Origin of the sequence: Haloactinospora alba (genome assembly GCF_006717075.1) — a bacterium.
Taxonomy (GTDB): domain Bacteria; phylum Actinomycetota; class Actinomycetes; order Streptosporangiales; family Streptosporangiaceae; genus Haloactinospora; species Haloactinospora alba.
In genome coordinates, this window is sequence record NZ_VFQC01000001.1 from 2,551,519 (window position 1) to 2,608,665 (window position 57,147).

Here is a 57,147-nt window from a genome sequence, read left to right on the forward strand (position 1 = left end):
GCTGTGTGGCCGTGCTCGCCGCCGTGGCCGGCGGGGGCCTCACCGGGGACTGGCGTGTCGGCGCCACGTTCGGCGTCGCCGTGTTCGTCGCCTTCACCGTCTACTCGTCCCGTCGCCAGTCGGAGGTACCGCGGTGGCGCCGCCCCTCCGCCGCCCAACGGCGGACGGAGAACCAGCTCAAGGTGATGAGGCGGTTGGGCTACCGGGTGCTGCACGCTCGCGCCATCCCCGGAGGAAACGGTCAGATCGACCACTTCATCGTGGGCAGGCGCGGCGCGTTCGCGATCGACTCGGAGGCCTGGGACCGGCGGCTACCGCTGCGCAACAAACTGGAGAAGCTCTACCACGGCCGGTTCTCCAAGAACGAGCGCATCGACGAGGCGCTGGAGGAGGCCCGCACCGCGGAGCGGCTCATCAGCGAGGAGCTGGGACAGGAGATCAGCGTGCGTGCTTCCCTGGCCATCTACGGCCCCCGGATGTCGTGGGACAGCCACAACCTGCGCGGTGTGGACATCATCAGCGGGAACAAGGTCCGGAAATGGCTGCGCACGGGCAAGGACCGGCTCGACGAGCAGCAGATCGAGGACATCTACCGGGCAGCGCAGCGGGTGCTTCCACCCCGTTACTGAACTCGTCTCACAATACGGACAAATAATCTCCGGGTGCGAGACGCGAGCGGTCTGCGGTCGGCATTACCATCGGGACTAAGCAACGCCGCCTCGACGGGAGCCCGCCAATGCCCGAGCTTCGCTCACGCACGGTCACCCATGGTAGGAACATGGCCGGCGCGCGCGCTCTCATGCGCGCCTCCGGCGTGCAACGCGACGACTTCGGCAAACCGATCGTCGCGATCGCCAACAGTTTCACCCAGTTCGTCCCGGGGCATGTCCACCTCCGCGAGGTAGCCGACGTCGTGGCCTCCTCCGTCCGCGAGGCGGGAGGCGTGCCCCGCGAGTTCAACAGCATCGCCGTGGACGACGGCATCGCCATGGGGCACGGCGGCATGCTCTACTCGCTGCCCAGCCGGGAGCTCATCGCCGACGCCCTGGAGTACATGGTCAACGCGCACTGCGCCGACGCGTTGGTGTGCGTGTCCAACTGCGACAAGATCACCCCCGGCATGCTGCTGGGGGCGATGCGGCTCAACGTGCCCACGGTGTTCGTGTCCGGCGGGCCGATGGAGGCGGGCAAGGTCACCGTGGTCAACGGGACCGCGAGCAAGGTGCGCAAACTCGACCTCATCAACCCGATGGTCGCCGCCGCCGACGAGAGCGTCTCCCAGGAGGAGCTGGACGAGCTGGAGGAGAACGCCTGCCCCACCTGCGGCTCCTGCTCCGGCATGTTCACCGCCAACTCCATGAACTGCCTCACCGAGGCCATCGGGCTGGCCCCTCCCGGTAACGGCACCGTCCTCGCCACCCACGAGGCGCGCCGGCAGCTGTTCGAGGACGCCGGGCGTCTGGTGGTCGACGCCGCCACGCGGTACTACCGCGACGAGGACGACTCGGTGCTTCCGCTGTCGATCGCCACTCCCACCGCGTTCCGGAACGCCATGGCGTTGGACGTCGCCATGGGCGGCTCCACCAACACGATCCTGCACCTGCTGGCCACCGCGACCGAGGGAGGGGTCGACTTCGGCCTTCCCGAGATCGACGCCGTCTCCCGGCAGGTGCCCTGCCTGTGCAAGGTCGCGCCGAACTCCGAGGACTACCACATCGAGGACGTGCACCGCGCCGGCGGCATCCCCGCGATCATGGGCCAACTGGCGCGTGGCGGCCTCATCGACACCTCGGTCCCCACCGTGCACGGCTCCACCGTCGGCGACTACATCCAGCAGTGGGACATCTCCTCGCCCGACGTGTCGGCCGAGGCCACCGAGATGTTCCACGCGGCCCCCGGCGGGAAGCGCACCACCAAGGCCTACTCGCAGAACGTGCGCTGGGACAGCCTCGACACCGACCGCAGCTCGGGGTGTGTCCGCTCCGTGGAGCACGCCTACACCGCCGACGGCGGTCTGGCGGTGCTGTACGGCAACCTCGCCCCCGAGGGCGCGATCGTCAAGACCGCCGGGGTCGAGGAGGAGCTGTGGACCTTCACCGGCCCGGCCAGGGTGTTCGAGAGCCAGGAGGAAGCGGTCGACGGCATCCTGAACAAGCGCGTCACCGCGGGAGACGTGGTCATCATCCGCTACGAGGGCCCCAAGGGCGGGCCGGGTATGCAGGAGATGCTGTACCCCACCAGCTTCCTCAAGGGACGCGGTCTCGGTAAGGCCTGCGCGCTGGTCACCGACGGCCGGTTCTCGGGCGGAACGTCCGGACTGTCCATCGGGCACGCCTCCCCCGAGGCCGGCTCGGGAGGCGGGATCGCGCTGGTCGAGGACGGCGACACGATCAGCATCGACATCCCGGGCCGGGGCCTCACGCTGGAGGTGCCCGAGGACGAGCTCACCGCGCGCCGGGAACGGCTCCTCAAGGAACTGGGCGGGTTCCGGCCCAGGGACCGACAGCGGCCGGTCACCCAGGCTCTGCGGGCCTACGCGGCCATGGCGACCTCCGCCTCCACCGGCGCCGCCCGCGACGTCACCCAGGTGGAGTAGGTACCGCCGCTCTCCCCGGCCGGTTCCCCGTCCCCGAACCGGCCGGGGGACCGCACCGGGAACGTCCGGCTTGACCCTGACACATGTGTCATCTTCCTAGCGTTCCCGGCATGGCAACAACCAACGAAGCACCCCGGAGCACGACCGCCCGGTCGGGGCTCCCCGTACCGCTGTGGGTTCTCGCCCTCACCCTGGCCACCTTCGCGACCGGCACCGACGACATGATCATCGCCGGGATCCTGCCGACGCTCTCCGAGGACCTGAACGTCAGCGAGGCCACCGCCGGGCAGCTCGTCACGCTGTACTCGTTCACCTACGGGATCGGCGCGCCCGTGATGGCGGTCCTGGTCTCCCGCCTGTCCGCCCACCGCCTGCTTCCGGCGCTCACCGCCCTGTTCGCCCTGTTCAACGTACTGATGGCGCTGGCCCCCACCTACTCCGTGCTGATGGCGCTGCGGTTCGGCACCGCGCTCGCGGCCGCCACGCTCGTACCGACCGCCGCGGCGACCGTGGCCCGCCACGCTCCCCCGGAGCGTAAGGCGCGCTACCTCAGTCTGATCACGGCCGGGATCACGCTGTCGCTGGTGGCCGGCGTCCCGGTCGGAACCTGGATCAGCGGGGTGTTCGGCTGGCGCGCCACCATGGTGGCCGTCGCGCTGGCCGGCGCGCTCGCCACCGTGGGTATGCTGCGGCTCCCCCGCGGCGCGGAGCCGCAGTCGCTGACCCTGCGTCAGCGGCTCGCACCGCTCGGCCAGCCCGCCGTCCTCGGGGCCACCCTCGCCATGCTGGTCATGGGCTCCGGCGGCATGATGCCCTACGTCTACCTGGCGCCGCTGTACGAGCACCTCACCGGCGGCGGGCCGGAGAGCCTGAGCGTGGTCATCCTCGTGTTCGGCGTGTCCGGGTTCGCCGGGGTGCTGCTCGGCGGCCGCGTAGCCGACACCTGGGGCGCGGGACGGACCATCGCCACGGGGATCACCGCGGCGTGCGCCATGGTGGTGGTACTCGCCGTCCTGGGGACCACCCTGCCGAGCGGATCCGTCACGCTGGCCGTACTGGTTCCCGTCGTCGCTGTCTGGGCAGGGGGAATCTGGGCGTTCAGCCCGCCGCTGCAGAGCTGGCTGCTGAGCCGCGCTCCCGGTTCCGACACCGCCGTCCTGGCGCTGCTCACCAGCGGTATGTACCTGGGCTTCTCCATCAGCGGCTCGCTGGGAGGCGCGGTGCTGAGCACGTACGGGCCCCAGGCCCTGCCGATCGCCTCGGTCACCCTGCTGGGGGCGGGAGGGGCGGCGCTCGCCGCCGTCTTCGCACGTACCGCCCGCCGGGAGGGGCACCACGCGCGGGCTGCCGGGAGCCGAACATCCGATGCGGGTGCTCCGGGCAACCCGCGCGTCGCCGAGGATGGAACAGTGGACACCGCCGACGTTCCGGCACGGTAGAGGGAGCAGTGGGGAAGCTCGCATGCGTATCGGTGAACTGTCCCAGCGTACGGGGGCCAGCCCTCGTTCGCTGCGGTACTACGAGAGCCTCGGGATCATCAGCTCCGAGCGGCGGGAGAACGGCTATCGGGACTACTCGGCGGACACGGTGCGCGTCGTGCACAACGTGCGGTCCCTGCTCGCCGCCGGCCTCGCCATGTCCGAGATCCAGGAGGTCGGCGAGTGCCTGTACACCGAGGACCTGTCCGAGGCCGACGTGTGCGACCACGTCCTCGAGCTGTACCAGCGGCGGCTCTCCTCCGTGGAGGCCAACATCGCGAGCCTGACCGACACCCGTGAGCGTCTCACCGCGGAGCTGGACTCCCTGCGGGAACGCCAGCACGGAGCCGCGGAAGGTGACGGGTGACAGCCCGGGAACACGGAAGCCGCCCGGAGCGGGGAACCGAACATCCCCGCTCCGGGTCGGGTCCTGTCCGGCGGCCGCTCAGAGCACGCTGCGGGACACGTACGGAGCCCACTGGGGGTCACCGTGGTGGTCGCTGTTGATCAGCCGCCAGTGCGGCCCGCTGGGGACCGTCGGCGTCACGGTCAGTTCCCAGCCGAGCTCGTCCAACAGGCGATCGGCCTTGCGGTGGTTGCAGGGTTTACAGGAGGCGACGACGTTCTCCCACGCGTGGGTTCCGCCCCGGCTGCGGGGGATCACGTGGTCGATGGTCTCCGCGCGTTTCCCGCAGTAGGCGCAGCGCTGGCTGTCCCGGCGCATGAGCGCCGCGCGGGACAGCGGCACCCGGCGGTGGTACGGGATGCGGACGTAACGCCGCAACCGGATCACGGAGGGAACCGACAGGGCCGCGCTGGCCGACTTCAACACGGTTCCCGCGCTGTCCCCGTGCACGACGTCGGCCTTCTCCCGCAGCACCAACAGGACGGCCCGGCGCAGCGGAACGGTCGTCAGCGGTTCGTAACTGGCGTTGAGCAATAACACGTGGCGGCGGGGTGGGCCGCCCTCCCTACTGCGCCCAGTTCTCATGGCCTCTCCCGGGATGCGGCCGTCCGTTTTTCCTCCCCGGCAAGCCGGTCGGCCAGCCAGGAAGCCTCCCTGTGTACCGACCGGATGGCCGGTGCCGTTCGCGTTGCCACACGGACCTCCCGTGGGAATCGTTCCCGCCGCGTTATGTCCGCCTTCAGTGTGCTAGGTAGAAGCGGCTCGCCGCCACCCTTATTTTCGGTACCCGAAGAAAACGGCGGGAGGAACATCGTCTGACATCGGCCCCTATAACTGCCCGAGCAATGCCGAACCGGACGGATAGAGTTCTGCCATGGCTGAGCACTGCTACCCCGAGGCGGAACGTTCCACGACCGAAGAATTCCTGCACGGACGACGCATTCCCGACCCGTACCGCTGGCTCGAGGAGCCCGACACGGCGCGGACGAAGGAGTGGTCGGCGGCCCAGGACGCCCTGTTCGCCGAGACGGCCGACGAGTGGACGGGGCGGGAGTGGTTCCACGACCAGCTCCGGACGTTCATGGACACCGGGTTCGTCAGTGCTCCCGAATGGCGCGGGCCGCGGTACTTCCTCCTCCGGCGCGCGCCCGGAGAGGAGCACGGCGCGCTCGTCACCTCCGCCCCCGACGAGGGTGACGGCGACCGGAACAGCACCGCCGAGCGGGTCCTGGTCGCTCCCGAGCGCCTCGACCCCAGCGGTACGACGACACTGGACTCCTGGCATCCGGACGGCGAGGGACGGCTCCTGGCCTACACCCTTTCGGAGGGCGGCGACGAGGAGGCTCTGCTCCGGGTCATGGACGTCGCCACCGCCCGGGACGTGGACGGGCCGATCGACCGGTGCCGTGCCACTCCCGTCGCGTGGTTGCCCGGCGGGGAGGCGTTCTACTACGTGCGCCGCCTCCCTCCGCAGGACGTGCCCGACGGTGAGGAGCAGTACCACCGGCGCGTCTACCTGCACCGGGTCGGCACACCCACGTCGGAGGACGTGCTGATCTTCGGCGCCGGCCGGGACAAGACCGAGTTCTACGGCGTGAGCACCAGCCACGACGGCAGGTGGCTCGTGCTCACCTGCAGCCGGGGAACGGCGGCGCGTAACGACGCGTGGGTCGCCGACCTGCACGCGAGCTCTCCCCGGAACCCCGACTTCGCGACCGTCCAGGAGGGGGTGGACGCGGAGGTCAGGCCGGAGTTCGGGTGCGACGGCCGCCTCTACCTGTTCACCGACCGGGACGCGCCTCGCGGGCGGGTGTGCGTCACCGACCCGTCGGCCCCCGGCTACGGGAACTGGCGCACCCTCGTCGCCTCCGACCCCGAGGCCGTGCTGACCGACGTGGCTGTCCTCGTGGAGGGGCCGACCGACACGGCGCAGCTGCTGGCGTCCTGGCGCCGGCACGCCGTCGGTGAGATCACCAGGCACGACCTGGCCACCGGAGAGCGCGAGGGAAGGGTGGAGCTTCCCGGCCTGGGATCGGTCGGGGCGTTGCAACACCGGCCCGAGGGGGGCTGTGAGGCGTGGTTCGGCTACAGCGACCACACGTCCCCTCCCTCGGTCTACCGTTACGACGCGCGTACCGGCACCGCCTCACCGTGGGCCAGCGTCCCCACAGCGGCGGACGTTCCCGACATCAGAACCGAGCACGTCAGTTACACCTCCCGGGACGGGACACGCGTGCGGATGCTGGTGCTCTCCCCGCCCGACGCCGATGGGCCCCGCCCCGCCATCCTGTACGGCTACGGCGGTTTCGGGATCTCACTGACTCCCGGATACTCCGCGACCGTCCTGTCCTGGGTGCGCGCGGGCGGTGTCTACGCGGTCGCCAACCTGCGCGGTGGTCTCGAGGAAGGCGAGGAGTGGCACCGTGCCGGGATGCTGGACCACAAACAGAACGTCTTCGACGACTTCGCCGGCGCGGCCGAGTACCTGATCTCCCACGGGAGGACCACCGCGGACCGGTTGGCCGCCATGGGCGGGAGCAACGGCGGGCTGCTCGTCGGCGCGTCGATCACCCAGCGTCCCGACCTGTTCGCCGCTGCGGTGTGCTCCGCCCCGCTGCTGGACATGGTGCGTTACGAGCACTTCGGGCTCGGACAGTTGTGGAACGTCGAGTACGGTAGCGCTGAGGACCCGGAGGAGCTCGACTGGCTGCTGCGCTACTCGCCGTACCACAACGTGCGGGCGGGTGTGGCGTACCCGGCGGTCCTGTTCGCCGTCTTCGACAACGACAGCCGGGTGGACCCGCTGCACGCCCGCAAGATGTGCGCGGCGCTGCAACACGCCACCTCGGCCTCACCGCGGCGGCGGCCGGTACTGCTGCGCCGCGAGTCGGAGGTCGGGCACAGTTCCCGCTCCGTCAGCCGCAGCGCCCGGCTCAACGCCGACCAGCTCGCCTTCCTCGCCCGCTACACCGGTCTCGACACGAGCGGCCAGCGGTAACGGCGCGGGGTGTGATCCCGGTCAACGCGGGACGGTTGCCATAATCGGTAGAGATCGCCCAAAAACGACGAAACGGAAGGAACACCCGTGCTGGAAACCGAGACCGAGACGCCGGACGAAGCGGCTGTGGCCGACAGGTCTGCCCGGCATATCCACTTCCAGCACATCCGCTTCGCGGATCTCGATCCGCTGAACCACGTCAACAACGTGCAGATGCTGACGTACCTGGAGGACGCCCGGATCTCGTTCCTCCACTGGAACAGCCAGGTCGACGGGGAGTCCCAACTCGGCCCGCTGGTCGTCGGCCGGCACGAGGTGGACTACCTGCTGCCCCTCGTGCTGCGGCCGGAACCGGTACGGGTCGAGACGTGGGTGACGGGCATCCGCAACGCGAGCTTCCAGCTCGCGCACGAGATCCGCGACGAGGAGGCCGTGTACATGCGGGCCGCCTCCACCCTGGTGGGCTTCGACATGGAGGGGCAACGCTCCCGCCGTCTGGGGGCCGCCGAACGGCGGTACCTGTCGGGCTACCTGGTGGAGCCGTCCTGAACAGCGCGGCGGCCGCGCGGCGGAGGCGCCACCACGGTAGGGCTCAGGCCGAACCCGACGGCGCTTCCGCCGGGGCTGTCCTCCGGCTCCAGTACCGCGTGAGACCCCAGATTCCCAGGACGATCCCGGAGACAACGACGTTGAGCAGCGGCCCGATAGGACCGTAGGGGCCCGGTTCGGTCTGCAGGAGCTCGGTGTGCAGGTTCTGGTTGATCATGAGCGCCACCAGCAGCGCACCGCCCATGGCGGACAGGCCGGCCCAGTGGCGGACGGAGACGTTGAGCCAACGGCCGGTGCTCCACCCCACCACGAGGCGCACCAGCACGGCCACCGCTCCCAGGACCAGGAGGACACCGACCGGGTTGTAGTGCAGCGAGGTGAGGATGTCGCCGCTCATCGCTGACCAGACGGAACGGGTAGCGCCGCAGAACGGCCCCATGATCCCCGCGTAGTGCAGGAACCCGTGGATATCGACCGGGGGGAGGCCGAAGATCGCCATGGCCGCACCGAGAACCAGCCCGGCCAGTGCGATCCAGGTGAGGGGACGCAGACGGTTGCGCTCCTGCACACGGAACTCGAGCGGACGCAGCCACACGGGCGTGCGGGGGCCTTCCGGATCAGACATACGGGAATAATACCCCCGCGCCTGTCAGGCACGGGTAATCCGACCGGTACTCCCCGCGGCCGTACGCACCAGCACCCGCCGACCTCACTCCTCCAGGTCGATCTTGCGCTGCAGGAACTCCTCCCGGCTGATCTCGCCGGCCGCGTACCGCCGCCGCAGCTCGGCGTAGGCCGGGTCGGGCGCTGGCTGCTCCCGAGGCCGGGACGCCTGCCCGGGCCGGTACGCGTATGACAACGAGACCACGCAGACCGCCAGGACGACAGCCACGACCACAGCGCTGAACAACAGCGGCAGACCCATGCTCTCCGGGCTCCTCTCCGGCACCCACCAGGTCCCTCGGGACCAGTATCCGCGCGGGCGTCGAGCCGGACAAGACCCCGCGTGTCCGAGCGGCAGGTGCCGCCGCGGCTGGGGCGCCGTGTCCCGGGAGGCCGGCGTCAGGCCAGCGAGATCCGGATCGGTTCGTCTCCGTCGTCGTCGCCACCGTCGGCGGAGGACTCGCGTGTGGTCTCCTCGGCCGTGTTCACCATGCTGTGCGCGGCGTAGACCAGGTACTGCCACAGCTGGCGGTCGTACTGCTCGGGCAGTGCCAGCTCGTCCAGCGCCGCCCGCATGTGGGACAACCAGTGGTCCCGCTCCCGCGTGCCGACCCGGAAGGGCGCGTGCCGCATCCGCAGTCGCGGGTGCCCCCGATGCTCGCTGTAGGTGCGTGGCCCGCCCCAGTACTGCATGAGGAAGAGCCGCAGCCGCTCCTCCGCCGGCCCCAGGTCCTCCTCCGGGTAGAGGGGACGCAGCACGGGGTCGTCGGCGACTCCTTCGTAGAACCGACGGACGAGGCGGGTGAACGTCCGCTCACCGCCGACAGCGTCGTAGAACGTCACCTGGGCCTCGCCGTCTTCGCGCGCAGAACTCATAACTGTAGCAAGCCTATGCGTCGACGGGCCGCACGGCGACCCCGGTTCGTGCGGCCGTTGGTCCAAACGGGTGCTCTCCGGACGCTGGGGGGTTGGGTCCCGTTCGGTGGACGTGTGTCCCACGGCGCGTCGCTCGTGCCGGGCGGTGCCACCGGAGAGCACAGAGCCGGTCCGGGACGCGGCAGCGCCCCGGACCGGGCCGGAGTTCGGCACGGGGCGTCAGTCGCGCGTGAGCTTGCGGCGTGTCACCGCGTGCGGACGGGCCGCGTCCGGGCCGAGCCGTTCGATCTTGTTCTTCTCGTAGGACTCGAAGTTCCCCTCGAACCAGTACCAGTTCGCGTCGTTCTCCCAGGCCAGGATGTGGGTGGCGACGCGGTCGAGGAACCAGCGGTCGTGGCTGGTGATGACGGCGCAGCCGGGGAAGTCCAGCAGCGCGTTCTCCAGTGAGCCGAGCGTGTCGACGTCCAGGTCGTTGGTGGGCTCGTCCAGCAGCAGCAGGTTGCCGCCCTGTTTGAGGGTCAGGGCGAGGTTCACCCGGTTGCGTTCGCCGCCGGAGAGAACGCGGGCCGGCTTCTGCTGGTCCGATCCCTTGAACCCGAACGCCGCGACGTAGGCCCGGCTGGGGATCTCCACGTTGCCCACCTGGATGTAGGTCTCACCGTCCGAGATTGTCTGCCAGACGTTCTTCTCGTCGTCGATCCCGGCACGGGACTGGTCCACGTAGGCGACCTGGACCGTGCTGCCGACGTCGATACTGCCCGAGTCGGGTTCCTCCTCGCCGACGAGCATCTTGAACAGTGTGGTCTTCCCGACGCCGTTGGGGCCGACCACGCCGACGATGCCGTTCGGCGGAAGGGAGAAGTCCAGGTTGTCGATGAGCAGCTGGCCGTCGAAGCCCTTGGTCAGCCCCTGGGCCTCCACCACGGTGTCGCCCAGCCGCGGGCCCGGCGGGATCTGGATCTCCTCGAAGTCCAGTTTGCGGGTCTTGTCGGCCTCCGCCGCCATCTCCTCGTAGCGCTGCAGGCGCGCCTTGTTCTTGGTCTGGCGTGCCTTGGCGTTGGAGCGCACCCACTCCAGCTCCTGCTGGATGCGCTTCTGCCGCTTCGCGTCGCGTTGGCCCTCGACCTTCAGGCGGGTCGCCTTGGTGTCGAGGTAGGTCGTGTAGTTGCCCTCGTAGGGGTAGAGGTTCCCGCGGTCCAGTTCCAGGATCCACGTGGCGACGTTGTCCAGGAAGTAGCGGTCGTGGGTGATCGCCACGATCGTGCCCGGGTAGTTCTCCAGGTGCTGTTCCAGCCACTGCACGCTCTCGGCGTCGAGATGGTTGGTGGGCTCGTCCAGCAGCAGCAGGTCAGGCTGTTCCAGCAACAGTCTGCACAGCGCCACACGGCGCTTCTCCCCGCCGGAGAGGGTCGACACGAGGGAATCGGGCGGCGGGCAGCGCAACGCGTCCATGGCCTGGTTGAGACGGCTGTCGATGTCCCACGCGCCGCGGTGGTCCAACTGTTCCTGGAGCTTGCCCATCTCCTCGAGCAGGCTCTCGGAGTAGTCGGTCGCCATCTTCTCCGCGACCTCGTTGAACCGCCGCAGCATCGCCTTGGTCTCGGCGACGCCGTCCTCGACGTTCTCCTGCACCGTCTTGTCCAGGTCGAGGGACGGTTCCTGGGAGAGCAGCCCGACGGTGTAGCCCGGCATGAGACGGGCCTCGCCGTTGGAGGGCTGCTCGACCCCGGCCATGATCTTCAGCAGCGAGGACTTCCCCGCTCCGTTGGGGCCTACCACGCCAATCTTCGCCCCGGGGATGAACGACCCCGAGACGTCGTCCAGGACGACTTTGTCGCCGTGCGCCTTACGCACGTTGCGCAAGCTGTATATGAACTCCGGCATGCTTCCCACCTTAGGTTGTCGGCGCAGGTGCCACGGCCATCGCGCGTTGCCCGCGTGGGGCGGGCCGTGGGTCGTGGCCGCGCCAGCGCCCTTCCGCCCGGAGGAGGGTGACGGCTACCCACCACCGCCCTCCTCCGGTCCGGCCACCGGCCAGACCTCCTCCAGCCACTGGGGAGTGAATCCCTTCCACGGGACGCCGAGCCGCAGGGCCTCACGGACCAGTCCCGCCATGGAGTAGTGCGGGTCGGCCTCCTGCACCATGGCCAGTGCGGCCTCGGCGAGCGCGATGTCGCGGCGGTTCCACGCGGCGACTGCGAGCAACGATCCAGGGGCCGGTACGTATTCCGGCTCCACACGCCGCACGACACACCGCCACAGCTGCAGCTGCGCTGCGACCTCCTCGGCGCTCCCCCCGATGTGGGCCCATGCCTCGTCGCGCACCCGGATGCACGTGAGTACGAGGCCGAGCCAGGCGACGTCCGCGGCCCGGGTGGGGAACTCGCCGTTGCGGGCTGCGGCGACAGCGGCCCGCACGGTTCGCACCCCGCTACGGCGGAGCTCCGTGCCGAACCGCTCCTCCCCCTCGGGAGCGTCCTCGTGGAACAGTCGTCCGCCGCGCCGCTCCGCCTCCCGTGTGGCGCGGCGGACGCGTTCCCGCTCGGGGCCGCGCACCGGTTCGAGGAAGGCGTTGATCTGGTGGAGGCCCGACCAGGCGGTGAGTCCGCTGGCGACGGCGGCCGCCGGTACGTGCGAGGAGTCCGGATCGTAGGCGGTTCCCGCCGGCGGACAGCATTCCGCGGAGTCGCACGTGTAGGACCAGTAGCGCCCCTCGGTGACCCGCAGCGCCTCCCGCACCGGAACCCCCGCCGAAGCGGCGCTTGCGCGTAGCGCGTCCACGCACGGGGTGACGCGCCGGGCGGTCCCGTATCCCACGATCAGCACCGCGTGGCACTGGGCGCGCAGCACCTCGGCGAGGGGATCCGTCTCCCGGTTCCCGGGTTCCGGGAGAGCGTCCTGGAGATCGCAGCGCAACGTCACGCGCAGCCTGTCCGAGGGGGCGCCGAGGCCGAGCACGACAGCCGTGTCGGCGGGGTGGTATCCGAGGATGTAGGGGACAGCGGCAATGATGTCGGTGGGCGTTCCGAGGGTGAGCGGGTGGGGAGCCGGTTCGGAGCTGCCGTTGGTGAGCATACCCTCACTTTCCGCAGTGCTGGCTGCTCCGGCAACGGTCGCTCGCGGATTGTGGACGGAGGGGACGCGGCGCTGCGTGGTCACGGTTCGTACAGTGAGGGCGGATGACCGCTCTTCTGGAGCTCCTCCCCGCCGCCGGAACGCTGCCCGGGGATCGTCGAGGGCCCGGTCACCGGCAGGCACACCCGGTTGCGGCCGTTGTCCTTCGCGCGGTACACGGCCAGGTCGGCCGCGGCGAGCAGACCCACCAGATCCTGGCCGTGCACGCTGAGCAGCGCCACCCCCACCGAGATGGTGACCGACACGCCGCTGTCCCCGGCGCGCATCCCCATCCTCCCCACCCGCGAGCGGAGGCGCTCTGCGGCACGGCAGGCCTCGGCCGTGTCGGCTCCGGGGAGCAGGGCCACGAACTCCTCCCCGCCGAACCGGCCGAGCGTGTCGGAGGAACGCAGCTGGTGGGTGAGCGTACTGGCCACGCTGAGCAGGACATGGTCGCCGAACAGGTGACCGTAGGTGTCGTTCACCCGTTTGAAGTGGTCGATGTCGATGATCAGCACGGCGGCCGAGCGCTGGTCCTGCACGGCACGGGACAGTTCCGCCTCGGCCACGTACTCCCATGTCGCGGCGTTGAGCAGTCCCGTCTTCGGGTCGGTGCGCGCGGCGGTCTGCAGCTGTTGGAACAGCAGGCTGCGCTGCAGCAGCAGGACCGGTGGCAGGGCGATGAGGAGGAACAGCGCCGACAGCGCGGACAGGATCGCGACGGTGATGCCGACACACAGTTCCACCCCGTCGATCATCACCGCCTCCCTGTCCCACAACAGCCGGTTCCACGAGGAGTGCACGGCGCTCACGTGCACGGCGACCGCCATGATCCCGGTGTTCAGCACGGTGAACACGGCGCAGCACAGCAGCGCCAGGAGCACGCCGGGACCGTCCACGAGCGACGTCGCCACGCTCTGCTGGGAGAGGACGAGGGCGGGGTACAGACCGTCGGCGAGGACCGCGTGGAACAGGAGCGAGGAGACGAACCCGGAGAGAGCGACGGAGGCCGCGTTGAACACCCTGCGGTGCACGACGGTGCGCCGGATACGGAGCTGCAGCAGCACGTACACCGGGATGGGGACCAGCAGCGAGTACATCGGAGGCAACAGGAGCACCGTGGGGAACCACCAGGCGCCGAGGAGGTCGCGGGTCAGCCCGGACGGGGGTCCCAGCCGGCGCATCGCCTCCACGCACAGTCCGGCTCCCAGCACCAGCGCGGCGAACGTGGTGATCTCCTCGGTCCGGACCGGGGTGACGGTCGCCGCCGCCGCGAGGAGCAGCACGACACCCCCGATCGCCGCGCCCACGAAGCAGATCAGCAGGCGCGACTGGTTGAACAGCGGCCAGCGCCGCAGCCAACATATCCATGGACGTTCACGGTCAGTCACGGGACATTGCGTCACCGCCACGTCGATCGCCCCCGCTCACACCCAGCATCTCGGTTGGATCACATTCAGTAATAGTTTAATCGCTAATTGTGTAGGGGTGGGGGTAAACCGCTACATTGAGGCTGGGGTCGATCCGTCCGGGACGGCCGAATCCGGCGCGCCGGAGAGACGGTCCGGCAGCGCAGACAGGGGAACAGTGCGGTGGCCGCGATCGGGACCGGCGGGGATGTCCTCCCAGACGCAGCCACCACCGTCCGCGATGAGTGGGAGGTTATATGTCCTCTGGTATCCAGTGGGTGTGACGAGCTCGTGCGCCTCCGGGGAGGGTGCGCCTTCCCGGAGGCCCGGGAACGGCGGGAGGAACGCAGGTCCCGAATCCCCCGCGCAGCGGTTGCCCGCGGCTACGTGCGCTTCGCCAACGCCGTTTCGAGAGCACTCGTGAATTCCCGGTAGCGCCCCAACTCGGCCTCCACCGGAGCGACGACCCGGTCCTCGGCGAGCGCCCGTACGTTCTCGGCACTGGTGCGCTCCGTGTACTCACGTTTCTGCGCGGCCGAGACCGAGACGATGTTCTGGCACCCGATGCCGATGAGCCATCCGACCGCCAGCGCCGCCGCCACGATGGCAACCGCGAAACCCACGAATACTGGATTGTCCAAAAAAGCGACGCCAGTGAAACCGCCGCCGACCCAGCTCGCGACCAGCAACGCGGACCACGCCAGTGCGCCGCCGCCGCAGACGACCAGCAGCTGCTGGAGTACGCGCACGATCCGCCACCACACCGGCGGTTCCTGCCGCTGTGGCAGCGCCCGCGCCACCGCGGCCCCCAACTCCGCGGGCAGGTCACCGCTGCTGTCCCGCGCCGCCGCGCGGACGCGCGCCGGCCACGGAGCGGGAAGCTCGGCACAGCTCTGGTCGGCGAACCCGAGGGTGGCGGACTCCACCTGGGACTCGTTCGCCTCCGCGAAGGAGGTCGGCGTGTCGTCGGGAGCCTCCCGCAGGAACCCCAACTGGGCTGACCTCAGCGGGTCGCGACGCAGGTAGCGCAGCCAGCGCGCGACCGGCCACCCCACGTGCCGCCGCCCGTTGCGTTCGTGGACGGTCTCCACCGACTCCGCGACAGCGGACGCTCCCGTGGCTTCCAGCAGGGCTGCGGACAACCGTTCCCGGGAACCGGCGGGCACCTCCGCCACGGCCTGCGCGTCACGGTACTGGGTGAACTCGGCGGCGACCCGGTCCAGGTCGGCCGCCAACCGGTCGATCAGGGCGCGGCGCTGGATGACCGTGTCCCGCAGCAGTTCCCGCAGCTCCCCGCCCCCCTGGCCGGTCAGCGTGGACGTGGTGAGCACCCGGGGCTGGGCCCCCGACTCGGTCTCCAGCAGCCGCCGCAGGTCGGTCAGGAGTTCTTCCAGCTCGTCCGGGTCGACCCGGTCAACCTGGTTCAGCACGGCGACGGTGACCGCGCCGTAGCCGGACATCTCCGCGAGGTAGCGGTGGTGCACCGCGGCGTCGGCGTACTTCTGCGGGTCGAGGACCCACACCAACAGGTCGACGGAGCCGATCAGCCGGTCGGACTCCGCCACGTGCACCGCCCGGACCGAGTCGTGGTCGGGCAGGTCCAGCAGGATCAGCCCGGCCAGGTCCGGTTCCGCGTCGTCCAGCTCGCTGGTTCGGGAGCGCCGGTTGCGCTGTGGCACACCGAGCCAGTCGAGGAGCTCGTGCGCTCCCTCCGTCCCCCAGACGCAGGCGTGGGCGGCCGACGTCGTCGGCCGGGTGATCCCGGTCCGGGAGAACTCGAGCTCGCACAACGCGTTGAACAGCGAGGACTTTCCGCTTCCGGTACCGCCCGCCAGGGCGACGACCGTGTGTTCCCCGGAGAGGCGCAGGCGGGCGCCGGCGTGGTCCAGAAGGTGGCGCGCGCTCTCCACCGTCTCGGAGGCGAAATCCTCCCGTCCGAGCTCGACCATGGTGGCCACCGCGTCCAGGCGGGTCATCAGTTCGGCACGCATCGCGTCCGTCAGGGGGGTCCGGCTCCCGGACTCCTCCCGCGGGTGCTCGTCCGTCTCCGGCTCGGGTGGCACGGCCGCGGATGCGGCGGGCGGGGCCGGTGGCTCGTCAGGCTCGCGGGCCCGTTCCCCGGATTCCTCAACGGCGGGACTGCCGTCCTCCACGGGGGCGCTGCGTTCCTCCCCGCTCTCTGGCGGCTGGGCGGCGCCCGCCTCGGGAGCGGGTTCGTACGCCGGCGGTGAGGTGCCCGCGCTGTTCCTGCGCCCGGCGATCACGGCGCTGTCGTCGACCGCGTCGACCAGGCTGCCCACCCAGCCGGCGAGATCGTCCGGATCGTCGGTGTCGTCCGAGTCCGCGGCCGGAGCGTGCGAGGGCGGCGCCGCGCTGTCGCGCCGGCCGGACTCGTCGTTGCCCTCCCGGTCCCCGGCGGGCTCGGCTTCCGTGCCGTTCACCTCGTGGTGCGGCGAACCGCTGTCGGGTTCGGCAGTGCCGTCCGACGCGGTGGCTCCGGGGGCGGGGTCCTCGGCGGTAGGCTCCGCCGGGCTCTCCCCGGTCCGGGGGAGCCAGCCCGCGTCCATCCGAGCGGTCCTGGGCAGGACGTAGCCGCGCCATCCCGCACCCGTGTTCGCAGTAGCGTCCATGCCGGGGTCGGACGTGGGAGCGCCGTTGGTTTCGGCCTCCGGTGCCGGTTCCGGGGTCCCGTCGCGCTCCGGCGGCGTAGCCGACGGTGCCCCGTCCGGTTCCTGCTCAGCATGAGCGGGATTCCGCTGAGTTGTCATCGCGCAATCTCAAGGTTGTACGTCGCTTGGTAGAGCTGGACGGCGTCGTCCTCGCCCGGGATCCTGGCGGCAGCCAGCGCCTCCGTGAAACGGCTCCGCTCCTCGTACAGCAGAGTGCCGATCCGCCGCAGCAGGTCCTCCCGCGCCATCGCGTCAATGTTACGCAGCGATTCGGCCCCGAACAGTCCGCGCAACAGCCGCTGCGGCGACGGTGTCGTCCGTCCCAGCGACTCCTGCACCGCCTCGTAGCCCAGCAGCTGGACCATGAGGACCAGAGTGAACGCGTTCTGGTCGAACGACACGAAGCGGGCCACCGAGCGCTTGGCCGCTCCGTCCGCGGAGACCATCTCCGTGACGCGTTTCTGCCATTCTGCCACTGCCCGGCGCACACGCTCGGAGAAGTCGGCGGCCACCGTGTCGCACGAGAAGCGTTCCACCAGTTGCCTTCCCCCGGCAACAGTATCCCACTGGCGGATGACTTCCTCCCCCGCGCGTTCGGCCACCGCGACGACCAGCGCCTCGAGGCTGTCCCGGATCGCCTCCTGCAGCGCGGCCACCCGCGGGTCCTCGGTCTGCTCGTCGGCGCCGGGGGACCTGCGTTTGCCGCGCGTGCGCAGCGTACGGGCGAGTACACCGCTCGCGGCGATGTCCTGCCAGCGGGCGAGGAGGGTGCCGCGCAGCAACGAACCGTCGTTGACCGCGGCGTCGGCGTTGCTGAGCGCTGTGGTGAAGGCGTCCTGTGCCGCGGAGTCGAGGGTCTGCCCCGCTTCCACCTGGGTCTCGACCTGTTTGGCCAGTTCCGGTACGCGGCTGCGGAAACTCTCGATCACACCGCGGAAGGTCCGCCGCGTCACCCGGTCCCGCTGGGCGAGTTCCCCCGTGACGTCGGCCAGGTAGTCACGGATGGCGTCCGCGGTGTTGGCGGTGAACCGCTCGCCCCGGATCTGGTCGGTCTCGGGGATGGCGAACCGGGCGGTGTTCCCCAGCCCGTTGGCTTCCAGCATCGCGTTGAAATGCTCGAGTAGCTGGCCGCGCCCCCGTTCCGGGACCCGGGACAACACCACCCCCAGTGAGGTGTTCCGGTCGCGTGCCACCTGGAGGAACTCCCACACCCGGGCGTCCGCGTACCTGCGGCTGGTCGTCACGAACAGCCACAGGTCCGCCGTGTCCAGGAACGTGGCGGCGAACTCGTGGTGGGCCGCCACGGCGGAGTCGACGTCCGGGGTGTCCAGTACGGCGATGCCCTGGGGCATGCACTCGCTGGGGGCCAGCACGAGCATGCCGTCCTTGCCGGGCATCGCCAGTCCCTGCTGACGCACCCGCGGGAAGGTGGGCAGGAAGAACGTCTCGCTGAACCAGTCCATGTCGGCGGGGTTGCACGCGAGGACGGGGCTGTTCGTCGTCGGCCTGCGCACCCCGGTCGTGGTGACCTGTTCCCCGACGAGGCTGTTGACGAGAGTGGACTTTCCCGCGCCGGTGGAACCGGCGACGGCGATCAGCAACGGTGTGTCGGGATTGCGGACCCGGGGCAGCACGTAGTCGTCCAGCTGGTGCAGGATGTCGTTGCGTGCCGTACGCCCCTCCTCCGCACCGGGAAGACCGTCGGCGAACTCGACGCTTCGCACCCGTTCCCGCAGGGCGTCCAGGACCTGTTCGAACCGCTGCTCGCCGGAGTCCGCCCGGTAGCGCGCCCCGTCGGAGTCCGCGAACGATCCCGTCGAGGAGCGGGCACGCTCGTGCCGCCCCGGTCCGGTTCCCGAGGCGGGAAGATCCTCACCCGAGACTCCGTCACCGCCCTCGTGGTTCCCCGTCACTTCCGGCGTGGCAGGCGGCCGGGACATAGCGCTTCCGCCCTTCCTCTCGGTCGTTCTGATCACAAAACCCGGTTCTCCCCCAGGGCTGTACCGCCGGTGGTCACGTCCCCAGCCGACGTGTTCGTTCCTCCCCGCCCCTCCTGGAGCATGCCGAGCTCCGTGGCTACGTTTACCACGTCTCCGACGATAACGACGGCCGGCGGCCTGACCTCAGCCTCGTTCATCACCTGCTGGGCCGTCGCCAGCGTCGCTGTCACCGTACGTTGTGTGGGCAGCGTAGCGTCCTGCACCGCCGCGACGGGTGTCTGCGGGTCGCGCCCGTGCTCGACCAGGGTCGCGGCGATCGCGCCGACATGGCGCACCCCCATGAGCGCCACGATGGTTCCGGTGGAACGGCCCAACCCTTCCCAGTCGATGGTGGAACGCTCGTCGTCGGGGGCCACGTGCGCCGAGACGACGTGCACGTCCTGCGTCACACCGCGGTGCGTCGGCGGGATCCCCGCGCTGGCGGGCGCGGCGAGGGCGCTGGTCACACCGGGGACGACGGTCACCGGGACGCCGGCGGCGGCGCAGGCGGCCGCCTCCTCCCCGCCCCGGCCGAAGACGAAGGAGTCGCCGCCCTTGAGGCGCACGGCGAACTTACCGGATCGAGCGCGCTCGATCAGTACGCGGTTGATGTCCTCCTGGGTCATCGAACGGCCGTAGGGGATCTTCGCGGCGTCGATGATCTCCACGTCGGCCGGCAGGTGGTCGAGCAGGGAGGTCGGCGCGAGCCGGTCCACCACCACCACGTCAGCCTGGGAGAGCAGTTGCCGGCCGCGCACGGTGATGAGGCCGGGGTCCCCGGGACCGCCCCCCACCAGGGCCACGCCCCGCAGCGGTTCGCGGCCGCGCCGTGCGTCCAGGAGGCCGTCGGCGAGACCGTCGGTGATCGTGTCCCGCAGTCCGGCGGCACGGCGCGGATCCCCGTCGGCGACCACCCCCACGGTGACTCCGGAGGCACTTCCGCTCGCTGGCGTCCACGCGCTGGAGGCGTGCCGGTCGTCCGCCCGCACGCACCACAGGTGAGCCTCCTCGGCTTCCTGGGCGACGGCGGCGTTGATCTCCGGGTGGTCGGTCGCCACGTGTACCAGCCAGAAATCGCCGAGCTCGCGTCCGCGGACGTCGCCCTCCGCGAACGCCCGCCGGTGCCAGGTGATGCGCCCGGCGTCGGCGAGTCCCTCCAGTGTCGCTGTGACCTCGGGAGCGATGAGCGTGACGTGGGCTCCCGACTCCAGCAGCATGGGCACCCGGCGCTGGGCGACCCGCCCACCGCCGACGACGAGGACATCCCTCCCCTGTAGGCGCAAACCGAGAAGATACGTCACCGAGCCTGTCCTCCAGATCCCTGTGAGTGGCCCCGCGCCGGAATCCGCGGCCGCCGGACCGGGAACTCCCGGTGCGGCCGCGGCCGGCGACGGCCCACGTTGGTCGTGCGCTCCCGCCCCTCGGTCACGAGGGAAGGGGCACCCCTGACTGAGAAAATACCGTGTCAAACCGGAACGCGCTCGTGTTATGCCGCATAACCGTACGGTTTCCGGACTTTCGAACCGTGTGTCAGCCGGACTCCGGACCACTGTCGCGTTCCGCCACCCCGGCGGAGTCGAACGTCGCGACGTCCCGCAGCGCCCGCACCGCGCTCTGCACGAGAGGAAGCGCCAGCAGCGCACCGGACCCCTCCCCCACGCGCAGGTCGAGGTCGACCATCGGACGCAGCCCGAGGTGGTCCAGGGCCGTGGCGTGTCCGGGCTCGGTCGACCGGTGTCCCGCGATACACGCGTGTGTGACCTGCGGCTCCAGTGCCGCGGCCGCCAGCGCCGCCGCTCCCGCGATCACTCCGTCCAGCAGTACCGGAACCCGCAACGCGGCGGCACCCACGATGAAGCCGGCGAGGGCGGCGTGTTCCAGACCGCCCACAGCCGCCAGGGTCCCCACCGGATCGGACGGGTCGGTCCTGTTGACTGCCAGCGCCCTGCGCACGACGCCGGTCTTGTGTTCCTGGACGCTCGGGTCCACACCGGTCCCGCTCCCCGTGATACCGGCCGGGTCCGCCCCGGTGAAGGCGGACACGAGGGCCGCCGAGGAGGTGGTGTTGGCTATTCCCATGTCCCCGGTGAGCAGGCAGCGGTTCCCCGCGGAGACGAGGTCGCGTGCGACCTCCACCCCGGCCTCGAGCGCGCTGTTGGCCTGCGACCGGGTCATCGCCGGCCCCTGGGAGATGTCCGCCGTCCCCCGGGCAACCTTGCGTGGCAACAGTCCCGGAACCGAGGGCAGGTCGCCCGCGACCCCCACGTCCACGACGGTGACCTCGGCACCGGCCTGGGCGGCGAACGCGTTGACCACCGCACCCTCGTCGAGGAAGTTCCGCACCATCTGGGCGGTGACGTCCTGGGGCCAGTCGGTAACCCCCTGGGCGTGCACCCCGTGGTCGCCGGCGAACACCGCGACCGCCGCCGGTTCGGGGATCGGCGGCGGGCACTCGCCCGCGAGCCCGCACAACTGGGTCGCGACGTCCTCCAGCACCCCCAGGGAGCCCGGTGGTTTGGTCATCCGCGACTGCCGCTGCGCGGCCGCGGCGGCCGCGGCCTGGTCGGGGGGGCCGATGGCGGCGATCGTCTCCTCCAGCAGGCTCGTCGGTTCCTCGCCGGGAAGTCCGCGCTTGCCGTAGCTCTCCCGGTGCACGGCCCACGACAGCGGCCGTCGTTGCGCCCATCCCCCCATGGCGAGCTCGGGCTCCGGAGCGAACCGTTCGACGTAGCCCACGCACAGGTAGGCCACGACCTCCAGATGATCCGGGAGGTCAAGGGTGTGGGCGAGGTCGCGCTCCGCGAAGAAGCTCACCCATCCCACACCGAGCCCCTCGGCCCGCGCCGCCAACCACAGGTTCTGCACGGCCAGCGCCGTGGAGTACACGCCGGTCTGGGGCTGCACGTGCCTGCCGAGAGTGTGCTTGCCGCCCCGGGTCCGGTCGGCGGTCACCGCTATGTTGAGAGGGGTCTCCAGGATCGCCTCGATCTTGAGGTTGGAGAACGCGCGGGCCCGGGCCCCCGGAAGGTCGCGCGCGTAGGCGTCGCTCTGCTCCGCGGCGAGTTCCCGCACCCGGGAACGCACCTCCCGGTCCTGGATGAGGACGAAGTCCCACGGTTGGGAGAAACCCACCGACGGCGCACGGTGGGCCGCGCTGAGCACGCGGGTCAGCACGTCGTCGGGAACCGGGTCGGGACGGAACCCCGAGCGCACGTCACGGCGCTGCCGGATGGCGCGGTAGACCGCCTCGCGCTCGGCCTCGGTGTAGGCGTTCGGGTCGACCTCCCCCTCAGGGACCGCCTCCGCCGAGGGGCGGGGGGCGGGATCCGGCCGGTGTTCCTCCTCGGGGGGCCCCTCCGTGTCATGGTCCCCGCCGACCACGGGGGCGGGCTCCGTCGGCTCCGCCGGCGCGGCCGGGGTCTCCTGCGGGGGCGCGGCGCCGCGGCCGGGCTCGGGCAACCCCTCCAGCAGACCTCCGGCCGGGGACGCGCGGCCGCCGGAACCCGCCGCGGTCCCCTCGGTGTCGGCGGGTGCGCCGCCGCGGTGCTGTCCGCGTCCGTTGGCGGTCATGCGCACCCCCCAAGTTCGCGTGTGGCTGCGTTCAACACGTTGTCTCCCTCATCGTCGTGGAGCAGGTGCGCCAGCGTCCGCACGAGCCGCCGGGAGCTCTCCTGGTCCCGGACGGCGACACGCGACCACTGCGGCCCCAGGCCGGGGAACGTGTCCCCGCGCCGCACGGCGATCCCGTTCTCGCGCAGCCGGTGGCGGAGCACCTCCCCTTCCGGGGACCGGACCAGCAGGAACGACGCCGCGGCACGGGGGGTGACCTCCAGACCGAGCTTCGCCAGTGCCCGGGCGAGAGCCGCGCGTCGCACCGCGAGCTCCCGGGCCCACGCGTCGGCCTCGGCGACGGCCTCCGGGGCGCAGCACGCTTCCGTCGCCACCAGCGCGGGAGTGGAAACCGACCACAGGGGCTGGAGGTCTGCCATCCGCCGCACCAGTTCCGGAGGGGCCAGTACGTAGCCGGCGCGCAACCCGGCGAGACCCCACGTCTTGGTGAGGCTGCGCACCACGACGAGGCCCGGGAGGTCGCCACGACCGGCAAGGGACTCCGGTTCACCTGCCACACAGTCGGCGAAGGCCTCGTCGACCACCAGCGTCCGTCCCGGACGGGACAGCTCGGCCAGGGTCGCGGCCGGGTGCAGCACCGAGGTGGGGTTGGTGGGGTTTCCCACCATGACCAGATCGGCGTCGGCCGGGACGTCCTCCGGGTCCAGCACGAAGTCGGGCGGCAGCACCACCCGCTCCACCTGGTGTCCGGCGGCGGTCAGCGCCGCCTCCGGCTCGGTGAACTGGGGGTGGACCACGACCGGCCGCCGCGGTCGTGACACGCGCGCCAGCAGCACGAACGCCTCGGCGGCCCCCGCGGTCAGCAGGACCTCCTCCGGAGGGCGGCGGTGGCGGGACGCGACCGCGGCGCGGGCAGCGGTCGCGTCCGGGTAGGCCGCCAACCCGGCGACGGAGTCGCGGAGCCGCTGGGCCAGCCACGGGGGCGGGGTACCGCCGCGCACGTTGACGGCGAAGTCCGACAGGCCGGGCCCGGTCTCGGCGTCACCGTGGTGGCGCAGGTCCGGCTCGTGTTGCTCCGGCACCTCAGTGTCCATGACCGTGCCCGTGACCGTGTCCGTGCCCGTGGGCGGGGTCGTCGGGATGGTGGTGGGGGGTCTGCGGCTCGCCGACCTTGCTCTCGAACCCGGGGAACGCCGCACGGTACACGCAGGTGTCGCAGTTCATCCGGATGTCTCCGGCGAGAGCCTCGTCGTAGCGTTCCACGATCATGTCGGCCAGCTCGTCGCAGTCACCGATCACGGGAGCGCACCGGATGTCCATGTCGGTGTGCTGCGTCGCGAACTCCACCGACTGGTCCACCACGCGGTCCGGCAGGATCCCGGAGAACAGGAAGTACGGCAGCACTACCACCCGACGCGTCCCGAGCCGGCGCAGCCGCTCCAGCCCCTCGGGCACGCTCGGCCAGGCGAGCGAGATGAACGCGGGCTCGACGGAGGCGATCCCGCGCTGTTTGGCGTGGCCCTCCTGGAACAACCGCGCCACCTTGCACACCTCGGCGTTGGCGTCCGGGTCGGTGGATCCCCGACCGACCAGCAGAACCGCGGTGTCGCCGGACTCGGCGAGGTCGTCGGCAGAGGCGTCCAGCACCTCGTCCAGGCGCTGCGCCAGCAGGCCGAGCATCGTGCGGTGGGGCCCCAGCGGACGCCCATAGGCGTAGCTGAACCCCTCGTGGCGTTCCTTCTCCCGGGCCAGCGCGCCCGGGATGTCGCCCTTGGCGTGCCCAGCCGCCACCAGCATCATCGGCACCGCCACCACCCGGCGGTGCCCGTTGCGGTACAACTCCTCGACCGCGTCGGTGAGCGGGGGCGGGGAGAGCTCGATAAAGCCGCCGGCGACCTCGCGGTCGTCGAGCCGGCGGGACAGCCGGTCGACGAACGCCGTGAAGTCGGACACGCCCTTGTCGTCGCGGGTTCCGTGTCCGACCAGCAGCAACGGGGGTTTCATGGTGTCCTTTCTGGGGTTCATGGGGTGGGGCCGTACAGCAGGGCGTTCACCGCGGCCGCCGCCACGGCCGAGCCCCCTTTCTCCGAGGTGTTACTGACCTGCGGAAGGCCACTGTCACGCAGCGCCTGTTTGGACTCGGCCGCACCGACGAAACCGACGGGAAGGCCGATGACCAGTGCGGGGTCGACCTGGTGGGCGATGATCTCCTCCAGCGCCGTGGGGGCGCACCCGACCGCCCAGACCGCTCCCGGCCCGACCTCGGCGTGGGCCGTGCGGACCGCGGCGGCCGAGCGGGTGATCCCGGCGTCCCGGGCCAGCCGGGCCGCCCGCGGGTCGGAGATGTGGCAGACGCAGGAACGCGCCGTGACACCGGAAGCCACCATCGCGACGTCGGTCACGACCGGGGCCCCGTCCGCCAGCAGCGCACCGGCGCGCTCCACGGCTGTGTCGTCCATCACCAGGTCCCCGGCGTACTCCAGATCGGCAGTGGCGTGGATCACGCGTTCGGCGACCGCCCGGCTCAGGCGCGGCAGGTGCTCCAGATCGACCCGGGAACGCAGGATGCGGTAGGACTCCACCTCGATCGGGTGGATGTTGCGGTTCATGTCGCGTGTGTCCCCTTCGGTTCCGGTGTTGTGCGCGCCGCGCCTCCCAGGTCCTGTCCGGTGGGCGCCCGCCGCGCCGCACGACGCCCCGGCACCGCCCGGCGGCGTTCCCGTCGGTCGGCAGAGAGCCCGCTCCGCCTCCCTTCTCGGCCTTGCCAGCGCGGCGCTGGACACGTCGCTCGTCACGGATGGCGTCCACCGAACAGGGCCTAGCCGACCTCGATGATCGCGTCGGCTGGGCAGATCTCGACGCACTCCATGCAGCCGGTGCACAACTCGGCGAGGATGTCCAACGGCTGGCCGTGCGGGCGGATGGCGTGCTCCGGGCAGGTCAGCAGGCACGCCCCGCATCCGGTGCACGCCGATGTTACGGCGACCGGCGCCCTCTCCGCCCGGTCGGACACATCACCCTCCCCTACGGCAGTACCGACGTCTCGGATCTGTGGCTGCGCCCGGATAGCGTACACGCCCTTCCGAGCCCCGCCGCGGGGGTGGGTCCGTGTTCTGCGGTTTCGCGCCGCTGTGGCAGCTGTTGCGCTCCGAGTCCGGACCCCGTTTCCGGGGCGCGGGACATGGTTGGCTACTGTGGGCCGTTGCGAAGTGCACGTATCGCACGTACCTTCGACAGGTCGTGGTGTTCGGGAAGTCCGGTGCGAAACCGGCGCGGCCCTCGCCACTGTGAACGGGAAGCTCGGCGCCCCGCTCCGCCGCTGCCAGCGGACGGAACGGAGAGGAGCCACTGGGGACGTCCCGCGGGACACGCCCTGGGAAGGCCGGCGGCGGGCGGTGTGACCCGCAAGCCAGGAGACCGGCCACGACCGCGCGATGACCGTCCACGAGGTGTTGGAGAGGGTCGGCCGGCATGCATATCGCCGAAGGCTTTCTGCCCTGGCAGCACGCGGCGGCGTGGACCGCCGCCTCTGCCCCGTTCGTCATTCACGGAGTTCGTTCGCTCACCCGGACCGTGCGCGCTGATCCGGACGCGAAACTCCTCCTCGGCGCCTCCGGCGCGTTCTGCTTCGTCCTGTCCGCGCTGAAGATCCCGTCCGTGACCGGGAGCTGCTCGCATCCCACGGGCACCGGGTTGGGAGCGATGCTCTTCCGTCCCCCCGTCATGGCGGCCCTGGGCACCGTCACCCTGCTGTTCCAGGCCCTGCTGCTGGCGCACGGCGGGCTCACCACGCTCGGCGCCAACGTGTTCTCCATGGCCGTGGTGGGGCCGTGGGTCGGCTACGGCGCCTACCGGCTGGTCCGCGCCGTGAGCTCGGCCCTCCCCGAGATGACCTCACTGGGGTTGGCCGTGTTCTCCGGTGCCTTCCTGGCGAGCCTGAGCACGTACTCGGTGACCAGCCTGCAACTCGCCCTGGCGTTCCCGGACCCCAGCAGCGGCGTCCTGGGAGCGTTCGTCAAGTTCGGGTCCATCTTCTCGGTCACCCAGCTCCCGCTGGCGGCCATCGAGGGACTGGTGACCGTGATCATCGTCCGGCTGCTGACCACGGCGAGCCGCAGCGAACTGCTCAACCTCGGCGTACTGCGGCGGGGCGGCACCAGCGCCGCCGGTCAGCCGACCGAGGACTCCCGCAGCGGAAAGGCGGTGTGAAGGATGTCGCAGGAACGGACCACCGGCCGACCGACCCCCGTCCCCCGGACCTGGACCACCTGGCTGATGGTGTTCGGCGTGGCGGCACTGGTCGTGCTGCCCCTGGTGATCGGCGCCGGGGACCATCTCGCGGAGCCGTTCGGTGGCGCGGACGGCCAGGCGGAGGAGACGGCCACCGAGATCAACCCGGACTACGAGCCGTGGTTCACGCCGCTGTACGAGGCCCCGTCGGGGGAGATCGAGTCGGGGCTGTTCGCGCTGCAGGCCGCTGTCGGTGCCGGCGTCATCGGGTACTACTTCGGCGTGGCGCGCACCCGCTCCCGGATGCGCCGCGCTTCCGCCACGGACACGACCGACGGGGCCTCCCGCGAACGGGCCGCACCCGCCGACGACACCCCCGACACACACCACTGACCCGGGGCCGGGATGCTCGCGATCGACGCGGCCGCCTACCGCAGCCCGTGGCGCCGTACGCATCCCGCGGTGAAGGGTGCCCTGTGCGGCGGCCTGCTGGTCTGCGCGCTCTCCCTGCCGGTGTGGCCGGGAGCGGCCCTCACCACGGTCGCCGCGCTGGGATTGGCGTTCGGCCCCGCCCGGGTGAACCCGAGGACGTTCGCGCGGGTGGCGGCCCCCGCGCTCGTGTTCATCCTCACGGGTGCGGCGACGCTGCTGGTCAGCGTCGGCGGAGAGAGTGCCCCGGTGGCGTGGGACCCGCACGGCTGGCACCGGGCGCTGGAGATCAGCGGCCGCGCCTCGGCCGCACTGTGGTGCCAGCTGCTGTTCGCGTTCACCACGCCGTTGGCGGAACTGTTACCGCGGCTGAGCCGGATCGGGGTACCCAGCGCCCTGGTCGAGGTCGTGGCGCTGATCTACCGCATGGTGTTCGTCACGCTCGACACGGCGCACCGCATCGGGACGGGTCAGGCCGGACGGTTGGGCTACGCGAGCCGGCGCGCGTGGATACGGTCCGTGGGCAGCCTCGGCGGTACCCTGTTCCTGCGCTCCTACGACCGGGCGCAGCGGATGCAGCGCGGGTTGGAGTGCCGTGGTTACACCGGCGAGCTCACCGTCCTGCTCGAGGAGATCCCGTTGCGTTGGAGGGCGCTGTCCGCCGCCGCGGCGGTCCCGCTCACCGTTGCCGCCGCAACCCTTTGCTACGGAGTACTCCTTTGACCGCCGCCGAACACCGCCCCACCACCGGGGCGGCCACCCCCGACCCCGTCCTCGCCGGTCACGACCTGGCGTTCGGCTACGACCCGGACGAAGCCCCCGTGTTCTCCCGGCTCAGCGTGGAGGTCCATCCCGGTGAGGTTCTCGCGGTGCTGGGCCCCAACGGCGGCGGGAAGACCACACTGCTGCGGCTGCTGGCCGGCAGCCTGACCCCGCGTTCCGGCACGGTCAGTGTCGAGGGGAGCGCGGTGCGGTGGAACAGGCGCGGTGTCAACGAGCTGCGGCGCCGGGTCCAACTCGTGTTCCAGGACCCCGACGACCAGCTGTTCTCCGCCAGCGTCACCCAGGATGTCTCGTTCGGGCCGCTGAACCAGGGGTTGGACCGGGAGACGGTGCGCTCCCGGGTCGCCTGGGCCCTGGAGGAGCTCGGTATCACGGAACTGGCGGAGCACCCCACCCACCTGCTCTCCTACGGTCAGCGCAAACGGGTCGTGCTGGCGGGCGCCGTGGCGATGCTCCCGTCGGTCCTGATCCTGGACGAGCCCACAGCGGGCCTCGACCCCGCAGGGGTGGAGTCACTGCTGGAAACCCTGGAGGGGCTGCGCCGGTCGGGAACCACGTTGGTGGTCTCCACCCACGACGTCGACCTCGCCTACCGGTGGGCGGAACGGGCGCTGCTCCTCAACGGGGGGACGCTGGGGTGCGGCCCGGTAGCCGACGTCCTCGGCGACCCGGAGCTCGTCGCCGCCGCCCGGCTGCGACCCGCCTGGGGGCCGGCTGCCGGGAAGGCGCTGCGGTCGGTCGGGCTCCTCGCCCCCGACGCGCCCGACCCCGCCACCGCCGACGAGGTGGCGGCGCTGCTCCGGCACTGACCCGGCCCTCCGGTACCGGGCCCGGCGCGCCGCTCGTGCGACGGCCGGGCCACCGGGAGCGCGCCCTACCTCCAGGTGTAGCCGCGCGGCGTGACGATCCGGCCGGCCACGTTGCGGCTGGCCGAACTGCCCACGACCACGACGGTGAGCATGTCCACGGCGTCGGCGCCGCCGTCGAGCATCCGCGCCAGCGTCGTGACCGTGGCGCGTTCGTCACTGCGGGAGACCTCGCGCACATGGCCGACGGGCGTGTCCGCGGGCCGGTGCTCGGCGAGGATCTCCAGCGCCCGCGGTAGCTGCCAGTCGCGTTTGGCGCTGCGGGGGTTGTAGAAGCACACGGTGAAGTCCCCGTCGGCGGCGGCGCGCACCCGACGTTCGATCGCTTCCCACGGTGTGTGCAGGTCGGACAGGGAAATGTAGACGTGGTCGTGCCCCAGTGGGGCACCGAGCAGGTTGGAGGCCGCCGCCGCCGCGGTGACCCCCGGAACCCCCACCACGTCGATGTCGGGGCCGGCGAAGTCCAGTGCTGGGCTGGCCATGGCGTACACTCCCGCGTCGCCCGAACCGATCAGGGCAACGGCGGCTCCGGAGCGCGCCTCCGCCACAGCGCTGCGGGCGCGTTCCTCCTCCTGCCCGAGGCCGCTGGAACACACGCGCGTACCCGGCCGCAGAAGGTCGCCCACCTGCTCCAGGTACTGGTCCAGCCCCACGACGACCGACGCCCGCTGGAGTTCGGCGACGGCGCGGGGGGTGGTGAGGTCGCGCGCACCGGGGCCCAGGCCGATGACGGCCAGCCGGCCGCGCGGCTGCAGCCGCGCGACGGCCGCGGTGGCGTTGTCGGACTTGCGTTTGGCGGCCACGAGTTCGGCGCCGCTTCCGGCTTCCGCCGCCGCCCGCAACGCGGCCGCCTCGGCGACACTGGGCGTTCCGACCTCCTCGCGCACCGTCTCGCTGGGCGTGGGGACCTCGACACTGTCGAGCTGGTGGGCCGGGTAGGTGAGCACCTCCCAGCCGCGCTCGCGGGCAGCGCTCAGGATGCCTTCCTCGTCCGCCTTGAGGTCGAGCGTCGCCACCGCACGTACCGCCTCGGGTGCGAGCCCGCTGTCCGCCAGGGCACTGTCGAGGAGGGCTCCCACCTCCTCCGCGGCGACGCCCCGGGCGGCTCCCACACCGACCACCAGCGAGGGCGGGTGGTAGGTCACCGTCGGCGGGGTGTCGGGGACGGTGCCGGCCCGGTCGGTGACCCGGATGACCGCGGCGCAGTCGTTGGCCGCCACGTCGGCCGCGGCGTTGTCGGGGAGCGGAGGCAGCGGCCAGTCGCCGGTTCCCTCCAATCGGACCGGCTCCCCGGACAGGAGCGCGGCTCCGGCCCTGGCCAGCGGCGCGTCCGCCGCGACGCGGAACCCGAGGTCGGCACCGTAGGAGTCGAGCGGTGTAGCCGCGACCGTGTCACTGGCCGTGGTGACCACCGGCCGGGAGCCCAGCACCTCGGAGACCCGGCGAGCCAGGTCGTTGGCGCCGTGGTGTCCGCCGAGGACGGCGACGGCGTGCTCCAGGGACTCGTCGACGCACACCACCGGCGGGTCGGTGTGCTTGTCGCCCAGCAGCGGGGCGAGAAGGCGCACGGTGGCGCCCACCGCGAGGAAGCTCACCACCGCCGTGTTCCCGGAGAAGGCGCTGCGCAGGGCCTCGGCCGGGCTGTCTGCGGCGACGACGCGCACCTCCCGGGGCCAGGCCGCTGCCAGCCGGTCCGCGGCCCTGCGGCCGCGCGCGGTCGCGGCGATCACGCCGATGTCACTCATCGCGTTGCTGGCGTGTTCCGTGTCGTGACGGAGGGGCACGCCGTCCTCCTTTCGGTTGTGGCCGGTGCCGGCGGGGGTGGGAGGGGTCCCGGGGTCGGGCCCGCTACTGTGTACCGCCGGCCTCAGGTAGCACTCCCCACAGCAGCGTCACCGGGTTGGCCGCGTCGAACCGCAGGGAACCGTTCGGCAGCGGGGACAGGCGGGACGCCTGGAGCTGGGTCCCCGACGTCTCGTAGCCGGTTTCCGTCAGCAGGTGGTACATCGTCCCCACCCGGTCGACGGAGGCCAGGGCCGCCACCACCCGGTGCGGCCGCCAGCGCCGCACGGTGGCCGCGGCGGCGGCGTCGTCACCGCCGCCGAGGAAGAGGGCGTCGGGTGGGGGGTGGCCGCGCTGCGCGTCGGCGGTCCCGGGAACCGCGCCCTCACGCACCGTCACGTACACGTCGAACGCCGCCGCGTTGCGGCGGATGCGCTCGCAGTCCTGCGGGTTCCTCTCGAAGGCCACGGCGTGCGCGCCGAACCGGGCGCACTCCACGGCGACCGACCCGCTTCCCGCTCCCACGTCCCAGACGGTGGTTCCGGGGCGCGGCGCGAGGTGGGCGAGGGCGCACGCGCGCACCTCGGGTTTGGTGATCATCGAGTCGCGGTGCTCGAACTCCGCGTCCTCCAGGGCCCACCCGTCGGGAGCCAGCCGGTGGCCGGGGGTCCAGGGCGGCGCGGAAGCCACGGCGTGCCGCGGGTCCACGGCCAGCACCACGTTGGGGTGGGGCCAGTCCCGTTCGGCGCTCTCCGGGGTGACGCGGGTCACCTCCTCGTCGGCGCTGCCGAGGCGCTGGGCCACATACACGTCGCGTCCGGCGTCCAGCAGGGCCGGGAGGAACTCGGCGGGTTCCGCCGTTCCGGGTGCGGTGAGGACGGCGGCCTTCGGGTGGGCGAGGGCCGCCGCCAGGGCGCGGCCGGCCGAACGGTCTCCCCCGCCGCGGCCGTGCGCGGAGGCGACCACGGCGTCGTCCCAGGCGAGCCCGATGCGCGCGAAGGCGGTGGCGACCGAGGACACCGCCGGGACGACGCGCGGTTGGTCCCCCTGTTCGCGCAGCGCACGCACGATCCCGAAGAACCCCGGGTCCCCGGACGCCAGGATGACGGCGGAGCCGACCGCGGCACGCGCCTCCTCCAGCGCGGGAACCAGCGAGGTGAGCGGGACCGGGCGCGCACGGTCCGGGACGGGTACCGCGTCGAGGTGGCGCCGCGCTCCCACGACGCACGACGCCTCCGCCAGTGCCGCGGCCGCCTCCTCCGGGAGCGGTCCGCCGTCGATTCCGATGACGGTGATCACGGGCCGCCCCCGTCCAGCGCCAGCGTGTAGCCGGTGTGTGAGGCCCCGAAGCCGAGCCGTTCGTAGAAACGGTGCGCGCGCTGGCGTGTGGCGCTGGAGGTGAGTTTCACCATCCGGCAGCCGTGCTGCCGCGCCCGGGCGACGGCCCACGACACGAGTCGGCCGCCCAGGCCGAGCCCGCGGGCGTGCGCGGCCACCCGGACGTTCTCCAGCTGCGCCCGGGTGCCGCCGCGGTGGGACAGGCCGGGGAGGAGGGTCAGCTGCAGCGTTCCCAGGATCTCGGCGCCGCGTTCGGCGACGGCGAGGAACTGTTTCGGGTCGGAGTCGACCTCGTGGAACGCCGCGAGGTAGGGCGCCAGCTCGTCGGGGGTCTCGCGCGCCGCTCCGAGGTCGTCGTCGGCCAAGAGCGCGACGATGGCGGGGACGTCGTCGCTGGTGGCCCGGCGGATCTCGATGTCGGTCATGGGCGGGTAACGCTCCAGGGGTGTCGTGGAGGCAACGCGCCGGAAGGGGGTGTCACGTGCTGCACTGGTCCCGCTCCTCCGTGGGGGAGGCCGGGGAGGAGTGCGAGGCCGCGACCACGTTCCTACCGGAGAAGTCCACCATGGCGACCTCGGCCGCCATGGCTCCCTCGGTGAAACGCGTCAGGGTGTCGGCCACGCGGCGGCACAGTTCGTTACCGGCCGGTTCCAGCAGTCCGGCGCCCTCCCACAGTTCGTAGGCGTGCCTGCCGGTGTTGGCGGCGTCGACCCGATCGGCGAGGTCGTCGCTTCCGCCCTGCTGGCGGGTGATCTCGCCGAGCAGGGAGGTGGAGACCTTGGAGCGGGTGTAGTGCGTCATCAGCACACCGGCGGCGAGTTTGGTGAGCTTGCCCGCCATGCCGACGAAGGCGACCCGGGTGAGGCCGTGGTCGAGCGCGCGCCGCAGTGCCGCGCCGGTGAAGTCGCCCACCTCGACGAAGCACGTTTCCGGGAGCTCGGGGTAGCGGTCCATCGCTCCCCGCTCGGTGCGGCCGCCGGTGCACAGGACCAGGGTGGTCTCCCCCTGCGCCGCCATCACCGACACGGCCTGTTCGACGCTGGCCCGCCAGGACGCCGTGGAGAAGGGGCGCACCACCCCGGTCGTGCCCAGGATGGAGATCCCGCCGAGGATGCCGAGCTTGCCGTTGGTGGTCTTGCGCGCCATCCGCTCCCCGTCGGGGACGCTGATGACCACGCGCAGTCCCTGCCTGTCGGTGTCGGTCACCTCCCGGACCGCCTGAGTGATCATCGCCCGGGGTACCTCGTTGATCGCCGGACCGCCGGGTTCCAGGCCCAGACCGGGTTTGGTCACCACACCGACGCCGATCCCGCCGTCGAGTTCCAGGCCGGGCGTGGGCACGCGGGTGACGGTGGCCGTGATGTGCGCGCCGTGCGTCACGTCCGGGTCGTCGCCACCGTCCTTGACCACGACCGCCTCCGCCCGGTCGGCTGACAGCACCTCGCAGCGCTCCGGTTCGAAGGCGACACGCTGCTCCGAGGGCAGCGCCACCTCCGCCGACGCGACCGGCTGTCCGGTGGCGAGGGCGGAGGCGGCCGCCTTCGCGGCGGCGGAGGCGCACGTTCCCGTGGTCCACCCGGTGCGCAGTGCCTTCTGCCGCACTTTCGCCGTGCGCGGCAGGTCGGGTTCGCGCAGTTCGGGTTCCGGGTCAGCGCTGTCGGTCATGAAGCGGTGTTCCCCTGTTTCGCGGCGCGTAGGGCCCGGCGCGCTTCCCGGTCGGCCCGGCGGTGACCGTGGAAGTGTCCCGGGTGGTACAGGTGCGAGCGGGTGCCGCCGGCAGCCAGGGCGGGGCCGACCAGCACGAGGGTGTGCTTCCAGAGCTTGTGCTCCTTGAGGGTGGCCTCCAGTTCTCCCAGGGAGCAGTGCAGCACCAGCTCCTCGGGCCACGTGGCCTGGTAGGCCACCACGCACGGGGTATCGGGAGTGTATCCCCCGTCCAGCAGCTCCTGCTGCAGCTGGCCGGACCGCGCCGCGGACAGGAAGAGCGCCATGGTGGTGCCGTGCCGGGCGAACTCCTGGACCTCCTCCCCCTCGGGCATCGGCGTCTTGCCGCCGCCGAGGCGGGTCTGGATCACCGACTGGGCCACCTCGGGGATGGTGAGTTCCCGCTGGACGATGGCCGACACCGCCGCGGCGCTGGAGACCCCGGGGATCACCTCGACCTCCAGACCGAGGCCGGTGCACTGGTCCAGCTGCTCCTGCATGGCTCCCCACAGTGCCGGGTCGCCGGAGTGGATGCGCGCCACGTGGATACCCTCCCGGGCGGCGCGCTCGTAGTAGGGCAGCACTCCCTCCATCGGGAGCTGGGCCGAGTCGACGACCTCGGTGTTCGCGCCGGCGTGCTCCAACACGTCGGCGTGTACCAGGCTCGCCGCCCAGATGACCACGTCCGCGGACTCGATGGCGCGCGCCGCGCGGATCGTCAACAGGTCGGCCGCTCCCGGGCCGGCTCCGACGAAGGTGACCTTCCCGGCCGAGCTGGGTTGTTCGCTCACAGTTTCCCTCCCCGTTCACTCCGGTGCGCCGGAGCGATCAGTGTCGACAAGTACGGGAGCGCGTCGCCGTCCAACGTGCTGACCGGGGCGAACTCCTCGTCGCCCAGCCCCAGGCGGGAGCCGTACACGGCGTTGTCCAGCCGGCCCGAGTCACGCAGCGCCGCCACGACCTGGGGGGTGAACCTACCGAACTTGTAGGCGACCACCGTGGCGTCGGTGTCGAGCGCCGTGCGCAGCCGGTCCATGCCGTTGGTGGCCGGCAGCAGGGTCAGCGGCTCGGACCCTTCCACGAGCACACTGCCCGAGCGGGAGGCGAGGTCCTGCATGGCGGTGATGCCGGCGATCGTCTCGACCTCCGTCCCGGGCGCCGATTCCTGGACCGTCTGGGCAAGGTAGCTGAAGGTGGAGTACACGTTCGGGTCGCCGATGGTCGCGAACGCCACGGTCCGCGCTCCCTGTTCGAAGTGGCGCACGACCGCCCGGGCGGCCTCGTCCCAGGCGCGGACGCGCCGCTCGCTGCGGCCCTCGCGGTCGTTCAGCGCGAACACGACCCGTTCGATCGTGTGCTCCTCGACGTGCTCCCGCACGGTGGCTTCCGCGCGGCCGGGCTCGTCGAGGGCCATCACCGGGACCAGCACCACGTCAGCGGCGCGCATCCGGCGCACCGCCTTCACCGTGACCAGTTCCGGATCGCCCGGTCCGACTCCGACTCCGAGGAGCCGCCTGCTCGCGTCCATGCCACCGCTTTCCGTCGTCGCGCTTCGCTGCCGAGGGCAGATACCGCGGATCAGCGTATCGGTACCCGATCCGCGCGCACGGCACCGGGCCGCCTACTGTGGACCGAAGCGCGCCGTGCCACGGTGAGTGGGGGCACCGGGGCCCCGTCGTTCGCGGACCTGCCGCCGTGGCGCTCCGGGGGGACGCGTTTCGGCCCGGGCCGGGACCCACCGGCCGTTTCTCCGCCGGCGTGGCGGGACAGCCCGCCGCGCACCGGGACTGGGCATCCCCGCAACCGCTCGGGGCACGGCGGTGATTTTCGCGATGGTGAGGTGTGGGCGGTTCCGCCCGACGATGTGGTGAGGAGAACAGCGGTGTCCCACGTTCCACGAGTGGTGGTCGCGGCCCCGGCCTCCGGCAGCGGGAAGACGACCGTGGCCACCGGCCTGATGGCGGCGTTCGCGTCCCGCGGTACCCGTGTCTCCGGTCACAAGGTCGGCCCGGACTACATCGACCCCGGGTACCACGCGCTGGCCACCACACGGCCGCCCCGCAACCTGGACCCGGCCCTGTGCGGTGAGGAACGGGTCGCGCCGCTGTTCCGGAACGGCGCGGCCGGTGCGGACCTCGCCGTGATCGAGGGGGTCATGGGGACGTTCGACGGCGCGGCCGAACCACGGCAGTTCCACGGTCCCGGCGACTTCGCCTCGACCGCCCACGTCGCCGCGCTGCTGTCCGCCCCCCTGATCCTGGTGGTGGACGCCGCCAGCACCAGCAGGTCCGTCGCCGCCCTGGTGCACGGTTTCGCGTCCTACGACCCGCGGGTACGGGTGAGCGGAGTCATCCTCAACCGGGTGGGCAGCGACCGGCACGAGGCGCTGCTGCGCGAGGCCCTGCAGGACACCGGCGTCGAGGTCGTGGGGGTGATCCGGCGCGACTCCGCCGTGGAGACACCGTCCCGCCACCTGGGGCTGATCCCCGCCGCCGAACGCGCCTCGGACGCCCGGGACGCGGTCGCGGAGCTCGGCGCGCTGGTACGCGACTCCTGCGACCTGGACGCGATAGCCGCCCTGGCCTCGGACGCACCGCCGATGGCGGAGCGACCGTGGGACCCCGCCGAGGCGCTCGCCGCCTCGGACGCCGGTCCGGACACCGGCGGCCCGGCCGGGAGGGTCGCCGTCGCCGGCGGGGCGGCGTTCACCTTCGGCTACACCGAGAACACCGAACTGCTGCGGGCGGGCGGCGCCGAAGTGGTGACCGTGGACCCGCTGCGTGACGAGGAGCTTCCCGAGGGGACCGCAGGACTCGTCGTCGGCGGCGGTTTCCCCGAGGTGCACGCGCGCGAGCTGTCCGACAACGTGCCGCTGCGCCGCGCCGTCGCCGGCCTGGCCGAACGCGGCGCACCGGTCGCCGCCGAGTGCGCGGGACTGCTGTACCTCGCACGCAGCCTCGACGGGGCACCCATGTGCGGTGTCCTCCCCGCCGACGCACACATGACGGGGCGGCTCACGCTGGGGTACCGCTCGGCGGTGGCGGTGCGGGACTCCGTACTGGCCCCGCGCGGCGCCCGGGTCCGGGGCCACGAGTTCCACCGCACCGCGCTCTCCCCCGCCCACGGGGCCGACCCCGCCTGGCAGTGGAAAACGGATAGCCCGGAGGGGTTCTCCGGTGCGACACTGCACGCCTCCTACCTGCACGTGCACTGGGCGGGGGAGCCGCTGCTGGCGGCGCGTCTCCTCGCCGCGGTGCGGAACTTCACGAGGACGTAGGCGGCAGTCCGACATGAACACCCCCACGGAAACCATGCCCAATGTCGTACTGGAAACCCGGCGTCTGGTACTGCGCGCGTTCACCAGCGCCGACGCCGACGATGTCCACCGGGCCGCGTCCGACCCCGTGGTCCAGCGCTGGCTCCCCCTCCCGGCCCCGGGAGAGCCCTACACCCGCGCCGAGGCTCAGCGGTGGTGCACGGAGGGGGCGGCCCACGCGCGGGCGTCCGGCGACGGCCAGGTGTGGGCGGCCGTGCGGCGCGACAGCGGACGGTTCGTCGGGTCGTTCGCGTTGACCCGCACCATGTGGCGGGCGCGCACCACCGAGCTCGGCTACTGGGTCGCGCCGTGGGCCCAGGGTGACGGTCTGGCCTCCGAGAGCACCGTGGCCGTCTCCCGGTGGGCGCTGGACCAGGGGTTCCAGCGGGTGGAGCTGAAGGCCGCCACCGGCAACACGGCCTCGCGCCGCGTCGCCGAGAAGGCGGGCTTCACCCACGAGGGCACGGAACGCAACGCGATGCCGCTGCACCAGGGACGCACCGACCTCGCGGTCTACGGGCTCATCCCCGCCGACCTGGAGTGACAACCGCCCGTGGCCCGCGGCCCGGGGCCGCGGGCCACGGCAGTCACCACTCGATACCGCGCTGACCCTTCTGGCCGGCGTCCATGGGATGTTTCTCCTTGCCCATCTCGGTGACCAGGTCGGCGGCCTCACGCAGCCGCTCGTCGGCGTCCCGGCCGGTGATGACGACGTGCTGCGTCCCGGGGCGCTCCCGCAGAGTGCGCACCACGTCGTCCACGTCCACCCACCCCCACTTCATGGGGTAGGTGAACTCGTCCAGGACGTACAGCCGGTAGGTCTCCGCCGCAAGGTCGCGTTTGATCTGCGCCCACCCCTCGGCGGCGTCGGCGGCGTGGTCCTGCTCGGTACCGGAACGCTGGATCCAGGACCAGCCCTCGCCCATCTTGTTCCAGCTCACCGTTCCGCCCTCGTCGGACTCCCCCAGGGTCCGCAGGGCTTTCTCCTCGCCGATGCGCCACTTGGCGGACTTCACGAACTGGAACACCCCGATGTCCCAGCCCTGCGACCACCCGCGTGTGGCCAGGCCGAACGCCGCGGTGGACTTCCCCTTGCCCGGCCCGGTGTGCACCATCACCAACGGCCGGTGGCGGCGTTGGCGGGTCGTCAGACCGTCCTCGGGAACGTGCTCGGGTTGCCCTTTCGGCATGGTGGTTCGGTTCTCCTTACTGTGCGGTGCGGGATGTGGTGTTGTCCGCGGGCCTCAGGCCGCCTGGCGGGTGTGCTGCACCAGGCCGCTGAGCGCTTCCGCTCCGAGTTCCTCCAGTCGCACGGCGGTCCCGCCCATCTCGGACGCCAGCCGCTGTGCGAGTCCCAGCCGGACCGCGCCCGACTCGCAGTCCACGACCACGCTCTGCGCCCCCTGGGTGCCGATCCACGCTCCGGCGCGCAGCGCGTCGTCGAGACTGCCGTGGGTGGCGCGGCCGTCGGTGACCGTGATCAGCAGCGGGCGTCGGCGCGGGTCGCGTAGCTGTTCCACCCGCAGCACGTCGCTCGCCCGCAGCAGTCCGGCCGCCAGTGGCGTGCGCCCGCCGGTGCGCAGTTCGCGCAGCCGACGCGCGCCGGCCTCCACCGACGAGGTGGGGGGAAGCGCGACCTCGGCCTCCCGCCCCCGGAACGTGACCAGCCCCACTTTGTCCCGCCGCTGGTAGGCGTCGAGCAGCAGGCTGAGCACCGCCCCCTTGACCGCGCGCATACGCTGCCGCGCCCCCATGGAGCCGCTCGCGTCCACACAGAACAGCACGAGGTTTCCCTCGCGCCCCTCGCGGACGGACTCGCGGAGGTCGCGGCGCCGCAGCAGCAGTCCGTTGCCGCTGCGGCCGCGCGTGTGCTGGTGCGGCGCGGCGGCCCGCAGGGTCGCCGTCAGGTGCAGGGAACCCACCCTGCGCGAGGGGGCGCGCGATCCGGAGGTGCGGCCGTAGGGCGTTTCGGCGCGGGAGCGACGGCCGGGGGTTCCGGACCCCACCCCGGAGACGCTGAACAGGCGCGGCCGGTAGGTCTCCCCCGCCTCCGAGGAGGCGTCCGTGGGGGCGTTTCCCTGGCCCTGCTCCGGGTTGTCGTCCGACTGTCCCGCCTCGTTCTCCTGCTGCTGGGCGCCGCCGCTTCCGGCCTGCGGGCCGGAGGGCGGCTGTGTGTCGTCCTGACCGCCGGAACCGTCGGCGGCGGGCTCGGACGGCCCGGAACCGCCGTCGGGTTCGGGTTCGGCGTCCTGCGGTTGCGCCTCACCGGAACCGGTGCTCTGTGACTCCTCGTCGGTGGGACCCCCCGAGTCGCCCGGGGTGTCCTCACTGCCTTTTGGGTCCGCATCACCCGCCTGGTCGAGCGCCTCCTGCAGCCGGTCCTCGTCGAGGTCGGGAGCGTCGAACGGGTCCCGTCTGCGCCGGTGCGGCAGCGCCAACCGGGCCGCGTCGCGCACGTCGTCCGAGGTGACCTCGGCGTGGTCCCGCCAGGCCGCCAGTGCCATGGCGGCACGGGAGGTGACGATGTCCGCGCGCAGCCCGTCCACCTCGAAGGCCGCGCACACCGCGGTCACCTGGCGCAGGGCGGAGTCGGTGAACACCACGTCCGGCAGCCGCTTGCGCGCCGCCGTGATGCGCTGGGCCAGCTCCGCCTCCTGGGCGGCGTAACCGGCGGCGAACCCCTCGGGGTCGGCCTCGAACGCGAGCCGGCGGCGCACCACCTCGGCCCGCTGTTCCGGTTCGTGGGTGGCCGCCGCCTCGACCGTCAGCCCGAAGCGGTCGAGGAGCTGGGGGCGGAGTTCCCCCTCCTCCGGGTTCATGGTGCCCACCAGCAGGAACCGGGCGGCGTGCCGAACGGAGACGCCCTCCCGCTCCACGTGCGAGGTTCCCATGGCGGCGGCGTCCAGCAGCAGGTCGACGAGGTGGTCGTGCAGCAGGTTGACCTCGTCCACGTACAGCAGACCGCGGTGGGCGGCGGCCAGCAGGCCGGGTTCGAACGCCGTGACGCCCTCGGTGAGGGCCCGTTCGATGTCCAACGACCCGACGAGGCGGTCCTCACTGGCGCCGACGGGCAGTTCCACGAGCTCGGCGGCGCGTTCCTCCGGGACAGCGTCCGCACCGTGCGGACCGTCGGGGCACTCGGGGTCGGGTTCGGTCGGGTCACAGCTGAAACGGCATCCGGAGACGACGTTCAGGTCGGGCAGCAGCGCCGCGAGGGCGCGCACCACGGTCGACTTCGCGGTTCCCTTCTCCCCGCGTACGAGGACCCCGCCGACCGACGGGGACACGGCGTTGATCAGCAGCGCCAGTTTCATGTCGTCCATACCGACGACCGCGCTGAACGGGTATCGGGCTTTCGCAGGCACGCGGGCCTTCCTTCCTCGGGAGTCCTCGCCCCATAGAGGGATCGGTCACGGTGCCGCGCAGTGTCCTGGCTGCCAGATCCGCGCTCCCCCGCCGCCTTCCCACCGAGTGCTCCCGGCAGTGGCGCCCGTAGCGGGACAGCTCCCTGGTCACAGTGGCGGGACCGCCCCGGACTCGCACCGGGTTCCTGCGCGCGGCGGCGCGTCCGAGGGACCCACCACCGACATCGGCACCGCACACCAGAGTCTCACACCGGCACCCGACCGCCGCGCGAGGCCTTCATCACTCTGCCGTGGCGGGGCCGTCACCCGTCGGTCCCTGGTAGGAGCGCAGTACCGCCGCGGGTTCGAACCCGAGCCGGTGGTAGAGGTGTTTGGGCTCGTCGTCCGCGGCCGCGCGGATCAGGACGGGGAAGGGGCCCTCCGGGGGCGTTCCGGCGCGGTTCCGGGCGTCAGCCACGGCGTGGCCCAGCATCCGGGTCGCGATCCCCCGCCTGCGGTGGTCGGGGTGGACGAAGAGATCCTCCACCATGCCCATGTCGCCGTGCCCCGGCCAGGAGGCCACGAAACCGCACGGGGTCCCGGCGCTGCGGGCGATCCAGTACCGAGCCGCGGGTGCCTTCGCCCGGAGGGACGCCAGTTTCTGGCGCGTGTGGGCGGGCGGGACCGGCACGCGTCCCTCCGTCGCGGCCTCCTCCTCGTGGTCCATGCGCAACAGCCGTCCCAGCTGCTCCCAGTCGTCGCGCGTGGCAGCGGCGGTGAGCGTCACCGAAGCGGGCGGCAGTGGGGGTGCGGGGCCGGTGAGCACCAGTGCCAGCTCGGTGCTGCGGTACCGCCATCCCGCCAGCAGCAGTGCCGGTTCCGCCGCCGCGCTCGCCGGTCCCACCTGGATGCGGGAGTCGCGGTCTCCGAGCCATGTTCCCGCCTCGGCGAGCTCGCGCGCGAGGCCGGCGGGCGTCGTCTCCGTGATGTGGGTGACCAGGTTGCACTCTCCCGCGGACGGGGCGTGGCTGTTGCGCAGGCAGCGGCTCGCGGGAAGGCGCCGGGTGCGGGCGCCGAGCGCCTGGAACCCGACCACTGTCTCCTCCACCGCTGCCGGTGACGGCCATCGAGCCATAGCGGCACTCTAGACCCGCCGCACCCGCCGCGGCCACGGGTTTTCCCTACCCGCCGCCCAGGCCGAACTCGCCGGCGAGCAGTTCCAGGCTGTGCCGCCGTGCGGCGCTGTCGGGCATGGGGGTGGCGATGACCACCTCGTCGGCGTGGGCCTGGGTCGCCACGGCACGGATGCCTCCGGCGACCTCACCCGGTTCGCCCACGAACATCCGGTCGGCCATGGCCCGCCGGATCGCCCGGTAGCGGGAGGTGGTCCGGAACTCCCGCGCCTCCGCCAACGGGGTCGGGGTGGTCTCCCCGGAACGCAGTTTCGTCATGGTCAGCGACCAGAACGCGGCGAAGTCCTCGGCGAGGTCCGCGTCCTCGCTCGCGAAGGCGATCACGGAGAAGCTGCTGTAGGGGGTGCTCAGCCGGGTGGAGGGCTGGAACGAGTCCCGGTAGCGCCGCAGCAGCGGCACGGCGTAGTCCGGGTTGATCTGCTGCGCGAAGGAGAACGGCAGCCCGTGCTCCGCGGCGTAGCCCGCCCCGTTGTCGCTGGAGCCCAGCATCCACACCCGGGGTGGTTGGGGCACCTCGGGTGTGGCGGCCACCCGGGCGAAGCGGTGGTCCGCGGGAAGGTCACCGTCCAGGAACCCGAACAGGTCCGCCGCCAGGGCGGCGAAGTCCACGTTGGCCACCGCCTCCCGGGACCCCCGCAACGCCATGGCGGTGACGCCGTCCGTTCCCGGGGCCCGCCCGAGTCCCAGGTCGATGCGGCCGGGGAACATCGCCTCCAGGGTGTTGAACAGTTCGGCCACCCGCAGCGGGGCGTGGTTGGGCAGCATGATCCCGCCCGCGCCGACCCTGATCCGGGACGTGGCCGCGGCGACCCGGCCGATGATCAGCTCCGGGGCGGTGCAGGCCATCCCTGCCGCGTTGTGGTGCTCGGAGAACCACACCCGGCCGTAGCCCAGCCGCTCGGCGAGCTGGGCGGACTCCACCACCTCGGTCAGCGCCTGGTGGGCGCTGGTCCCGGGAGGGTTGAGGACGTAGTCGAGGATCGAGACGTTGAGCATGGCAACTCCGCGAGTGTGGGAGGCGGTCTCCTGCTGTCTACCAAAACACGGTTTCCCGGGCGGCACGGGCCCGCGTTCAGGGGCCCGTGCTCCGTTCCCCCGGGAACGGGCAGCGTCAGCACCGAACCCGTGCCACGTGCCACTGGCCGCTCGGCTTCTCGTGCCTCAGTTCGTAGATCCCCCGCGAGGTGTCCGAGCCCGCCTCCACACGCCAGTGCACCCGCCCCGGAGGCTGCTCGTGTGTCGCCGGGTCCCAGTCGGAACGCAGCGTCACCCAGTAGTCGACGACCCGACGGACCGTGTACATCCGCCCTCGCCAGGTAAAACGCACCGGACGCCCCTCCTGCTCACTCACGCTGATCGGCACGTCGCAGAACTCTCCCACCTGCCGGACCCCTCCCCGGAGGCTTCCACCGTGCTGCCACGACGAACCCTCCGAACTCGAACGCGTATTCGAATTATAGTCGAACCTATGTACGAGACCAACCGGCACCGTCGTGTCCCCAGGAACAGCGCGCCGCGGCGCGCCCTGCCCGCGAACCGATAGCCTCCCCTGGTGACGGCCGCCACAGCGGCCACCAACCGGCCCAGCTAAGGAGTTCGCGCATGCGCGCCATCCGCATCGAGGAACAGGGCGGACCCGAGGTGTTGCGCCTCGCCGACGTAGCCGACCCGCAGCCCGGCCCCGGCGACGTGGTCGTCGACGTCGAGGCCCGCGGCGTCAACTTCATCGACATCTACCAGCGCAGCGGCGCCTACAGCATGCCCCTGCCGTTCACTCCCGGTGTGGAGGGGGCGGGAACGGTGTCCGAGGTCGGTTCGGAGGTGACCGGAATATCGGTCGGCCAGCGCGTCGCCTGGGCGATGCTCCCCGGCGCCGACGCGGAGCGCGCCGTCGTTCCCGCCGACCGGACCGTGCCGGTACCCGACGGTGTCAGCACGGAGCAGGCCGCCGCCGTCCTGCTGCAGGGGCTCACCGCCCACTACCTGACCCACTCCACCCACCCGGTCCAGCCCGGCGACACGGTCCTGGTGCACGCGGCCGCCGGTGGGACGGGGCTGCTGATCACCCAGCTCGCCAAACTGCGCGGCGCACGCGTCCTGGGGACGGTGTCCACCGAGGCCAAGGCGGAGCTCGCCCGCAGCGCGGGGGCCGACGACATCATCCGCTACACCCGCGACGACGTCACCGAGTCCGTGCGCAGGCTGACCGACGGTGCCGGAGTGGCCGCCGTGTACGACGGTGTGGGGGCGGACACGTTCGACGCGAGCCTGGCGAGTCTGCGCCCGCGCGGCACGCTCGCGCTGTTCGGCCAGTCCAGCGGCCCGGTCCCCCCGGTCGACCCGCAGCGCCTCAACAGCGCCGGTTCGGTCTTCCTCACCCGGCCGAGCCTGGGCCACTACGTCGCCGGCCGCGACGAGCTGCTGGAGCGCGCGGGTGACGTGTTGGGGCGGGTCGCCGCGGGGCAGCTGGACGTCCGTGTGGGCGAACGCTACCCGTGGACCGAGGTGGCCCGGGCCCACGAGGCACTCGCCGGACGCGGGACGGCCGGCAAGCTGCTACTCGTCTGATGCGGGCGTCACTCCTCGTCGCTGCGCTGGCTCGGCGGTTTCGAGGAGCTGGGGCGAGCGGCGGAGGCCTCCTCCGCGTCCCTGCGCGCGTCGGCCACCGCCTGGGCCGCCATCCTGGCGGCCTCCTCCGCATCGGCCGAGGAGGCCATGGCCCCCTCCGAACCGCTGGTGAGCTGGGGAACCCGTTCCTCCTCCCGGGTGGAGGCCGCCGAGTCGGCAGGCTCCGCCCCGGTTTCCGGTTCGGGCTCCCCCGCCGGCTGGGCGGCGCCCGTCTGGTCCGCGAACGCCCGGGTGACGTTCTGTACCGCCTGAGTGAGCTCGCCGGGGATCACCCAGAAGGTGTTGCCTTCCCCGTTGGCCAGGTGCGGCAGCGTCTCCAGGTACTTGTAGGCCAGCAGCTTGGGGTCGGCGTTGTTGCGGTGCACGGCCTGGAACACCCGCTCGACCGCCTTGGCCTCACCGTCGGCCTTCAGGATGGCGGACTGCTGCTCCCCCTGTGCCTCCAGGATCGCCTGCTGCCGCGCGCCCTCGGCGGTGAGGATCTTGGACTGCCGTTCCCCCTCGGCGTGCAGGATCACCGCGCGCTTGTCCCGCTCGGCCCGCATCTGTTTCTCCATCGCCTCCTTGATGGAGGGCGGTGGGTCGATGGCTTTCAGCTCGACCCGGTTGACCCGGATGCCCCACTTTCCGGTCGCGTCGTCCAGCACTCCGCGCAACGTGTCGTTGATCTGTTCGCGTGAGGTCAGGGTGCGTTCCAGGTCCATGCCACCGATGACGTTGCGCAGCGTGGTGACGGTGAGCTGGTCGATGGCGGACAGGTAGTCCGCCACCTCGTAGGCGGCCGCACGGGGCTCGGTGATCTGGTAGTACAGCACGGTGTCGATGTTGACGACCAGGTTGTCCTCGGTGATCACCGGCTGCGGCCGCGAGGAGAACACCTGTTCCCGCAGGTCGTACTTGGTGCGCACCCGGTCCACACCCGGGATGATGAAGTTCAGTCCCGGCTGGAGGGTGCGCAGGTAGCGGCCGAACCGTTCGACGTTGTAGGCGTGCGCCTGGGGAACGAGCCGCACCGTCGCGACGGTGACCAGGACGACGAGGGCAGCGAGTGCGACGAATAGGATTTCCAAGCCTGTCATGGTGGTGCCTGCCTTGTTCTTCGCGCGTCGGACCAGGCGACATGCTCAGGGAAGCGCCTCCCGCGGGTAGACGAGCGCCGTCGCCCCCTCGATCTCCACCACGTCGACCCGGGTTCCGGCCGGAATGACGTGGTCCTCGTCGAGGGCACGGGCGGACCACTCCTCTCCGGAGAGTTTGATTCGCCCGTCCTCGCCGGTGACCTCGGTTACCACCACCGCGGACTTCCCGACGAGAGCTGCCGCTCCGGAACGCAGCGGGGGAGGCTGGTACAGGTGGCGCCGCGCTATCGGCCGTACCACCACAAGGCCGGCGACGGCCGTGACCGCGAACACCGGAATCTGCACGATGACGCCCATGCCCAGCGCGCCGGCGACCCCGGCGACCAGGGCGGCGACGGCCAGCAGCCCCAGGGACAGGGTCAGCGTGAACACCTCGGCGGTGCCGAGCGCGACGGCCGCTATCATCCAGAGGACCCACATCGGCATCGGAACCGGCCTCCCGTTCGGAGTGGCGGGTACCACAGAATCTACCCGGATCAGCGGGATCAAGCACTCCCCGGAGCCACAGAACACTCTCCGTGGCGGCACGTGACAGTCCTGCCGGGCCGGAAACCGCAGGGGGCGGCCGCACCCCGCCGGGCCTCCCCGCCCGGCGGCAGCGCACGAGGCGGCTGCCACCGGGCGGGACTCGCGCACTGTCACGCTCCGGAATTCACGCTGGGTAGCCGGCCGCGCAGGGAACAGCGGGGGCGCCGACCGCACGGACCCGGCCGCGGCCCGCGGCGTCACTCGCCCTCTTCCAGCTCTCCTTCCAGACGCAGGTAGGTCTCGCGGAGGCGCTCCAGGGTCTGCTGGTCGGGCTGTTCCCACAGCTGGCGGTCGGCGGCCTCCAGGAGGCGCTCGGTCATGCCGCGCAGCGCCCACGGGTTGGACTGCTCCAGGAACTCCCGGTTCTGCTCGTCGAAGACGTAGGTCTCGGCGAGCTTCGTGTACATCCAGTCGTCCACCACGCCGGCCGTGGCGTCGTAGCCGAACAGGTAGTCCACGGTCGCCGCCAGCTCGAACGCGCCCTTGTAACCGTGGCCGCGCATGGCGGCGATCCAGCGCGGGTTCACCACGCGGGCGCGGAACACCCGGCGCGTCTCCTCACCCAGGGTCCGGGTGGTCACCTGGTCGGGTTTGGCCGAGTCGCCGACGTAGGCGGAGGGGTTCGCTCCCGTGAGCCGCCGGACCATGGCGACCATACCGCCGTGGTACTGGAAGTAGTCGTCGGAGTCGACGATGTCGTGCTCACGTGTGTCCTGGTTCTTCGCCGCCACGGAGATCCGTTTGAACGACGACTCCATGTCGGCGCGCGCCTCCTGGCCGTCGAGCCCGCGCCCGTAGGCGTAGCCGCCCCACACCGCGTACACCTCGGCGAGGTCGGCGTCGTCGCGCCAGTTGCGGGCGTCGATCAACGGCAGCAGCCCCGCCCCGTAGGCGCCCGGTTTCGACCCGAAGATCCGGCTCGTGGCGCGGCGCCAGTCACCGTGCTCCGTGTGGTCGGCCATGGCGTGGGCACGCGGGTAGTTGCTCTCCAACGGCTCGTCCAGCTCGGCCACGGCCGTGATCGCGTCGTCCACCAGACCGATGACGTGCGGGAAGGCGTCCCGGAAGAAACCGGAGATGCGCAGGGTCACGTCGATGCGCGGACGGCCGAGCTCCTCCAGGTCGATGACGTCGAAACCGGTCACCCGCCGCGAGGCGTCGTCCCACCGCGGGCGCACACCCAGCAGCGCGAACGCTTCGGCGATGTCGTCGCCCTGGGTGCGCATCGCCGCGGTACCCCACACGGTCAGCCCCACCGACGCCGGGTACTCGCCGTTGTCCTCGAGGTGGCGCCGCAGCAGCGAGTCCGCCAGCGCCTGGCCCACCTCGAACGAGTTGCGGGACGGTACGGCCTTGGGGTCCACCGAGTAGAAGTTGCGGCCGGTGGGCAGCACGTTCACCAGACCGCGGGTGGGAGAGCCGGACGGTCCCGCCGGAACGTGGCCGCCGTCCAAGGCGTGCAGCACCGCGTCGATCTCGTCGGTGGTGGCCGCCAGCCGCGGCACCACCTCCTCGGCGGCGAAGGCCAGTACCCGCCGCGCGTCCTCGACCGGGAACCCGATCTCGTTGCGCACCACGGTCTCCGCCTGCTCCGGCGGCCAGCCGGCGGAGTCCATGCTCTCGACCATCCGGCGCGCCAGCGTGTCGATCAGGTCGATGGCGTCCGACGCCGTGGCGGCGGGGCCGTCGACGATCCCGGTCAGGCTCCCCGGGACGTCGACGCGGGCACCGGGTTCGGCCAGGAGGCCCTTCTCGTCCAGACCGAACGCCTCGGCGATGGCCGCCCGCATCCCGGGGAGGGCACCCGCCTGTCCCGCCCACACCTGCGAGGCGCGCACCACCGCCATCACGAGGTTGACCCGGTCCTCCCCCTGGGGGGCGCCGCCGAGGATGTGCAGACCGTCCCGGATCTGCACGTCCTTGATCTCGCACAGGTACCCGTCCACGTGCATGACGAAGTCGTCGAACTCGTCCTCACCCGGCATCTCGTCCCGGTTCAGGTCGTGGTGGAGTTCGGCGGAGGTGATCAGCTCCCAGATCTGGCTGCGCAGGGTCGGCGCCTTGTCCGGGTCGAGTTCGGTCACCTGGGCGTACTCGTCCAGGAGCTGTTCCAGTTTGGCGATGTCGCCGTAGGTGTCGGCGCGGGCCATCGGCGGCACCAGATGGTCCACGAGGGTGGCGTGCGTACGGCGCTTGGCCTGGGTCCCCTCCCCGGGGTCGTTGACGATGAACGGGTAGACGAACGGCAGGTCCCCCAGTACGCCGTCCGGGGCGTCCTCGGCGGCGAGCCCCAGCCCCTTGCCGGGCAGCCATTCCAGCGTCCCGTGCTTGCCGAGGTGGACAACGGCGTCCGCGCCGAAGCCTCCGTCGTCGCTGCCGGCTTCCAACCACCGGTAGGCTGCGAGGTAGTGGTGGGAGGGCGGCAGGTCGGGATCGTGGTAGATCGCGATCGGGTTCTCCCCGAAGCCGCGCGGCGGCTGGATCATCAGCACCACGTTGCCGAACCGCAACGAGGCCAGCACGATCTCGGGCCGCCCCCGGGAGTCGTCCACGTAGAGCTCGCCCGGCGGGTCGCCCCACTGCCGGACGATGCTGTCCCGCAGCTCCGCCGGCAGTTTCTCGAACCAGCGCAGGTAGTCGTCCAGTGGGACGCGGGCGCTGGCAGCGGCGAGCTGGTCCTCGCTCAGCCACTCCACGTCGTGGCCGCCCGCCGCGATGAGGGCGTGGATCAGCGGGTCGCCGTCGTCCTCGCGGCGGTCCTCGTCCGGCCCGGGGCGGCGGAAGAGCGTGTCGTCCTCTCCCAGGTCGTAACCGCGCGCGGCGAGTTCCCGCAGCAGCCGCACCGCCGAGGCGGGGGTGTCCAGGCCGACGGCGTTGCCGACCCGGGAGTGTTTCGTGGGGTAGGACGACAGCACGAGGGCCAGGCGGCGTTCCGGGGTCGGTACCGCGTGCAGCCGGGCGTGCCGCACAGCGGTCCCGGCGATCCGCGCGGCGCGCTCCGGGTCGGCGGCGTAGGTGGGGATGCCCGTGTCCTCGTCGACCTGTTTGAACGAGAACGGGACGGTGATCAGGCGGCCGTCGAACTCGGGGATGGCGACCTGCATGCCCGCGTCCATCGGGGTGAGGGCAGCGTCCGAGGCCTGCCACTGTTCGCGGGTGGAGGTCAGGACCATGCCCTGCAGGATCGGGACGTCCAGTTCGGCGAGCGCCCCGGCGTCCCAGGCGTCCTCGTCCCCGCCGCCGCTGGCGTCGGCCGCCACCGCGCCGCCGGCCGCGAGAACGGTGGTGATGACGGTGTCGGCGCGGTCCAGCAGTTCGAACAGGCCGGGCTTGTTCTCCCGCGACACCCCGCGCAGCGAGCCGGAGAACACGGGGAGGGCGTTACCGCCGGCCCGTTCGATCTCCGTGCACAGGGTGGTGATGAACGCGGTGTTCCCGGAGAGCTCGTGGGCGCGGTAGAAGATCACCGCCACGGTCGGCCGGTCCGGACGCTGCTCGTAGGAACCGTGCTCGCCGTACTCGGGCATGGGTTGGGGAGGGTCGAACCCCTCACCGGTCAGCAGCAGCGTGTCGGAGAGGAACCGGGCGAGCTGGCGGAGGTTCGTGGTGCCGCCCTCGTGCAGGTAGGCGTGCGCCTCGGTGGCCGTGCCGGAGGGAACGGTGGACAGGGCCATCATCTCGGCGTCCGGTGCGGACTCCCCGCCCAGGGCGACGAACGGTACCCCACTGGACCGCAACGCCTCCAACCCGTCCGGCCACGCCTCGCGCCCGCCCAGCAACCGGACGACGGCGATGTCCACCCCGTCCAGGAGGTCGGTGAGATCCGCGGCGGAGGTACGGGACGGGTTGGCGGTGCGGTATCCCGCATCGGCGGATCTGGCGGCGAGCAGCTCGGTGTCGGCTGTGGACAACAGCAGGATGGTAGCCACGACGGGGTCCTCTATCTCGACAACCGGGGTCCTCGCCCCGGCACGGAACAGGTACACGGCGCCGCGGAGTTCCTGGCTCGGGCCACGGCCACACGCCCCGGGCCGGGCCCCTGACAGTTGCGGGACAGCCACGGACTCGCACCGTGTTCCTCCGCGCCGCCGGGGACCATCCTCGCAGAGGACGGCCTGGTTACCGTGTTCGGCCCTGCCCGAGGCACTGTGTGGTTTTGGGGCGACCCCCCGTTTGGCAGAATCCCCTTATGAGTCACTACCCCGACCCCCACCAGGGTTCCGCGAACCCGTATCCGCAACCCTCGTCCGGCGACTCGTTTCCGGAGGAGAACCCGTCCTCCGGCGGGTTCTCCTCCGGTGAGATGGTGCCGCACGGCCAGAATCCGCAGACGGGCGGCTGGCAGGCGCCTCCCGAGCACTACCAGGCGGCCGCGCCCCAGCAGCAGGCGCTCACCGTGATCGGGGACATCACCATCACCCAGCACGAGGTGATCACCCCCGCCGGACGGTTCCCCATCGCGGGAACGACCTGGACGGTGACGGACATGAGCCAGTACAACGAGAACATCTCCACCGCCGGGATCGTGCTCGCCATCGTCTTCATCTGGTTCTGCCTGCTCGGTCTCCTGTTCCTCCTCATGAAGGAGCAGAAGTGGGGCGGGAACATCCAGGTGACCGTTCAGGGCCACGGCATGTTCCATTCCACGATGGTGGGCGTCCACGGGCCGAACACCGTCGCATACGTGATGCAGCAGGTGAACTACGCCCGCCAGCTCGCCGCCGCGGCGGCGTAACCGGACGGGTCCAGAACGCGCGGCGGGTTCCCCGCTGCCCGCTGCGGACTGACGCGAACGGCGGGCGCACGACCGCGTTCCCGCAGGCGGAAGCACCGAACGCCCAGCAACGCCGTCGGGAGTGCTGCCGGGTGTTCCCCGCTCCCCCGCCGCCGCCCGAAGCCGCCCCTCACGGTTGGTGCGGGCCGGGCCCCGTGGGTACCCGGTTCCGGTTCGCTCTGGCCCGCTTGCGTTTCCCGCGCAGCCGCAGCAGCCACCACACGAGGAACACGAACACCGGGACGAACAGCAGGATCGCGATCGGGACGAGGATCGCGAGCACGGCGAGGCTCAGGCTCGAGGCGTCCTCGACGAGACTCGCCACCGCACCGCCGGACCCGAGGGTGGCCGTGTTGATGAGTGGCCGCGCGAGGGACTTGACCGCGTGCAGCGCGAGCGCGATCACCACCCCGGCCGCGACGGACCCGAAGGAGCCGTCTCCGCTCACCGCGTCCCCGGCGGTGGCCATGTCCTCCAGGGCGACCGACGACGCCCCCGCCCCGAAGGTGACCCCTCCCGACGTGGGACGGACGAACGTCTGCACCGCGTCGTTGACGCTGTCCGCGACGGGGACCTTGTCCGCCGCGAACTCGACCGTCAGCAGCGCCCCTACCGTCCCGAGCGCGGCGGGGTGCTCCAACCACTGCCACCCTGATCCCAGCTGCACCAGGTCGGTGAACCGCGCGAGCGCACCGAGCAGCAGCAGTGGGATGTAGGCGTTGATCCCGGCCGCGGCCGAGAGTCCCGTGCCGGTCAGGGCGGCGAGCATGCTTCTCCTCGGGGTAGGGGGTGGTGTCCCTGCCGCAGCCAGCGGGGGTCGGGGTTCGGGAGGCACCGACAGTATGGCGCGTGCGGATACGGGGCGCCAGAACGGGAGAGCACTCGGCCCGGGGCGTTCCCGCGCTCCGGCACCGGCGGCGGCCGGGCGCTTCCCACCCCACCGGTCGGGACCGTGGGGTGGGAACCCCGGCGGGAGGACCCTAGGAGGCACCACCGGGTGGGACCACGGGCAGGCCGGTGGGCGGGCCGGATTCGAGCAGGCGCCAGAGCGCGTCCGTGTCGAGGTTGTGCTGCACCAGGTCACCCAGCGCGTCCAGGCGGGCCTCGCGTTCGGCGGCGAAGTCGGTGTCCGCGGCCGGGGTGAAGCTCCGGCCGGCCTGCCGGGCGATGTCGGAGAGGAACGCCCGGCGGAACGCGTCGTTCTCCAACGCGCCGTGCCAGGTGGTGCCGTACACCGAACCGTCCCGGTAACCGTCCAGGAACGGTTCGGCGCTGCTGGCCCCCGGTTCCGGGTCGAACTGGCCGTGGTGGATCTCGTAGGCGCTCACCGGATGGCCGTAGGCCGTCCCCCGCGAGCGGCCCAGGGTCTTCTCCGCCGCGAACCGTACGGTGGCGGGCAGCAGTCCCAGCCCGGGGACCCGGCCCTGGCCGGACTCGACGTCGTCGTGGATCTCCCGGGCGAGCATCTGGTACCCGCCGCAGATCCCCAGGACGGGCAGGCCGGCGGCCGCCCGGCGTGCGATCTCCTCCGTCAGCCCCTGGCGGCGCAGCCAGGCCAGATCGGCGACGGTGGCCCGGCTGCCCGGCAGCACGACCAGGTCGGCGTCGCCCAGCTCCTGCGGCTGTGTCACGAACCGCACGTCAACGCCGGGTTCCACCGTGAGCGCGTCGATGTCGGTGAAGTTGCTGATCCGGGGGAACCGCACCACGGCCACCCGCAGTGTCTGCTCACCCACGGGAGGGCGCGCCTCTCCCCGGTCGGCGCTGAGCGCCAGGGAGTCCTCGGTGTCCAGCCACAGCCCGTCGAGCCACGGCAGGACACCGTGCACCGGCCGGCCGGTGAGGTCGCGCAGCATCCGCAGACCGGGGTCGAGCAGCTCGGGCGCGCCCCGGAACTTGTTGATCACGAACCCGGAGATCAGCGCCTGGTCGGCGGGTTCCAGGAGCGCCACCGTGCCGTGCAGCGCGGCGAACACGCCTCCCCGGTCGATGTCTCCGGCGAGCAGCACCGGAAGGCGGGCCGCGCGCGCCAGCCCCATGTTGGCGATGTCCGTGGGGCGCAGGTTGATCTCCGCGGGGCTTCCCGCCCCCTCGCAGATCACCGCGTCGTAGTCCTTCCGCAGCTGGGTGAGGCCCTCCAACGCGGCTTCCCGCAGCTGGCCGGTGTAGTCCCGGTAGCTCACCGCGTCGGCCTCACCGAGCGCGCGCCCGTGCACGATGACCTGGCTGGTGCGCTCCCCTCCCGGTTTGAGGAGCACCGGGTTCATCTCGGCCGCGGGCTCGATCCCGCACGCCGCCGCCTGCATGGCCTGGGCCCGGCCGAGCTCCGCCCCGTCCAGGGAGACCACGGAGTTCAGTGACATGTTCTGCGCTTTGAACGGGGCCACCTTGACCCCCTGGCGGGCGAGCCACCGGCAGATGCCCGCGGTGATCACGCTCTTGCCGGCGTCGGACGTCGTGCCGGTCACCAGCAGGCCGGCCCCGTGACCGTCTCCCTGCCGCATCAGACCGCCCCCGCTTCCGCGCTGCCCGACCGCTGTCCGGGAGAAAGCCGCACGGCGGCCGCGGCCGCGAGCACGGCGGCCGCGGTGTTCACCGTGCGGGCGAGGCGCACGGCGCGGCGGATGTCACCGGCGTCCGGCGGCCCGCCCTCGCCCAGTTCGGGCCGCTCGTCCACACGCGATCCGTACATGTTGCGTCCCCCCAGTCGTTTGTCGAGCGCGCCGGCGAAGGCCGCCTCGCACCATCCCGCGTTGGGACTGGGATGGTGCCGGCCGTCCCGCAGGAAGCTCCGCCACGCGCGCAGCGGACTCCCGGACACGACCGGTGCGGACAGAGCCGCGAGTACCGCCGTTGCCCGTGCCGGCAGCCAGTTCGCCACGTCGTCCAGTCGGGCACAGGCCCAGCCGAAGCGCTCGTAGCGCGGCGAGCGGTGGCCGACCATGGCGTCCAGGGTGTTCACCGCCCGGTAGCCGGCCAGGCCGGGGATACCGAGGAGGGCACCCCACACCAGGGGGGCCACCACCGCGTCCGAGGTGTTCTCCGCCACGGACTCGACGACGGCGCGGGCGATCCCCTTCTCGTCGAGGCTCTCCGGGTCCCGGCCGCAGAGATGGGGCAGGCGCTGTCGAGCCGACGCGAGGTCGCCCGCTTCCAGATCCGCGGCGATGAGTTCCGCCTCCCGTTCCAGGGCGGCCCCGCCGACGACGCTCCAGGTGACCGCGCCGGTCAACGCGGCCTGGGCACGCGCGGGAGCCGCCCGCTGCGCCGCGGCGCCCGCAGCGGCGACCGGCGCTGCGGCGAGCGCGGCGAAGGCGGCTCCCCGGCGGCGGGAGTCCCGGTACATGCGGCGTTCCAACGCTGCGGCGACGGTGCCGTACAGCGCTACGGGGTGGCCGCGGCGCGGCTCAGGGACGAACCGGTCGAGCACGGTCCCGATGAGCAGCCCGCGGGCGATCCCTCGAACACGTTGGCGACGGTGCGGCGTAATCACGAGGTCAACCGTACTTCCCCGGCACACGTTCCCTCACGGTTCCCCCAAGACTCGGCAAAACGATAAACACATACTGTTACTAACAATTACTTAGAGTAACACTCGTTTCTCCAGTCCTGTATCCACCCGGGAACACCCCAGAGGAAGGAGGACCGAAGTGCCGGTCGCGGTTCTCACAGCGGTACTGATCTGTGTCAGCGCTTGGTGGGTCTTCTGAACGCCCGCACACGCCGCGCGTCGTCACGCTCCTACGGATCCATGAGTGACAGTGTCGGATTCACAGCCCCCCTTCTGGGGAGACAATCCCGCACTGTCCAACCGCTGTGACACGGCGGTATACTCGGTCGCGGTAACGGAACCCCTGGTATACGGGGGTTTTCGGGCACCTGTAGCTCAGGGGATAGAGCATCGGACTTCTAATCCGACGGTCGCAGGTTCGAATCCTGCCAGGTGCACCTCTCCTGAGCATAAAAAAGCGCCGCTGACCTGGAAAAACCAAGCCAGCGGCGCCTAGGTACCCGTACGGCTGGTTGCGGAAGCGTCCGGGAATCGGCGGTTGATCACGCCACATACACGCCAAAACCCGCGGCTGCCTGAAATGACCTTCTTCAATACGAACCCAAGGCCTCACCGATCTGGAGTTGCTTCGGTTCAATTGGCAGGTGGCGGGCTTGTGTTTTATGCGGCTTCGCCGGCCAGCTGTGGTGGGTATGACACTGAGACCGTCGCAACGGTGTGACGACGTCCATATTCAGCAGGACTGAGCTAGGTCCTGTTTAAGAAGTCCGGCTTGTCCTGCTTCTCCGGCATGTCGGGGCTGCGCATGAGCGAGGTCTCCGGTAGATGGGACAACGACCAAGCAGCCCATCTACACGGAGACCTCGGTGGCCAGGGTATCGATCGGAGGACGCAACGATCTCACCGACAAGCAGTGGCGCGTGCTCGAACCGCTGCTGCCCGCCAGGAGCGGACGCGGAAAGCCGCCCACATGGAGCCGCCGCCAACTGCTGGACGGCATCCGCTGGCGCACCCGCATCGGCGCGCCCTAGCGCGACGTGCCCGAACGCTACGGCCACTGGCAATCGGTCTACCACCTGCTGCGGACCTGGCAGCGCGCCGGGATCTGGACACTGATCGCGGCGAAACTGCGGGCCTGGGCCGATACGGCCAGGCTCATCGACTGGCGGGTCTCGGTCGACTCCACGACGTGCCGGGCCCACCCCCACGCCGCCGGCGCCCGCCGCACCCCCTACGACCAGGTCGAACCGCCCGGGGACGAACCCCGCGACCACGCACTGGGACGCTCGCGCGGCGGGTGGGGCACCAAGCTCCACCTCGCCGGAGAGCAGGGCCGCAAACCCCTGGCGGTGGTGGTGGGCGCCGGCCACCGCGGCGACAGCCCGCAGTTCGCGCGAGTGCTGGAGCGCATCCGCGTGGCCCGCCCGGGGCCAGGGCGCCCGCGCACCCGGCCCGACCGCGTGCTGGCCGACAAGGCCTACTCCTCCCGGAGCAATCGCGCCTACCTACGGCGCAGGAAGATCCCCGCGACCATCGCCGAGCCCGCCGACCAGCGGGCCCACCGCAAAGCCCGGGGGTCGGCGGGCGGCCGGCCGCCCGCTTTCGATGCCCGGGCCTATCGGGACCGCCATGCGGTGGAGTGCGGCGTAGGGCTGCTCAAGCAATTCCGCGCGGTGGCCACGCGCTACGACAAGCTCGCCCTGCGCTACGAGGCCACGGTCCACATCGCCGTGATCGACATCTGGCTACGCGACCTCGCAACAACACCTTCTTAAACACGGCCTAGCCGTTGGCCGAGTGCCGCCGCCACACGTTGTAGAACCCCCCGATGCAGGGGAACACCTCCCGCTCGGCCTCAGCTATGACGCTGAGCACCAGGAACCAGGTCAGGCGACTCCGGTGAGGACGCTAATGTTCGCCGGATGCGGCGCAGGGCGGCCCTGGAGAAGGGGCGCTGGCTTTGTCGGGCGCGTACGGCGCTGTCCATGGACGTCATCGCGGTCATCCGCATGTCCACCGGGAACTTCCGGGCTCGGTCGTCATGGTTGCGGCGCCGACAGCGGCACGGGCCTGCCCCCGTGTGAGGGCGCAGCCAGCAACGCCCGAAGCCCCAGCCCCTGAAGCCGGCTTCAGGTCAATGTGGTGTGCACCCCTGAAGCACCCCTCAGCGACATTCCACGCGCTTGCGCGAACACCTGCGCACTCCAATCTCTCCGTGGCAGTGTTGTCACACACTGTTGAAGCACGAAGGAATGATCGCATTGAGCACCTCTTACGACCTGATCGTCGACCAGTTGACGAACCAGCTCGGGCTCGACGCCAGCGAGATCGGTCCCGACACCACCTTCGAGGAATTGCAGCTGGACTCCTTCGCCATGGTCGAGCTGGGACTGATGCTGCACGAAGAGACGGACGTGTTCCTGTTCGAGGAGTTCGACCCGCAGATGACACTGGCCCAGGCCGCCGAGCACATGAGCCGGACCTCCAACGAGAACGCGCGGGGGCCGCAGTGAACACGCCCGAGATCGTCGTCACCGGCCTCGGGATGGTCAGCCCCGCCGGCGTCGACCCCCCGGCCAACTGGGCAACCCTGCGCTCGGGCGTCTCCGTCGCCACCCACGACCCCGAGCTGGACGGCCTCCCGGTGGACTTCTCCTGCGCCGTACCCGACTTCGACCCCGACACGCTGCTGGGGCGCCGCACCAGCTGGCGACTGGACCGCTTCGCACACATGGCACTGGTCGCCGCCCGCGACGCCACGGCCGACGCCGGGATCGACACCGGCACCGTCGACGCCACCCGGGTCGGGGTGGTGCTGGGGGTGACCGGCAACAGCCCCAACCACTACGCGCGCGCCTTCGCCCACCTGGCCGAAGGCGACTACCGCAGCATGTCCCCACTGTTCGTCCCGCGCAGCATCCCCAACATGGCCGCCGGCGAGGTCGCCCTCGACCAGGGTTTCCAAGGCCCGAACCTCGTCACCGCCACGGCGTGCGCCTCCGGAACGACCGCGATCGGCGTGGCGCGCGACCTCCTCCGCTCAGGCACCTGCGACGTGGTGGTCACCGGTGGCAGCGAGTCACTGCGCAGCCCCGTCTACGCGGCCACCTACTGGCGGATGAACGCGCTGGCCCACGACATCCCTCCCTCCGAAGCCTCACGGCCGTTCGACCCCCGCCGCAGCGGATTCGTACTGGGCGAAGGCGCGGGCATCATGACCCTGGAACGCGCCGAGCACGCCCGGGCCCGCGGCGCCCGCGCGCGGGCCCGGGTAG

The 57,147-nt window shown here is 71.6% G+C and carries 49 protein-coding genes, 1 tRNA gene, 1 pseudogene and 3 riboswitches (2 of these 54 cut by a window edge); of the genes and pseudogenes, 19 read left to right on the top strand and 32 right to left on the bottom strand.

Annotated features, from left to right (window positions below; all coding sequences use genetic code 11):
- From FHX37_RS11460 to FHX37_RS11475, 4 genes are all read left to right on the top strand, one after another.
- Positions 1-629, top strand: the 3' portion of a protein-coding gene (locus FHX37_RS11460) for a nuclease-related domain-containing protein (RefSeq protein WP_394344493.1). 163 nt of this gene lie to the left of the window's left edge; only the last 629 of its 792 coding nucleotides appear in the window; its start codon lies off the left edge, out of view; it ends in the stop codon at positions 627-629.
- Between the two features lie 107 nt (positions 630-736).
- Positions 737-2,596 carry a dihydroxy-acid dehydratase gene (gene ilvD / locus FHX37_RS11465; protein WP_141923888.1) on the top strand — a complete coding sequence of 620 codons (1,860 nt, stop codon included), beginning with the start codon at positions 737-739 and terminating at the stop codon, positions 2,594-2,596.
- Between the two features lie 110 nt (positions 2,597-2,706).
- Positions 2,707-4,035, top strand: a complete 1,329-nt coding sequence (locus FHX37_RS11470; RefSeq protein WP_170181561.1) for an MFS transporter — start codon at positions 2,707-2,709, stop codon at positions 4,033-4,035.
- A gap of 22 nt (positions 4,036-4,057) precedes the next feature.
- Positions 4,058-4,441 (top strand): MerR family transcriptional regulator, encoded by a 384-nt coding sequence (locus FHX37_RS11475; protein WP_141923890.1) that lies wholly within the window; start codon positions 4,058-4,060, stop codon positions 4,439-4,441.
- Between the two features lie 78 nt (positions 4,442-4,519).
- Here the strand turns inward: FHX37_RS11475 and FHX37_RS11480 are convergent, their stop codons facing one another.
- Entirely contained in the window at positions 4,520-5,020 is a 501-nt protein-coding gene (locus FHX37_RS11480; protein WP_141925204.1) for an HNH endonuclease, read from the bottom strand.
- Between the two features lie 334 nt (positions 5,021-5,354).
- Here FHX37_RS11480 and FHX37_RS11485 point away from each other — a divergent pair, with 334 nt between their 5' ends.
- Positions 5,355-7,478, top strand: a complete 2,124-nt coding sequence (locus tag FHX37_RS11485) for a prolyl oligopeptidase family serine peptidase (RefSeq protein ID WP_141923891.1) — start codon at positions 5,355-5,357, stop codon at positions 7,476-7,478.
- Between the two features lie 87 nt (positions 7,479-7,565).
- Positions 7,566-8,027, top strand: coding sequence for an acyl-CoA thioesterase (locus tag FHX37_RS11490; protein WP_394344494.1), 462 nt, complete (start codon positions 7,566-7,568; stop codon positions 8,025-8,027).
- A 43-nt stretch (positions 8,028-8,070) separates the two neighbouring features.
- Here FHX37_RS11490 and FHX37_RS11495 read toward each other — a convergent pair whose 3' ends face one another.
- From FHX37_RS11495 to FHX37_RS11560, 14 genes are all read right to left on the bottom strand, one after another.
- On the bottom strand, positions 8,071-8,652 hold the full coding sequence (locus FHX37_RS11495; protein WP_141923892.1) for a DUF2752 domain-containing protein: 582 nt from the start codon (positions 8,650-8,652) through the stop codon (positions 8,071-8,073).
- 84 nt (positions 8,653-8,736) lie between these two features.
- Positions 8,737-8,952, bottom strand: a complete 216-nt coding sequence (locus FHX37_RS11500; RefSeq protein ID WP_141923893.1) for an SHOCT domain-containing protein — start codon at positions 8,950-8,952, stop codon at positions 8,737-8,739.
- 137 nt (positions 8,953-9,089) lie between these two features.
- Positions 9,090-9,566, bottom strand: a complete 477-nt coding sequence (locus tag FHX37_RS11505) for a globin (RefSeq protein WP_211351807.1) — start codon at positions 9,564-9,566, stop codon at positions 9,090-9,092.
- Between the two features lie 219 nt (positions 9,567-9,785).
- On the bottom strand, positions 9,786-11,450 hold the full coding sequence (ettA, locus tag FHX37_RS11510; protein WP_141923894.1) for an energy-dependent translational throttle protein EttA: 1,665 nt from the start codon (positions 11,448-11,450) through the stop codon (positions 9,786-9,788).
- A gap of 114 nt (positions 11,451-11,564) precedes the next feature.
- Complete coding sequence (locus tag FHX37_RS11515; RefSeq protein ID WP_141923895.1) at positions 11,565-12,641, bottom strand: DUF4192 domain-containing protein; 1,077 nt, start codon at positions 12,639-12,641, stop codon at positions 11,565-11,567.
- An 80-nt stretch (positions 12,642-12,721) separates the two neighbouring features.
- Positions 12,722-14,092 (bottom strand): GGDEF domain-containing protein, encoded by a 1,371-nt coding sequence (locus FHX37_RS11520; protein ID WP_141923896.1) that lies wholly within the window; start codon positions 14,090-14,092, stop codon positions 12,722-12,724.
- A 380-nt stretch (positions 14,093-14,472) separates the two neighbouring features.
- Entirely contained in the window at positions 14,473-16,857 is a 2,385-nt protein-coding gene (locus tag FHX37_RS11525; RefSeq protein WP_141923897.1) for a YfjP family GTPase, read from the bottom strand.
- Positions 16,854-18,698 carry a GTPase gene (locus FHX37_RS11530; protein WP_141923898.1) on the bottom strand — a complete coding sequence of 615 codons (1,845 nt, stop codon included), beginning with the start codon at positions 18,696-18,698 and terminating at the stop codon, positions 16,854-16,856. The genes FHX37_RS11525 and FHX37_RS11530 overlap by 4 nt, the downstream gene beginning before the upstream one ends.
- Positions 18,699-18,730: 32 nt before the next feature.
- Entirely contained in the window at positions 18,731-20,038 is a 1,308-nt protein-coding gene (gene cobA / locus FHX37_RS11535; RefSeq protein WP_141923899.1) for a uroporphyrinogen-III C-methyltransferase, read from the bottom strand.
- 229 nt (positions 20,039-20,267) lie between these two features.
- Entirely contained in the window at positions 20,268-22,307 is a 2,040-nt protein-coding gene (gene cobT / locus FHX37_RS11540; protein WP_141923900.1) for a nicotinate-nucleotide--dimethylbenzimidazole phosphoribosyltransferase, read from the bottom strand.
- Positions 22,304-23,401, bottom strand: a complete 1,098-nt coding sequence (gene cobC / locus FHX37_RS11545; protein ID WP_141923901.1) for an Rv2231c family pyridoxal phosphate-dependent protein CobC — start codon at positions 23,399-23,401, stop codon at positions 22,304-22,306. The genes cobT and cobC overlap by 4 nt, the downstream gene beginning before the upstream one ends.
- Positions 23,391-24,332 carry a sirohydrochlorin chelatase gene (locus FHX37_RS11550; protein ID WP_246062250.1) on the bottom strand — a complete coding sequence of 314 codons (942 nt, stop codon included), beginning with the start codon at positions 24,330-24,332 and terminating at the stop codon, positions 23,391-23,393. Before FHX37_RS11550 ends, cobC begins: the two co-directional genes overlap by 11 nt.
- On the bottom strand, positions 24,329-24,916 hold the full coding sequence (locus FHX37_RS11555; RefSeq protein WP_141923902.1) for a precorrin-8X methylmutase: 588 nt from the start codon (positions 24,914-24,916) through the stop codon (positions 24,329-24,331). The genes FHX37_RS11550 and FHX37_RS11555 overlap by 4 nt, the downstream gene beginning before the upstream one ends.
- A 209-nt stretch (positions 24,917-25,125) precedes the next feature.
- A complete protein-coding gene (locus FHX37_RS11560) occupies positions 25,126-25,320 on the bottom strand; it encodes an indolepyruvate ferredoxin oxidoreductase subunit alpha (RefSeq protein ID WP_141923903.1) in 195 nt (64 codons plus the stop codon).
- A gap of 211 nt (positions 25,321-25,531) precedes the next feature.
- Positions 25,532-25,747: riboswitch (cobalamin riboswitch) on the top strand.
- A gap of 31 nt (positions 25,748-25,778) precedes the next feature.
- Here FHX37_RS11560 and FHX37_RS11565 point away from each other — a divergent pair.
- From FHX37_RS11565 to FHX37_RS11580, 4 genes are read left to right on the top strand one after another with little or no spacing between them, the layout of a single operon-like run.
- Entirely contained in the window at positions 25,779-26,516 is a 738-nt protein-coding gene (locus tag FHX37_RS11565; RefSeq protein WP_141923904.1) for an energy-coupling factor ABC transporter permease, read from the top strand.
- A gap of 3 nt (positions 26,517-26,519) precedes the next feature.
- Complete coding sequence (locus FHX37_RS11570; protein ID WP_141923905.1) at positions 26,520-26,930, top strand: energy-coupling factor ABC transporter substrate-binding protein; 411 nt, start codon at positions 26,520-26,522, stop codon at positions 26,928-26,930.
- Between the two features lie 12 nt (positions 26,931-26,942).
- A complete protein-coding gene (cbiQ, locus tag FHX37_RS11575) occupies positions 26,943-27,689 on the top strand; it encodes a cobalt ECF transporter T component CbiQ (protein ID WP_141923906.1) in 747 nt (248 codons plus the stop codon).
- Positions 27,686-28,558: an energy-coupling factor ABC transporter ATP-binding protein gene (locus FHX37_RS11580; protein WP_141923907.1), complete on the top strand. Its 873-nt coding sequence runs from the start codon at positions 27,686-27,688 to the stop codon at positions 28,556-28,558. The genes cbiQ and FHX37_RS11580 overlap by 4 nt, the downstream gene beginning before the upstream one ends.
- Before the next feature lie 65 nt (positions 28,559-28,623).
- On the opposite strand, the gene cobJ is transcribed toward FHX37_RS11580, so the two are convergent.
- The 6 genes from cobJ to cobI form a co-directional block, all read right to left on the bottom strand.
- The gene (gene cobJ, locus FHX37_RS11585) at positions 28,624-30,399 is read right to left on the bottom strand and encodes a precorrin-3B C(17)-methyltransferase (protein ID WP_246062251.1); all 1,776 of its coding nucleotides are present in this window, start codon (positions 30,397-30,399) and stop codon (positions 28,624-28,626) included.
- A gap of 64 nt (positions 30,400-30,463) precedes the next feature.
- On the bottom strand, positions 30,464-31,696 hold the full coding sequence (cbiE, locus tag FHX37_RS11590) for a precorrin-6y C5,15-methyltransferase (decarboxylating) subunit CbiE (protein WP_141923908.1): 1,233 nt from the start codon (positions 31,694-31,696) through the stop codon (positions 30,464-30,466).
- Entirely contained in the window at positions 31,693-32,160 is a 468-nt protein-coding gene (locus FHX37_RS11595) for a GNAT family N-acetyltransferase (protein WP_141923909.1), read from the bottom strand. Before FHX37_RS11595 ends, cbiE begins: the two co-directional genes overlap by 4 nt.
- Positions 32,161-32,212: 52 nt before the next feature.
- Positions 32,213-33,400: a cobalt-precorrin-5B (C(1))-methyltransferase gene (locus tag FHX37_RS11600; RefSeq protein WP_141923910.1), complete on the bottom strand. Its 1,188-nt coding sequence runs from the start codon at positions 33,398-33,400 to the stop codon at positions 32,213-32,215.
- Positions 33,397-34,230 (bottom strand): precorrin-4 C(11)-methyltransferase, encoded by an 834-nt coding sequence (gene cobM, locus FHX37_RS11605; protein WP_141923911.1) that lies wholly within the window; start codon positions 34,228-34,230, stop codon positions 33,397-33,399. The genes FHX37_RS11600 and cobM overlap by 4 nt, the downstream gene beginning before the upstream one ends.
- Positions 34,227-34,967 (bottom strand): precorrin-2 C(20)-methyltransferase, encoded by a 741-nt coding sequence (gene cobI, locus FHX37_RS11610; protein ID WP_141923912.1) that lies wholly within the window; start codon positions 34,965-34,967, stop codon positions 34,227-34,229. The genes cobM and cobI overlap by 4 nt, the downstream gene beginning before the upstream one ends.
- A 372-nt stretch (positions 34,968-35,339) precedes the next feature.
- Between cobI and FHX37_RS11615 the strand changes: the two genes are divergently transcribed.
- Positions 35,340-36,716 (top strand): cobyrinate a,c-diamide synthase, encoded by a 1,377-nt coding sequence (locus tag FHX37_RS11615; RefSeq protein WP_141925209.1) that lies wholly within the window; start codon positions 35,340-35,342, stop codon positions 36,714-36,716.
- Between the two features lie 13 nt (positions 36,717-36,729).
- A complete protein-coding gene (locus tag FHX37_RS11620) occupies positions 36,730-37,299 on the top strand; it encodes a GNAT family N-acetyltransferase (RefSeq protein ID WP_141923913.1) in 570 nt (189 codons plus the stop codon).
- Positions 37,300-37,342: 43 nt separating this feature from the next.
- On the opposite strand, the gene cobO is transcribed toward FHX37_RS11620, so the two are convergent.
- The 5 genes from cobO to FHX37_RS11645 form a co-directional block, all read right to left on the bottom strand.
- Entirely contained in the window at positions 37,343-37,945 is a 603-nt protein-coding gene (gene cobO, locus FHX37_RS11625) for a cob(I)yrinic acid a,c-diamide adenosyltransferase (protein WP_141923914.1), read from the bottom strand.
- A 54-nt stretch (positions 37,946-37,999) separates the two neighbouring features.
- Positions 38,000-40,120, bottom strand: a complete 2,121-nt coding sequence (locus FHX37_RS11630; RefSeq protein WP_141923915.1) for a putative cobaltochelatase — start codon at positions 40,118-40,120, stop codon at positions 38,000-38,002.
- Positions 40,121-40,178: 58 nt separating this feature from the next.
- Positions 40,179-40,308: riboswitch (cobalamin riboswitch) on the bottom strand.
- A 92-nt stretch (positions 40,309-40,400) separates the two neighbouring features.
- On the bottom strand, positions 40,401-41,234 hold the full coding sequence (locus FHX37_RS11635) for a GNAT family N-acetyltransferase (RefSeq protein ID WP_141923916.1): 834 nt from the start codon (positions 41,232-41,234) through the stop codon (positions 40,401-40,403).
- Between the two features lie 46 nt (positions 41,235-41,280).
- Positions 41,281-42,288 carry an LLM class flavin-dependent oxidoreductase gene (locus FHX37_RS11640; RefSeq protein WP_141923917.1) on the bottom strand — a complete coding sequence of 336 codons (1,008 nt, stop codon included), beginning with the start codon at positions 42,286-42,288 and terminating at the stop codon, positions 41,281-41,283.
- Positions 42,289-42,403: 115 nt separating this feature from the next.
- Positions 42,404-42,655, bottom strand: coding sequence for a DUF6504 family protein (locus FHX37_RS11645; protein ID WP_281288294.1), 252 nt, complete (start codon positions 42,653-42,655; stop codon positions 42,404-42,406).
- A gap of 239 nt (positions 42,656-42,894) precedes the next feature.
- On the opposite strand from FHX37_RS11645, the gene FHX37_RS11650 reads away from it, so the two are divergent.
- Positions 42,895-43,860 carry a quinone oxidoreductase family protein gene (locus FHX37_RS11650; protein ID WP_141923919.1) on the top strand — a complete coding sequence of 322 codons (966 nt, stop codon included), beginning with the start codon at positions 42,895-42,897 and terminating at the stop codon, positions 43,858-43,860.
- Positions 43,861-43,868: 8 nt separating this feature from the next.
- On the opposite strand, the gene FHX37_RS11655 is transcribed toward FHX37_RS11650, so the two are convergent.
- The 3 genes from FHX37_RS11655 to cobN form a co-directional block, all read right to left on the bottom strand.
- The gene (locus FHX37_RS11655; protein ID WP_141923920.1) at positions 43,869-44,999 is read right to left on the bottom strand and encodes an SPFH domain-containing protein; all 1,131 of its coding nucleotides are present in this window, start codon (positions 44,997-44,999) and stop codon (positions 43,869-43,871) included.
- A gap of 45 nt (positions 45,000-45,044) precedes the next feature.
- Positions 45,045-45,485, bottom strand: a complete 441-nt coding sequence (locus FHX37_RS11660) for an NfeD family protein (RefSeq protein WP_141923921.1) — start codon at positions 45,483-45,485, stop codon at positions 45,045-45,047.
- 299 nt (positions 45,486-45,784) lie between these two features.
- The gene (gene cobN, locus FHX37_RS11665; protein ID WP_141923922.1) at positions 45,785-49,516 is read right to left on the bottom strand and encodes a cobaltochelatase subunit CobN; all 3,732 of its coding nucleotides are present in this window, start codon (positions 49,514-49,516) and stop codon (positions 45,785-45,787) included.
- 66 nt (positions 49,517-49,582) lie between these two features.
- A riboswitch (cobalamin riboswitch) is annotated at positions 49,583-49,668 on the bottom strand.
- A gap of 108 nt (positions 49,669-49,776) precedes the next feature.
- Here cobN and FHX37_RS11670 point away from each other — a divergent pair.
- Positions 49,777-50,322, top strand: coding sequence for a hypothetical protein (locus FHX37_RS11670; RefSeq protein WP_141923923.1), 546 nt, complete (start codon positions 49,777-49,779; stop codon positions 50,320-50,322).
- A gap of 169 nt (positions 50,323-50,491) precedes the next feature.
- On the opposite strand, the gene FHX37_RS11675 is transcribed toward FHX37_RS11670, so the two are convergent.
- The 3 genes from FHX37_RS11675 to FHX37_RS11685 all read right to left on the bottom strand — a co-directional run bounded on the left by FHX37_RS11675 (position 50,492) and on the right by FHX37_RS11685 (position 53,854).
- A complete protein-coding gene (locus tag FHX37_RS11675) occupies positions 50,492-51,130 on the bottom strand; it encodes a DUF4126 domain-containing protein (RefSeq protein ID WP_141923924.1) in 639 nt (212 codons plus the stop codon).
- 211 nt (positions 51,131-51,341) lie between these two features.
- Complete coding sequence (locus tag FHX37_RS11680) at positions 51,342-52,865, bottom strand: cobyric acid synthase (RefSeq protein WP_141923925.1); 1,524 nt, start codon at positions 52,863-52,865, stop codon at positions 51,342-51,344.
- Positions 52,865-53,854: a cobalamin biosynthesis protein gene (locus FHX37_RS11685; protein ID WP_141923926.1), complete on the bottom strand. Its 990-nt coding sequence runs from the start codon at positions 53,852-53,854 to the stop codon at positions 52,865-52,867. Before FHX37_RS11685 ends, FHX37_RS11680 begins: the two co-directional genes overlap by 1 nt.
- Before the next feature lie 382 nt (positions 53,855-54,236).
- Here FHX37_RS11685 and FHX37_RS11690 point away from each other — a divergent pair.
- The 5 genes and pseudogenes from FHX37_RS11690 to FHX37_RS11705 all read left to right on the top strand — a co-directional run.
- Positions 54,237-54,309, top strand: a tRNA-Arg gene (locus FHX37_RS11690).
- A 444-nt stretch (positions 54,310-54,753) separates the two neighbouring features.
- Positions 54,754-55,647: pseudogene (locus tag FHX37_RS11695) on the top strand (IS5 family transposase).
- A gap of 147 nt (positions 55,648-55,794) precedes the next feature.
- Positions 55,795-55,956 (top strand): hypothetical protein, encoded by a 162-nt coding sequence (locus FHX37_RS22855; protein ID WP_170181562.1) that lies wholly within the window; start codon positions 55,795-55,797, stop codon positions 55,954-55,956.
- Positions 55,957-56,133: 177 nt separating this feature from the next.
- On the top strand, positions 56,134-56,385 hold the full coding sequence (locus tag FHX37_RS11700) for an acyl carrier protein (protein WP_170181563.1): 252 nt from the start codon (positions 56,134-56,136) through the stop codon (positions 56,383-56,385).
- Positions 56,382-57,147, top strand: the 5' portion of a protein-coding gene (locus tag FHX37_RS11705; RefSeq protein WP_141923928.1) for a beta-ketoacyl-[acyl-carrier-protein] synthase family protein. Its footprint extends 455 nt past the window's final position; the window shows 766 of its 1,221 coding nt (coding positions 1-766); it begins with the start codon at positions 56,382-56,384; its stop codon lies beyond the right edge, outside the window. The genes FHX37_RS11700 and FHX37_RS11705 overlap by 4 nt, the downstream gene beginning before the upstream one ends.

Bases quoted from the DNA above. Each gene is read 5' to 3' on its own strand.
- ilvD (WP_141923888.1), top strand. From the start codon at position 737: ATGCCCGAGCTTCGCTCACGCACGGTCACCCATGGTAGGAACATGGCC.
- FHX37_RS11470 (WP_170181561.1), top strand. From the start codon at position 2,707: ATGGCAACAACCAACGAAGCACCCCGGAGCACGACCGCCCGGTCGGGG.
- FHX37_RS11475 (WP_141923890.1), top strand. From the start codon at position 4,058: ATGCGTATCGGTGAACTGTCCCAGCGTACGGGGGCCAGCCCTCGTTCG.
- FHX37_RS11485 (WP_141923891.1), top strand. From the start codon at position 5,355: ATGGCTGAGCACTGCTACCCCGAGGCGGAACGTTCCACGACCGAAGAA.
- FHX37_RS11495 (WP_141923892.1), bottom strand. From the start codon at position 8,652: ATGTCTGATCCGGAAGGCCCCCGCACGCCCGTGTGGCTGCGTCCGCTC.
- FHX37_RS11500 (WP_141923893.1), bottom strand. From the start codon at position 8,952: ATGGGTCTGCCGCTGTTGTTCAGCGCTGTGGTCGTGGCTGTCGTCCTG.
- FHX37_RS11505 (WP_211351807.1), bottom strand. From the start codon at position 9,566: ATGAGTTCTGCGCGCGAAGACGGCGAGGCCCAGGTGACGTTCTACGAC.
- ettA (WP_141923894.1), bottom strand. From the start codon at position 11,450: ATGCCGGAGTTCATATACAGCTTGCGCAACGTGCGTAAGGCGCACGGC.
- FHX37_RS11515 (WP_141923895.1), bottom strand. From the start codon at position 12,641: ATGCTCACCAACGGCAGCTCCGAACCGGCTCCCCACCCGCTCACCCTC.
- FHX37_RS11525 (WP_141923897.1), bottom strand. From the start codon at position 16,857: ATGACAACTCAGCGGAATCCCGCTCATGCTGAGCAGGAACCGGACGGG.
- FHX37_RS11530 (WP_141923898.1), bottom strand. From the start codon at position 18,698: ATGTCCCGGCCGCCTGCCACGCCGGAAGTGACGGGGAACCACGAGGGC.
- cobT (WP_141923900.1), bottom strand. From the start codon at position 22,307: ATGACCGCCAACGGACGCGGACAGCACCGCGGCGGCGCACCCGCCGAC.
- cobC (WP_141923901.1), bottom strand. From the start codon at position 23,401: ATGGACACTGAGGTGCCGGAGCAACACGAGCCGGACCTGCGCCACCAC.
- FHX37_RS11550 (WP_246062250.1), bottom strand. From the start codon at position 24,332: ATGAACCCCAGAAAGGACACCATGAAACCCCCGTTGCTGCTGGTCGGA.
- FHX37_RS11555 (WP_141923902.1), bottom strand. From the start codon at position 24,916: ATGAACCGCAACATCCACCCGATCGAGGTGGAGTCCTACCGCATCCTG.
- FHX37_RS11565 (WP_141923904.1), top strand. From the start codon at position 25,779: ATGCATATCGCCGAAGGCTTTCTGCCCTGGCAGCACGCGGCGGCGTGG.
- FHX37_RS11570 (WP_141923905.1), top strand. From the start codon at position 26,520: ATGTCGCAGGAACGGACCACCGGCCGACCGACCCCCGTCCCCCGGACC.
- cbiQ (WP_141923906.1), top strand. From the start codon at position 26,943: ATGCTCGCGATCGACGCGGCCGCCTACCGCAGCCCGTGGCGCCGTACG.
- FHX37_RS11595 (WP_141923909.1), bottom strand. From the start codon at position 32,160: ATGACCGACATCGAGATCCGCCGGGCCACCAGCGACGACGTCCCCGCC.
- FHX37_RS11600 (WP_141923910.1), bottom strand. From the start codon at position 33,400: ATGACCGACAGCGCTGACCCGGAACCCGAACTGCGCGAACCCGACCTG.
- cobI (WP_141923912.1), bottom strand. From the start codon at position 34,967: ATGGACGCGAGCAGGCGGCTCCTCGGAGTCGGAGTCGGACCGGGCGAT.
- FHX37_RS11620 (WP_141923913.1), top strand. From the start codon at position 36,730: ATGAACACCCCCACGGAAACCATGCCCAATGTCGTACTGGAAACCCGG.
- cobO (WP_141923914.1), bottom strand. From the start codon at position 37,945: ATGCCGAAAGGGCAACCCGAGCACGTTCCCGAGGACGGTCTGACGACC.
- FHX37_RS11635 (WP_141923916.1), bottom strand. From the start codon at position 41,234: ATGGCTCGATGGCCGTCACCGGCAGCGGTGGAGGAGACAGTGGTCGGG.
- FHX37_RS11640 (WP_141923917.1), bottom strand. From the start codon at position 42,288: ATGCTCAACGTCTCGATCCTCGACTACGTCCTCAACCCTCCCGGGACC.
- FHX37_RS11650 (WP_141923919.1), top strand. From the start codon at position 42,895: ATGCGCGCCATCCGCATCGAGGAACAGGGCGGACCCGAGGTGTTGCGC.
- FHX37_RS11655 (WP_141923920.1), bottom strand. From the start codon at position 44,999: ATGACAGGCTTGGAAATCCTATTCGTCGCACTCGCTGCCCTCGTCGTC.
- FHX37_RS11660 (WP_141923921.1), bottom strand. From the start codon at position 45,485: ATGCCGATGTGGGTCCTCTGGATGATAGCGGCCGTCGCGCTCGGCACC.
- FHX37_RS11670 (WP_141923923.1), top strand. From the start codon at position 49,777: ATGAGTCACTACCCCGACCCCCACCAGGGTTCCGCGAACCCGTATCCG.
- FHX37_RS11675 (WP_141923924.1), bottom strand. From the start codon at position 51,130: ATGCTCGCCGCCCTGACCGGCACGGGACTCTCGGCCGCGGCCGGGATC.
- FHX37_RS11680 (WP_141923925.1), bottom strand. From the start codon at position 52,865: ATGCGGCAGGGAGACGGTCACGGGGCCGGCCTGCTGGTGACCGGCACG.
- FHX37_RS22855 (WP_170181562.1), top strand. From the start codon at position 55,795: ATGCGGCGCAGGGCGGCCCTGGAGAAGGGGCGCTGGCTTTGTCGGGCG.